Annotated in this window: 44 protein-coding genes; 12 read left to right on the top strand and 32 right to left on the bottom strand. The window is 41.7% G+C overall.

What is annotated here, in order from left to right; translation table 11 throughout:
• Positions 1-94: 94 nt before the first annotated feature.
• Positions 95-1366, bottom strand: a complete 1272-nt coding sequence (locus tag ACW689_RS10680) for an RCC1 domain-containing protein (RefSeq protein ID WP_476291130.1) — start codon at positions 1364-1366, stop codon at positions 95-97.
• A gap of 335 nt (positions 1367-1701) precedes the next feature.
• On the bottom strand, positions 1702-1845 hold the full coding sequence (locus ACW689_RS10675; RefSeq protein ID WP_476291128.1) for a hypothetical protein: 144 nt from the start codon (positions 1843-1845) through the stop codon (positions 1702-1704).
• A gap of 254 nt (positions 1846-2099) precedes the next feature.
• Between ACW689_RS10675 and ACW689_RS10670 the strand changes: the two genes are divergently transcribed.
• The 8 genes from ACW689_RS10670 to ACW689_RS10635 all read left to right on the top strand — a co-directional run bounded on the left by ACW689_RS10670 (position 2100) and on the right by ACW689_RS10635 (position 9907).
• Entirely contained in the window at positions 2100-2447 is a 348-nt protein-coding gene (locus ACW689_RS10670) for a hypothetical protein (RefSeq protein ID WP_476291126.1), read from the top strand.
• 398 nt (positions 2448-2845) lie between these two features.
• Positions 2846-3826, top strand: coding sequence for an L-tyrosine/L-tryptophan isonitrile synthase family protein (locus ACW689_RS10665; RefSeq protein ID WP_476291124.1), 981 nt, complete (start codon positions 2846-2848; stop codon positions 3824-3826).
• Positions 3819-4487, top strand: coding sequence for an HAD family hydrolase (locus ACW689_RS10660; RefSeq protein ID WP_476291122.1), 669 nt, complete (start codon positions 3819-3821; stop codon positions 4485-4487). Before ACW689_RS10665 ends, ACW689_RS10660 begins: the two co-directional genes overlap by 8 nt.
• Positions 4474-6282, top strand: a complete 1809-nt coding sequence (locus tag ACW689_RS10655; protein ID WP_476291120.1) for an isocyanide synthase family protein — start codon at positions 4474-4476, stop codon at positions 6280-6282. The genes ACW689_RS10660 and ACW689_RS10655 overlap by 14 nt, the downstream gene beginning before the upstream one ends.
• 210 nt (positions 6283-6492) lie before the next feature.
• On the top strand, positions 6493-6675 hold the full coding sequence (locus tag ACW689_RS10650) for a hypothetical protein (RefSeq protein WP_476291118.1): 183 nt from the start codon (positions 6493-6495) through the stop codon (positions 6673-6675).
• Positions 6676-6708: 33 nt separating this feature from the next.
• The gene (locus ACW689_RS10645) at positions 6709-7011 is read left to right on the top strand and encodes a hypothetical protein (protein ID WP_476291116.1); all 303 of its coding nucleotides are present in this window, start codon (positions 6709-6711) and stop codon (positions 7009-7011) included.
• A 212-nt stretch (positions 7012-7223) separates the two neighbouring features.
• Positions 7224-8282: a Kelch repeat-containing protein gene (locus ACW689_RS10640; RefSeq protein ID WP_476291114.1), complete on the top strand. Its 1059-nt coding sequence runs from the start codon at positions 7224-7226 to the stop codon at positions 8280-8282.
• A 338-nt stretch (positions 8283-8620) separates the two neighbouring features.
• Entirely contained in the window at positions 8621-9907 is a 1287-nt protein-coding gene (locus tag ACW689_RS10635; RefSeq protein WP_476291112.1) for a hypothetical protein, read from the top strand.
• 66 nt (positions 9908-9973) lie between these two features.
• Here ACW689_RS10635 and ACW689_RS10630 read toward each other — a convergent pair whose 3' ends face one another.
• The 10 genes from ACW689_RS10630 to sdhC form a co-directional block, all read right to left on the bottom strand.
• On the bottom strand, positions 9974-11374 hold the full coding sequence (locus tag ACW689_RS10630; RefSeq protein ID WP_476291110.1) for a Y-family DNA polymerase: 1401 nt from the start codon (positions 11372-11374) through the stop codon (positions 9974-9976).
• Positions 11371-12060 (bottom strand): translesion DNA synthesis-associated protein ImuA, encoded by a 690-nt coding sequence (gene imuA / locus ACW689_RS10625; RefSeq protein WP_476291108.1) that lies wholly within the window; start codon positions 12058-12060, stop codon positions 11371-11373. Before imuA ends, ACW689_RS10630 begins: the two co-directional genes overlap by 4 nt.
• 417 nt (positions 12061-12477) lie before the next feature.
• Positions 12478-13350, bottom strand: coding sequence for a succinate--CoA ligase subunit alpha (sucD, locus tag ACW689_RS10620; protein ID WP_105168407.1), 873 nt, complete (start codon positions 13348-13350; stop codon positions 12478-12480).
• Complete coding sequence (sucC, locus tag ACW689_RS10615; RefSeq protein WP_152086094.1) at positions 13350-14516, bottom strand: ADP-forming succinate--CoA ligase subunit beta; 1167 nt, start codon at positions 14514-14516, stop codon at positions 13350-13352. The genes sucD and sucC overlap by 1 nt, the downstream gene beginning before the upstream one ends.
• Positions 14517-14694: 178 nt before the next feature.
• On the bottom strand, positions 14695-16188 hold the full coding sequence (odhB, locus tag ACW689_RS10610; RefSeq protein ID WP_476291106.1) for a 2-oxoglutarate dehydrogenase complex dihydrolipoyllysine-residue succinyltransferase: 1494 nt from the start codon (positions 16186-16188) through the stop codon (positions 14695-14697).
• Between the two features lie 10 nt (positions 16189-16198).
• Complete coding sequence (locus tag ACW689_RS10605) at positions 16199-19012, bottom strand: 2-oxoglutarate dehydrogenase E1 component (protein WP_476291104.1); 2814 nt, start codon at positions 19010-19012, stop codon at positions 16199-16201.
• An 84-nt stretch (positions 19013-19096) separates the two neighbouring features.
• On the bottom strand, positions 19097-19816 hold the full coding sequence (locus tag ACW689_RS10600) for a succinate dehydrogenase iron-sulfur subunit (RefSeq protein WP_476291102.1): 720 nt from the start codon (positions 19814-19816) through the stop codon (positions 19097-19099).
• Positions 19817-19826: 10 nt separating this feature from the next.
• Positions 19827-21599, bottom strand: a complete 1773-nt coding sequence (gene sdhA / locus ACW689_RS10595) for a succinate dehydrogenase flavoprotein subunit (protein WP_476291100.1) — start codon at positions 21597-21599, stop codon at positions 19827-19829.
• Entirely contained in the window at positions 21600-21947 is a 348-nt protein-coding gene (sdhD, locus tag ACW689_RS10590; protein WP_476291098.1) for a succinate dehydrogenase, hydrophobic membrane anchor protein, read from the bottom strand.
• Positions 21938-22315, bottom strand: a complete 378-nt coding sequence (sdhC, locus tag ACW689_RS10585) for a succinate dehydrogenase, cytochrome b556 subunit (RefSeq protein ID WP_476291096.1) — start codon at positions 22313-22315, stop codon at positions 21938-21940. Before sdhC ends, sdhD begins: the two co-directional genes overlap by 10 nt.
• Before the next feature lie 395 nt (positions 22316-22710).
• Here sdhC and ACW689_RS10580 point away from each other — a divergent pair, with 395 nt between their 5' ends.
• From ACW689_RS10580 to ACW689_RS10570, 3 genes are all read left to right on the top strand, one after another.
• Positions 22711-23997, top strand: coding sequence for a citrate synthase (locus ACW689_RS10580; RefSeq protein WP_476291094.1), 1287 nt, complete (start codon positions 22711-22713; stop codon positions 23995-23997).
• A 102-nt stretch (positions 23998-24099) separates the two neighbouring features.
• On the top strand, positions 24100-25317 hold the full coding sequence (locus ACW689_RS10575) for an aminotransferase class V-fold PLP-dependent enzyme (protein ID WP_476291092.1): 1218 nt from the start codon (positions 24100-24102) through the stop codon (positions 25315-25317).
• A 5-nt stretch (positions 25318-25322) separates the two neighbouring features.
• Positions 25323-25730 carry a SufE family protein gene (locus ACW689_RS10570; RefSeq protein ID WP_476291090.1) on the top strand — a complete coding sequence of 136 codons (408 nt, stop codon included), beginning with the start codon at positions 25323-25325 and terminating at the stop codon, positions 25728-25730.
• 11 nt (positions 25731-25741) lie between these two features.
• Here ACW689_RS10570 and tcdA read toward each other — a convergent pair whose 3' ends face one another.
• The 6 genes from tcdA to ACW689_RS10540 form a co-directional block, all read right to left on the bottom strand.
• Positions 25742-26542, bottom strand: coding sequence for a tRNA cyclic N6-threonylcarbamoyladenosine(37) synthase TcdA (gene tcdA, locus ACW689_RS10565; protein ID WP_476291088.1), 801 nt, complete (start codon positions 26540-26542; stop codon positions 25742-25744).
• 1 nt (position 26543) lies between these two features.
• Entirely contained in the window at positions 26544-27209 is a 666-nt protein-coding gene (locus ACW689_RS10560; protein ID WP_476291086.1) for a TIGR01621 family pseudouridine synthase, read from the bottom strand.
• Positions 27197-27394 carry a Trm112 family protein gene (locus tag ACW689_RS10555; protein WP_476291084.1) on the bottom strand — a complete coding sequence of 66 codons (198 nt, stop codon included), beginning with the start codon at positions 27392-27394 and terminating at the stop codon, positions 27197-27199. The genes ACW689_RS10560 and ACW689_RS10555 overlap by 13 nt, the downstream gene beginning before the upstream one ends.
• Positions 27384-28364 carry a tetraacyldisaccharide 4'-kinase gene (gene lpxK, locus ACW689_RS10550; protein WP_476291082.1) on the bottom strand — a complete coding sequence of 327 codons (981 nt, stop codon included), beginning with the start codon at positions 28362-28364 and terminating at the stop codon, positions 27384-27386. The genes ACW689_RS10555 and lpxK overlap by 11 nt, the downstream gene beginning before the upstream one ends.
• A 2-nt stretch (positions 28365-28366) precedes the next feature.
• Positions 28367-30103 (bottom strand): lipid A export permease/ATP-binding protein MsbA, encoded by a 1737-nt coding sequence (gene msbA, locus ACW689_RS10545; protein WP_476291080.1) that lies wholly within the window; start codon positions 30101-30103, stop codon positions 28367-28369.
• 148 nt (positions 30104-30251) lie between these two features.
• Entirely contained in the window at positions 30252-32471 is a 2220-nt protein-coding gene (locus ACW689_RS10540; RefSeq protein WP_476291328.1) for a DNA internalization-related competence protein ComEC/Rec2, read from the bottom strand.
• Positions 32472-32501: 30 nt separating this feature from the next.
• Here ACW689_RS10540 and ACW689_RS10535 point away from each other — a divergent pair, with 30 nt between their 5' ends.
• Entirely contained in the window at positions 32502-33008 is a 507-nt protein-coding gene (locus tag ACW689_RS10535) for a DUF2062 domain-containing protein (protein ID WP_476291078.1), read from the top strand.
• 64 nt (positions 33009-33072) lie between these two features.
• On the opposite strand, the gene ACW689_RS10530 is transcribed toward ACW689_RS10535, so the two are convergent.
• The 14 genes from ACW689_RS10530 to nhaC all read right to left on the bottom strand — a co-directional run bounded on the left by ACW689_RS10530 (position 33073) and on the right by nhaC (position 57429).
• On the bottom strand, positions 33073-34809 hold the full coding sequence (locus ACW689_RS10530) for a DUF3466 family protein (protein WP_476291076.1): 1737 nt from the start codon (positions 34807-34809) through the stop codon (positions 33073-33075).
• Positions 34810-34820: 11 nt separating this feature from the next.
• The gene (gene uup / locus ACW689_RS10525) at positions 34821-36734 is read right to left on the bottom strand and encodes an ATP-binding cassette ATPase Uup (protein ID WP_476291074.1); all 1914 of its coding nucleotides are present in this window, start codon (positions 36732-36734) and stop codon (positions 34821-34823) included.
• A 1-nt stretch (position 36735) separates the two neighbouring features.
• Entirely contained in the window at positions 36736-36966 is a 231-nt protein-coding gene (locus ACW689_RS10520) for a glutaredoxin family protein (protein WP_476291072.1), read from the bottom strand.
• On the bottom strand, positions 36959-39070 hold the full coding sequence (gene rlmKL, locus ACW689_RS10515; protein WP_476291070.1) for a bifunctional 23S rRNA (guanine(2069)-N(7))-methyltransferase RlmK/23S rRNA (guanine(2445)-N(2))-methyltransferase RlmL: 2112 nt from the start codon (positions 39068-39070) through the stop codon (positions 36959-36961). The genes ACW689_RS10520 and rlmKL overlap by 8 nt, the downstream gene beginning before the upstream one ends.
• Positions 39071-39129: 59 nt before the next feature.
• Positions 39130-39657: a cell division protein ZapC domain-containing protein gene (locus ACW689_RS10510; RefSeq protein WP_476291067.1), complete on the bottom strand. Its 528-nt coding sequence runs from the start codon at positions 39655-39657 to the stop codon at positions 39130-39132.
• Positions 39658-39782: 125 nt separating this feature from the next.
• A complete protein-coding gene (pyrD, locus tag ACW689_RS10505; RefSeq protein ID WP_476291065.1) occupies positions 39783-40793 on the bottom strand; it encodes a quinone-dependent dihydroorotate dehydrogenase in 1011 nt (336 codons plus the stop codon).
• Positions 40794-40888: 95 nt separating this feature from the next.
• The gene (locus tag ACW689_RS10500) at positions 40889-45727 is read right to left on the bottom strand and encodes an NAD-glutamate dehydrogenase (protein WP_476291063.1); all 4839 of its coding nucleotides are present in this window, start codon (positions 45725-45727) and stop codon (positions 40889-40891) included.
• Between the two features lie 201 nt (positions 45728-45928).
• Positions 45929-48259: an efflux RND transporter permease subunit gene (locus ACW689_RS10495; RefSeq protein ID WP_476291061.1), complete on the bottom strand. Its 2331-nt coding sequence runs from the start codon at positions 48257-48259 to the stop codon at positions 45929-45931.
• Complete coding sequence (locus tag ACW689_RS10490; RefSeq protein WP_476291058.1) at positions 48259-49257, bottom strand: WD40/YVTN/BNR-like repeat-containing protein; 999 nt, start codon at positions 49255-49257, stop codon at positions 48259-48261. The genes ACW689_RS10495 and ACW689_RS10490 overlap by 1 nt, the downstream gene beginning before the upstream one ends.
• A gap of 104 nt (positions 49258-49361) precedes the next feature.
• Positions 49362-50729: a DUF1329 domain-containing protein gene (locus ACW689_RS10485; RefSeq protein ID WP_476291056.1), complete on the bottom strand. Its 1368-nt coding sequence runs from the start codon at positions 50727-50729 to the stop codon at positions 49362-49364.
• Between the two features lie 11 nt (positions 50730-50740).
• On the bottom strand, positions 50741-52858 hold the full coding sequence (locus ACW689_RS10480) for a DUF1302 domain-containing protein (RefSeq protein WP_476291054.1): 2118 nt from the start codon (positions 52856-52858) through the stop codon (positions 50741-50743).
• Positions 52859-53095: 237 nt separating this feature from the next.
• Positions 53096-53317 carry a DUF2835 family protein gene (locus tag ACW689_RS10475; RefSeq protein WP_476291052.1) on the bottom strand — a complete coding sequence of 74 codons (222 nt, stop codon included), beginning with the start codon at positions 53315-53317 and terminating at the stop codon, positions 53096-53098.
• A gap of 8 nt (positions 53318-53325) precedes the next feature.
• Positions 53326-55923 (bottom strand): aminopeptidase N, encoded by a 2598-nt coding sequence (pepN, locus tag ACW689_RS10470; RefSeq protein ID WP_476291050.1) that lies wholly within the window; start codon positions 55921-55923, stop codon positions 53326-53328.
• A 48-nt stretch (positions 55924-55971) separates the two neighbouring features.
• The gene (gene nhaC / locus ACW689_RS10465; protein ID WP_476291048.1) at positions 55972-57429 is read right to left on the bottom strand and encodes a Na+/H+ antiporter NhaC; all 1458 of its coding nucleotides are present in this window, start codon (positions 57427-57429) and stop codon (positions 55972-55974) included.
• Positions 57430-57671 lie beyond the last annotated feature (242 nt).

Below are 57671 nucleotides of genomic sequence, written 5' to 3'. Positions count from 1 at the left end.
TGCGGATTGATATTATGTGCAGCAGTGAAGTATGTGCTTCGCTGCTGCGTTGTGTACTCGTAGGCCAAAATGCACCTACTTGCTAATTAACAAGTTAGTACTTAAACCTGCTTGGTACAGTTTCTTTAGCGGAGTTCTGGTAACCACCAGAGCAAACTATTCCTCTATCTTCAAGTGCACAAAAGCCACCCTGATCGTAGTCAACTTTAACCGGGTTCTGTAATTCAGGTATCTCAAATGCGTTATAACGAGGATAAGGTGTATTCCATAAGAAAGCACCGCGTTCATCAATAGATACAACCGTTGATGTTCTATATGCTTTTAACCAAGTGTGCGGCTGCAGCTCAGGCATCGACATGTGAGCATGCACTCTACCCCAGCACTGAGCCCCTTCATCCCCTGATGCACATGCATAGCTATGCGAAACAACCAAGTGAGTTGGATTAGTGAACTTAGGTGTTTGCTCAACTATTGTCGGTTTATTTAGGTAACGCTTGGCACCCCAGCAATCCACACCATCATCATGTCGAATACAAGCCACAGCTTTGCCAACTTGGATATCACTGGGGTTGCGTAAATCTTTATAATTGGGTGGTGCAACAAACGTATTCGTTGTGGGCCATGCTCTCCTTGTACTGCGAGACCAACACACAATGTCACCGCTGTCTATTGTACATGCATAGTCTGCTGATAAATTAATAAATATCTTTTTAGGATCGGTGAAAGTAACCCCCGTTGGATCTGTCCAATGCGATGTTGTGCCTGTGCGTGAGATTTTAGTTTGCCAGCAGCGTACTTGCTTATCGACGATAGCACACCCTCCTTCATGATTGATTGCCACATAGTCAATATCAAAAATAGGCTCTGGAGTTGGCTGCAGGGTTTCACCGGTTTTCATATCCCAGCATAAGCTACCAGTTTTATCTGTACCGCACGCTATGCTCATACTCACCGAGACATCTATCACTTCGCTTTTTTTTTCAAAGCTCACATAATCGCTAAAGATCTCGCTTGTCTGCTGATTATATACATTGTAATAGTATCGATAATCACCTCGTGGAAAAGTCGCTGGCACATTAAGCAAAGTATTACCGTCCTCAAAACTTTCACCTGAGTTTAAAGTTAACTCAGTCGGAAAACCATCCACAAAAACTTGACCGTCCGGATAAACAACATGGCTATAGACCGTGACCAACTTTGGCTCATTCGATGTATTCGATAAAGTTTTAGTTACCTCTAATACACCGCCTTCTTTTTTTATGGATGGTGTTTGTGATTGCGCGTTAATATCTATTGCAAGGTTTGCCATCGATGAGTGTGACAGCCCTAGTATGAGCATACTTAATGCAGAAAGTGGGAATTTCATTGCGTGATTCCTTTTTGTTGAGATAAATACTGTAATTCCACCAACCCAAAATACACTTATTGGGTACAATGCAATGATACATGCTTATTTATACAAAATAATCAATTAGTTAAATAATATTTTATTTGCTATTTATCAGATCACTTATGCAGATAGATAAGTACAACTATGAAAATAAAATAAGTTAATGATAAAGGATTATGCTCATCGGTTTTATACAACTGACTATCTGTTGTTTTGATGAGCATGAGGAATGTAGCTCTAAAGGTAAAGAATTGAGGAGACTACCTTTACTGATGTAGAGAAGCTTGGGGCTTCCCTACAAAAAGTACGAACTAGCCGCAAGCGACCACATTTGAGTCGCAACGCTTAGTTGGCTCTAAGCAAGTACCACCAGCTACTTTTTTAGCAAGATCATCTGCTAAGAATTTATCATTTAGTGATTTCAAGTTCTTTTTGTTTAATTTTAGTGCTTTCATATTACATTTCCTTTTGTTAGTAATTATTTATACCTATACCAAACCATAATTATAATGTAAACAACCTTTTTGAATTACACAGAAGACTCAAGTAAAAGGCTGAAAATTAAAATATGGGAGCTCATAAGAAAACAAAAAACCAACTTAATTAACTTTGCGTAACATATTTTAAACTTAATTACTGTAAGTTCTCCGTGGAATGCAACTGCGTTCAATATAAGAATCTGAAAATAAAATTTAATTAAAGGAATATCATGAAACTTTTTACTAATGTAATAGCCCTAGCCGCGCTTTGCGCAACCTCTTTACTATCATTTGATGCTCAGGCTGGTAGATATTGTGTTTCTCGAATTGACAGCATAACAAATACACCTTCTGGTGTTGTCGTTAAAGCACACAGCCCATATTCAGGCGCAATCTACGATCCTATGGAGCTGTCTTATCAGGATCGTAACTTAGGTAGCATTTTAGAAAAACTGGCTGAAGCCTTAAATTCTAGAGAAAGAGTCAGAGTATATATTCTTGAAGAATTTGACGGTGATGACGGCAGAAACTGCACTGATGGTGTCGCTGATTATATTGGTTCAGTACACCCAGCTTAATCTAGCTTAATTTAGAAAGCGCCCATAAATAGTCGTTTGGGTGCTTTTTTAGTTACGAAATGCCTATCAAGCTCCCTACCTACCCATAAGTACAAAACCAACAACCTAATTAAGATTACAACCACCACAGTTCCTTTCGCCCCAGTCTACCTTATTCAATGCACTTAACCCCAAAGGTTAATTTACAGTTAAAAAGACAAATAATATGATAATAATTTATTTTAAAAAGTATAAAAATAGGACTTTAATGTTATTATCGGTCCAAGTGCTCAGTGCACTTTTGCAGGTGGTTTTCCATTGTTTCATAGCGAAATTTAATGTGAACCCAGCACACCTTGTATTCATACTGAATAATAAAATGAAACAAGTGCATTGAGAGGTTATTTCTAGGAGGAGCTATGAACCAGATCACTGAACTTGCTAATAAGATTGTTTCTATCATTTTTGCAAGACGTAAGTTAGTCGCCAACAAAACGGATTTATCAAATGAGTTCGACAACATCTGTGAACAAGAAACAATACATCATGTCGCTATTGTGACAAACTTAATTAAACAGCAGAAACCTATCACTATGATTCTTCCGGCCTACCCGGGTAAATCACCAAACCGTGATAAAACACTCAGCTATTTGCCTGACTTAGCAGAGATGCATTCAATTGACTTGCTCAATGAACTGTGCGAGGAAATATCAGCCATTTATTCTTTTGGTGCCAAGATCATTATATGTTCCGATGGCTATGTGTTCTCCGATTTAGTGCGCATTCCAGATGAGAATGTTAGAGCGTATACAGACGAAATCATTGCTTATTATTCAGAGCATTACCCTCAAAATTTTGACTTTTTCGATATCAAAGACGCATTTACACAATTAAAGTGCTTATCGTCTATGCGCGAAGAACTAATGATTATGTATGGTGAATCGTTGATCACGTTAACTGATAATGCCAAAACTGATCCAGCGACAAGGTCAATGTACACTGGGATAACTCGTTTTCTATTTGAAGATTATTGTGGACTCATTGAGTTCGCACACTCAAGCAAAACACAAATTCAGAAAATAGCCAAACAAACATCGTTACGCGTGATCCTACGCAGTAATGCGTGGAGCGCATTGCTTGAAGACAAGTTCCCAAATACCTTACGTTTATCTATTCACCCTCAATTTAGAATCTCCAAAAAGATAGGCATTCAATTAGGTCGCGCAGAAGACTGTTGGCGCACACCTTGGCACTCCGTCGCTGTCAAAGTAGATGGCGAAGTGCAATTAAAACGCAGAAGTTTAGTCGATGAAAACCGCTACAGATTAATATTTAACCAAGGCAAGCCATGCCATTATCTGCCTCAGCTTTTACAAGAGTCAGGGGAAGTACATGCTTAAAGCGCTGATTTTTGACTTAGATGGCACCTTAGTTGATACCCTCAGCGATATTGCCCATGCCATGGACCGCACACTTGCCTATTTTGATTTAGAGCCGCTCAATGAACCTTTGTATCGTCAGTATATTGGTGGCGGATCTCACAATATGGTCAAGCACTTGTGCCCTAAACACTTACCGCTAGACATAGTCTATGAACATTATTTGCAAGAATATCAACGGCACCTAGTGCAAAGTACCAAGCAGTACCTAGGTGTGCATCAGGCATTACATTATTTCAAAACGCTCGGGCTTAAAATTTTGGTCGTCACCAACAAGCATCAGGCGCATGCCAATGCCGTATTAAAAACCTTGTTTAGCGATATTGAATTTGATGCCATCATCGGGGCAAGCGGTCGTTTTCCCAAAAAGCCCGATCCAACTTCTACCCTAAACATTTTGGATAAATTGAACCTGTCCCCATCACAAGCGCTATTTATTGGCGATACAGCTATCGACATGGATACCGCTACTGCCGCAGGAGTTACTCCAGTATGGGTAAATTGGGGTTATGGAAGTACACATGACGTAGTCCACCTACCCGTTATTGAGATCTCTGAAGTAAAACAACTTATCAATCTAGTGAATAAAAAATTAAAAAGGAATGACCATGTCGGAGTTTGACATCGCTAATAATAAACAACCAATAATGCAAGAAAAAACCAAGTTATACGAAACATTACTCAATTTGATTGAGCACTACTTAGTTCGCACTGAAAACGATAAATTTGTCTCTGAAGGACGAACTTTATTGGCTACTCAGCTTGCATATTTTATAGAAAAGTCGTTGCCTATAGAAATGATTTTACCGGGCTTTCCATGTAAGTCTCCAAATCAAAAAGATAAGTCATTTTCTGTAATGCCCGATTATGGCGAGGTTATCGCAATAGAACGCTTAGACAGACTTTGTGTGCAAATTAAGCAAGTTTACCAACCGGGTTGTAAACTCACTATTTTGAGTGACGGCACCACCTTTAACGATATTGTGCAGGTCAGTGATGAGCAAAAAGACGCTTACAAACATGCTTTGCGTCAGCTCACAGTGACTGAGCATATTCTATGGGCAGATTTGCACTCGCTTATAGACAAGCAAAGCGACTCACTTTACCCAGAAAAATTACGTAAGCAATTGGTATCTCAATTGGGGTTAGGTCATAACGCATTTGATAAGTTTGTAAAAGAAGTACAAAACAATCAGTCGCTTTCAAGTACCCACGATAAATTGTGTAGTTACTTGTACCATGACATTAATCTTGAACCTATGGGCGAGGCAGATAGAGATCAGTACTTACAGTCTATTTGCGATAAAGCTTATACCATGATGTTTAGAGGTAAAGCACTTTCATTTGGTATAGAAAAAGCGTTTCCAAAGCATATCCGTTTGTCTGTTCATCAGTATGACAATGCTGGGCCAAAATTTACTTTTTCTCTAGCGCAACATCAGCAACAAAGCCTTTCTCCTTGGCACACTGTTCCCCTTCGCCGTTTATCTGGTGAGTATGTTCAGTTACCTCACGCCATAGCGCGAGAGTCTCATGTTGTTCCAGTGTACTATCAAGGTCATCGATGGCTGTATTTAGAAGTAAATGACAAACATATACAGCAATTTGATTTTGAACTTATAAAAGCACCGAGAATTGGTTTACAGATCACAAAAAACGCAGATGCTTGCTATAAACAATTATCAGCCAAGTTTTTACAAAGCCTATCTCAAGAATTTGGTTTTGTTGTTTTGAAACATGCAAACTTGCATGAACCACAAGACCTCGTGAAATTCTGCAAGCCATATGGGCAGTTATACCATTGGAGCTTTGGGCCTGTAAAAGTGGTAAAACCGGAAGAAAACCCTACCGGCTATGTCATGTCTACCGAAAAAACACCGCTTCATTGGGATTTAAGTATGCTGCCAGCCAATACCCCTGAAGTGGTCGCCAATCCAAGATTTACTGCTCATACCTTTATGCTATATTGCAAAGCGCCACCAGCGAAAGAGGAAGGACAAACCTTGCTTGTTGACAGTCGCTGCGCGTTAAAAATAGCTGGCCAAGATAAAGTTGCGCAATGGCGAGAGCTGGATGTCACTTACAACACAAAAATGACCTACTACGGGGGCTCACCTCATACCTATCCGTTAGTTTATACTCATCCAGTCACAGGCGAAGATATATTCCGCTATCAGGAAGGCTCTGACTTAGCAATGCAAACGTTTACGCTCAGCAATCCAAATATGCCAAAAGCCACCTTTGAAAAAGCTATCCAAGAAGCCCATGAAATCGCATATGACCCTCGTTGTTTAGTAAAACACGAATGGCAAGCGGGAGATTTAGTGATCATTGATAACTACTATACACTGCATGGCCGTGCAGCCATGAGTAACGCGTCCATGCAACGTGAACTGTGGCGAGTACAAGTTTACTAGATTTATAATCCAGCGCTTAGAGCTAACATGCTAAGCGCTTTAGGTTGTTCTTTAGTTCAGACTTTATCACTCACCACATCCAACAAAAAACTTAATACAACATAAATACTTATGTACTGGGCTATAACACCCGATTAAAACCCCTGTACCGAATTTACCACAAATGGTGATATAATTACGCAAACTTTTATCAATATGAAAAAGCTGATTATGCGTTTATGGATTTTTTCACTTATTGCAAGTGCATCATTGTTTTTAAGTAGTTGTGGTTCGAATGAATTCGTTCTTATGAAAGAAACTAAGCTTGATAAAGCAGAAATGAATGGCATGCGTTACTACCGTAAAGGAGAGTACGAGAAAGCTTTTAATTTATTAAAAGAACCTGCAATTTGAGGCTATAAAGGCTCCCAATATGTACTCGCATTTATGTTTTTAAAAGGTCAATATGTTGAGCAATCCACCGTTATTGGAATGGGCTGGCTTGGAACTGCCAAAGAAGCAGATGTCAAAGATTGGAATGAGCAGTTCAAAACTTTTTACAATGCGGCACCGGATGATTTAAAAATCAAAATCGACAAAAAAGTAGCTCAATACATTGAGCAGTATGGTTTAAAAGCACAAAACGTCACGTGTAAGAAATCGTTAAATACTTCAACCAAACGGGTTGATGTAAAATGTCATCACTATGCTGGGATTGGTAAACTGTATGATATTGAACTAACAGAGTAGTTTCTCACTTCATGTGTAAAAGCAAATGAATTAAAGCCGGCAATATACATTTGCCCGCAACACGCCGTAGTAAAAATTTAGAAATATTTCTTCCTGATAACTTAGCAAACTCCCTCTTATTAGTCGCTAATTCACTGCCTAACGAATTAAATTGAAAGATACTTTTACTCTACACGGTCATTAAGTAAACCAGTATAAATAAAGGTACTTTTATGCATCGTAGAACCTTCTTATCTCATTTAGCATTGAGCGGGGTATGCTTGGCAACTGCTTCGTGCACATTTCCATCTCTGCTCTCTTCCAAACAGAGTCAACCAGTTTGGCTGCGTAGAAAAGACATGCCACGTGCTATGCAGGAAATATACCCCACCGTTTTTAAGGGTAAAGTTTGTGTTGCAGGCGGATTACAAGCCAGTGATGAGCCCAATGCGCCATTTGGTCATTTAGCGCCTACCAGCGATCTTCACATTTATGATCCAAGCCAAAATTCTTGGCATAAAGGAGCAGCATTACCGCAAGCAAGACATCACCTCGGTCTTGTTGCCAGTCAAAACAGACTTTACGGAATCGGTGGTTTTTATGCGGACAAACAAAACCCATGGCAAGTACAGGCCAGTGTGTTTGAAAGTGATGAGAAGCTGAGCAAGTGGTCAGAAACGGCGCCCTTACCTACCCCTCAAGCAGAATCTATTTATGCAAATATCAATAACAAAATTCATGTAGTTGGCGGCAGAACGCTCAATACTTATAACAAGCTCATGGATACTTGTGCCCACTGGATTTATGACAATGGTCAGTGGTTTCAAGGCGCTCCACTTGATGAGCCCCGTAATTCAGCCGCGTCCGTTGTGCATAATGGTTTAATTTACATCTTAGGTGGACGCCAATTTGATAACAACAACCAAAATCTAAATATGGTTCAATGCTACGACCCTAAAGAAGATCGCTGGCGAACGCTCTCCCCTATGCCATTTGCCAGCGCAGGCCTTGCTTGCACATACCTCAACGGGCAAATCTACGCCTTTGGTGGTGAACAGTATATTTACCAGCAGTCCTCGCAAGGTAACAAGCTAGTAGAGGCAAAGGCTTTTGATCTGATCTGGCGCTATGACTTAAATAACGATATATGGCGAACTGAATCGTTTCGTATGTCTTCTACTCGGCATGGTTTAGGTGCCATTACTTTAAATGGGCAGATTTACTTAATGGGAGGCGCAGTTCATGCGGGTGGCGCGGGTACGTTAAACTATTTGGAGCAACTATTATTTTAGCTGCCATTCATAATTAGATACGACGAGGTCTGTAGGTAATATTTTCCCTGATTTGCTTCTTCCCTTGAAAAACCACCTTAGAAGCGCACTTGTGACAATTTTAAGGTCTACGAGCGAAAAAACGGTTAGTATTGGCTTTTATGAATGAATAAATAAACTTATTCTTTACTCTCTGGCTATATATTGGTAAATGGTCCACTCTAACCTTTTTGCTTTAGTAACAACCGACAGACTGAAAATAGCCATCTTCAAACTCGGTTGAATGCAAAAGGCGTCCAGCTTGCTAATAAAGAATGCCCAAACTAGGCTTATATGACTTACTAGTTGGGAGTTTATGAATGACTCAAACTCAACTTTTTCTTGGTGTGTCTGTTTTTGTCAATTTGGCAAGTGCTCTTATCCATCATTGCCAAGCTAAAGAGCCTAACCCATTTGAAGCTGACTTATTTGAGCTATCGGTTCAAGAGCTCCAAACACTTGAGCTCCCAGGCCCTGGTAGTATTGAAATTGATGGTTTTGGCTCTGTGGTTTTCGGACAAACCTTACAGTCTGACGAAGTCTTCACCGCTGATTGGTTTGATGTCGGGCAATACAAAAATGAGCTCTCTTTTAAAACCGAGTCAATATTAGCCATACAAAGCAAGCTTTACATTAGTGAACAGCTGCATCTCATCACTCAATTAGTCGCAAAGGGCGTTGACGATTTTAAACCTGAGTTTGATTGGTATTACTTAAACTACGATGCGTCTGAAAATTGGTCTATGAAGTTAGGTCGTCGAGCGCTGCCTATGTATTATTTTTCTGAATATGCTGAGGTTGGCTATGCTTATCCTTGGATCAGACCACCTGCAAATTTATATTGGTGGCAGGTTAATTTTTTCGATGGAGCGCATGTTAGTTACAGCTTTTCTTCACATGGTTTATACCATAATATCTCCGCTTTTTACGGTCATGAACGAGATGATAAGAATAAAGAACTAAGTGCCTTATATTCAACCGTTCGTGTGCCTCCTCAATATACTGAAACCAAATTTCAACATGTTTCTGAGCATTGGAATAATATTACAGGGCTAAACTGGGTAGTTGTTGGCGACTCATTTGATCTGCGCTTTGTTCATTTTAAAACAGACTTGAATCGCGTGTATTACAATGGGGATATTGTGTCAGCCAGCATTGCCAATGGTGCGGCATATACCAATGGTCGTTATCGGTTTTTTGGTTTAGGTGGCAGTTACTGGCTCGATAATTTCACTTTTTATTTTGACTATAATTTTGTAGAAGTCGATTTTTCTTTTGAAGTGAATGAACCGTCTGAATACCATAATAAATATCCCACTCTACTGCTCACGTTTACTTACACATTTGACCAATGGCAGCCATACATTTCAATTTCTCAAGCAGATCAAATTGACACACGTAATGATAGGTGGGCGCTCCCAGCGCAGGGAGAAGATGATTACGAACAGCATATTTTAACGAGTATAGGCCTGCGATACACTTTGACGAGCAGTACAGCGTTAAAGATCCAATATGACAATTTTAACGACCAAGGATATGCACCAGCGTTTTGGAATTTTCACGGTGACTCATCAACAGTCAGTATCGGCATAGACTTTATTTTTTAGCAGCTAGCTGGGAGAAAAAACAACTAAAAGATAAGCATAAATGAAAATAGCATGAGCCAAACTTCCTTAAAAATACCCATGTACAAGCCACTGTGAAGTTGCATTTTTATATACCCATAGCCACTGCCCTTGTTCATTACGCGCTATAAAATAATCACGAGCCAGCGCTTTTCCCCCCCACCAACCTGTGTAAATTCGCTCAGGGCCCGCAAAAATGTCCACCTTTTCTGTCAAAGGGATTGTATAGGGCAATAGCATACTCGGATGTTTTAAATGAGTCTTTTTGTCCAATTTTGCTGATTTTGAAAGTGGCCGAGAAAGCTCAAAAGCGCACTCTGGACGTGGATCAGCATTAAGTGAAAAGCCATGTAATGCATCTGGACCTAGCTTTGCTTCTAACTTAGCAATTAGGGCTGACACTGGCATCCCAGTTCTGGTACCTTGAAATAAATCATTATTCTGAGCTACATTACTTATAAACTGCTCAGCACTCAACGTGACACCTTGTACGGGCTCGGGCAGTTGGACGGTTGAAAGTTTAAGTTCAATTAATTCTAGCCAAGCACTGGCTTTACTCTCCCCTTGCGCAAAAGCGATATCTACCTTTAACACATCAGCATCACGAAAATGCAATTGAATACTAATTAGCTCTGCTAACTTGTTGCGCTGTAATAGAAACGACTCTAATTGCTGTAATAGCTTATATAAGGGCTTAGTTAGCCACTGTATCGTTTCCAGTTCGTACAATAAAACCAAATAACGAGAAAACGTCTCACAGGGCACATAAAATATAATTGGGTGATGTAATTGACCTTGTAAACGACCAAGGTAAAGCACTAATTCAGCATCAAACCGTTTTGCAAGTTGTGTAATTGGAATGTCTATCAACTGCGCTAAAGTTGTCACTCTCACTCGCTGCAATCGCTCACAAGTCGCTTCCGGTAAATCAGTGCTCTTTAAGCTATTTAATTTAACTTGCTGCAGTAATTTTTGTTTATCATCCGTAAGCAAAGACAAACCATTTCGTGCAAGCAAACGCGCGGCAAGGGGAGAAAATCCGGTTGAGTAGCTATAACGTAAGCCAAAACTCAGCAAATGCGACTGGATCTGTTGCCAGTAATCCTCAAGACTTTTATACAGTGCCAACATATTGCTTACTTTAAGCAAAATACCATTCGGTGGAAAAAGACTGATGTCAGCAGTGACTAAATACAACCAGTCCGCTATCTCTTGTAGCCTAGAGCGCTCTCGTTGTTCGTCATAAGGGACAATTTGCAAGTTGTCGCATAATGCAGCAGTGCTGGCCAAGCCTGCTCCAACTTTAACACCACATTGTTTTGCCCGCTCACACATTTGCACAATTCGGTGTGTTTTTGGGTCAGCCACCACGATTGGCGCGCTCTCTTTCTCATCTTCCAAGCTATCTAACTGTAACGATTCAAAATGTAAGTAAAGCCAGAGCGTCATTGTCCATAACCTATTGCGGTTGGCAAAGTAATCACATTTGTTGGCTTCTTCGTGGTTTGAACTACTGTGTAAAGCTGTGGCCAATATTCTTGTAACGAGAGAACAAAAGGCACCTGAGCTCTACCACCTTTTTGCTTTTTTATGTGAACTTTTATACCACTCGAATGAGCAGACAGCAGTAAAGATAATTCCACAGGCAAAGAAAAGTGCACTTCACTTTGCTCTCGAAATAAAAATAACGTTGCACGCCCTTTATGGGCGGCTAACTGCAAACGCTTAGCCTGAGCAATAGTCATAGCGCTACACCATAGCAAAACCGAGTCACAAGCATGGCTGTTAAGACATTGTTCGGCCGCCCACAGGGCATCCTTTGTCGTATTTGTCTTTATTAATAGCAGTTGCTCGCAGTCTAACCCTAAGTGATAAAACTGAGACACGTTAGGTACCCCGGGAGGACAAATAAACACAAGTAACTTATTTTGCTGTACTAAGTAGGATTGAAATAACTGCAGCTCACCTATTCCTTGTGGAGATAAAACTTCCACAACTCCCTGTCGAGGTAATCCACCTTGCAATTTATTGTCTAGCATTTTTATTCCAGAACTTATCCGTTCAAAAGACTGGCCTTGCTCACGCCCATGCCATAGCCATTGACGATGCTGAAGTAAGTCAATCATCTCGCTCATATTACACAAAACCAAAATACTGTACATTTAAACAGTATAGTTATTCATGTATAAAGTGCAAGATCAAAACAGATCGCTCTCGATCCTCACAACTGCTGGAAAAATACTGATGCTAACCCGCAATAACACTCAATCATTTTGAATGACCAAGTCTGACGATGGCTGTACTAAAAATTTCTCATTAAGAACAACTAAATAAAGAAATTTACAGCTTGCCTACATGGATGTAGTTATCCTACCAATAGCAAGACGCGGTAGCGGTGCAACCACAAGGTTTTCTTTCCTCAAAATAGACCACGTAGTTAAGCGGGTTAGTATGAATTCAAAAAGTGAAGATATGAAATAAAGTGCCACAACGAAAAATGCCAGTCACAAGGACTGGCATTCAATATTCACTTTAAAAAAGTTAGATGGTGATTACCAACCCGCTTTTTCTTTAAGTGCAGAGCCGATGTCAGCTAGTGAACGAACAGTCTTAACGCCTGCCGCTTCTAAAGCTGCGAATTTCTCATCAGCTGTACCTTTACCGCCAGCGATGATTGCACCAGCGTGACCCATACGCTTACCAGCAGGTGCAGTTACACCAGCAATGTAAGATACTACAGGCTTAGTTACGTTGTGCTTGATGTACTCTGCTGCTTCTTCTTCAGCTGTACCACCGATCTCACCAATCATTACGATTGCTTCTGTTTGAGGATCGTTTTGGAACATCTCTAGTACGTCGATGAAGTTAGTACCAGGGATTGGATCACCACCGATACCAACACACGTAGACTGACCAAAGCCAGCATCAGTAGTTTGCTTAACGGCTTCGTACGTCAGAGTACCAGAGCGAGAAACGATACCTACTTTACCAGGCTTGTGAATGTGACCAGGCATGATACCGATCTTAGTTTCACCCGGAGTGATAACACCTGGGCAGTTAGGACCGATCATACGAACACCAGTTTGGTCTAGCTTAACTTTAACGTCAACCATATCTAGTGTTGGGATACCTTCAGTGATACAAACGATAAGCTCGATGCCAGCATCGATAGCTTCTAAGATTGCATCTTTACAAAAAGGTGCTGGTACGTAGATAACTGATGCTGTTGCGCCAGTTGCTTCTACTGCTTCACGTACTGTGTTGAATACAGGAAGACCAAGGTGCGTTTGACCGCCTTTACCTGGAGATACACCACCGACCATTTGCGTACCATACTGGATAGCTTGCTCAGAGTGGAAAGTACCTTGACCGCCAGTGAAACCCTGACAGATTACTTTAGTATCTTTATTAATTAATACAGACATTATTTGCCCTCCGCAGCAGCAACAACTTTCTCAGCAGCATCTGTTAGTGATTCTGCAGCGATAATGTCAAGGTCAGAGTTAGCAAGAACTTCACGACCTAGTTCAGCATTAGTACCTTCTAAACGTACAACTACTGGTACTTGAACGCCAACTTCTTTAACTGCACCAATGATACCTTCTGCAATCATGTCACAACGTACGATACCACCGAAGATGTTAACAAGTACTGCTTTAACATTGTCATCAGAAAGGATGATTTTGAATGCTTCTGCTACACGCTCTTTCGTCGCGCCGCCACCAACGTCTAGGAAGTTAGCTGGCTTGCCACCGTGTAGGTTTACGATGTCCATAGTACCCATCGCTAGGCCTGCACCGTTAACCATACAACCTACGTTACCGTCTAGAGCAACATAGTTAAGCTCGAAGCTTGCTGCGTGAGCTTCACGCGCGTCTTCTTGCGAAGGATCGTGGAATTCACGGATCTTAGGTTGACGGAACAACGCGTTACCGTCTACACCGATTTTGCCGTCAAGACAGTGAAGGTTGCCTTGATCAGTGATAACTAGAGGGTTGATCTCTAGTAGTGCAAAATCGTGATCGTTAAACATAGTTGCTAGACCCATGAAGATCTTAACGAACTGTTTAATTTGTGCTGGGTTTAGACCTAGTTTGAAGCCTAGCTCACGACCTTGGTAAGCTTGAGGACCAACTAGCGGATCAATTTCAGCTTTATGAATTAGCTCTGGTGTTTCTTCTGCAACAGTTTCAATTTCAACACCACCTTCAGTAGATGCCATGAAAACAACTTTGCGAGTTGCACGGTCTACAACAGCACCTAGGTATAATTCGTTCGCGATGTCTGTGCAGCTTTCAACTAAGATTTTAGCTACTGGCTGACCTTTTTCGTCTGTTTGGTAAGTAACTAAGTTTTTACCTAACCAGTTCTCAGCGAATGCGCGGATTTCTTCTTTGCTATCAGCAAGCTTAACACCGCCCGCTTTACCACGGCCACCGGCGTGTACTTGACACTTAACTACCCATTTGTCGCCGCCGATTTTAGCAGCTGCTTCTACCGCTTCTTGAGGTGTATCACAAGCGAAACCCTCAGATACTGGCAAACCATAGTCGGCAAATAGTTGTTTTGCCTGATACTCATGCAAATTCATGATGCTTTATCCAATTTCTTATACTAAAAAAGCTGAATATTTATGCAAATAATCAGCTATCCCAAATTGCGCTCCTAGTATAGATCCCAAGGCGTACGATGAAAACCCTAGTTAGACCAAAGGCGCAAAAAAAAAGCTGTATGAACTAACATACAGCTTAATATCTAATCAATATCGATTAAACGTCTAATAATAGACGTGTTGGATCTTCTAGTAACTCTTTAATTGTTACTAGGAAACCAACAGATTCTTTACCATCAATTTGACGGTGATCGTAGCTAAGTGCTAAATACATCATAGGTAAGATTTCAACTTTACCATTTACTGCCATTGGACGGTCCTGGATCTTGTGCATACCCAAGATTGAAGACTGTGGCAAGTTGATGATAGGCGTCGAAAGTAATGAGCCAAATACACCACCGTTGGTGATAGTGAAGTTACCACCAGTCATATCGTCAACAGTTAGCTTACCATCACGACCTTTAAGCGCTAGCTCACGGATACCTTTTTCAATTTCAGCAACTGACAGCTTGTCACAGTCACGAAGAACTGGTGTTACAAGACCACGAGGTGTAGATACCGCGATGCTGATATCGAAGTAGTTGTGATAAACAATGTCATCGCCGTCGATAGACGCATTTACTTCTGGGAAGCGCTTAAGTGCTTCAGTTACTGCTTTCACGTAGAAAGACATGAAACCTAAACGAATACCGTGACGCTCTTCGAATACATCTTTATATTGCTTACGAAGGTCCATGATAGGCTTCATGTTTACTTCGTTGAAAGTCGTCAACATTGCTGTTGAGTTTTTCGCTTCAAGTAGACGGTTTGCAATTGTCTTACGTAAACGCGTCATTGGTACACGTTTTTGCGTACGCTCGCCTAATGCTACTGCAGGCGCTGCAGCAGCTGGTGTTGATGCAGGTTTTGCCGCAGGTGCAGACTTCAAGAATGCATCTACATCTTCTTTGGTGATACGTCCACCTTTACCTGAACCTTTGATTTGAGAAGCATCTAGACCTTTTTCAGCGATTAGGCGACGTACTGATGGAGTCAATACATCTGAGCTTTCGTCTGAAGCTGCTGGTGCCTCAGCCGCAGGTGCTGCAGCTGCTGGCGCACCGCCTGCAACGATCTTACCGATCACTTGCTCACCTAATACCGTGTCACCTTCAGCGTGAAGATGTTCACCCATTACACCATCTTCTGGTGCAACAACTTCTAAAACAACTTTATCAGTTTCAATATCAACTAGGTTTTGGTCACGGCTTACTGCTTCACCTGGTTGAACATGCCAAGTTGCGATTGTAGCGTCTGCTACTGACTCTGGAAGTACAGGTACTTTAATGTCCACTTCTTTACCTTCTGATGCTGGCGCCGCTGATGACGCTGCTGGTTGTTCATTTGATTGAGCAGGTGCACTAGCTTGCGCGCCAGCTGCACCTAGAATTGCGATAACTTGTTCACCTAGAACCGTTGCACCGTCTACTTCTTTGATTTCAGTGATCACACCATCTTCTGGTGCTACAACTTCTAGTACAACTTTATCTGTTTCAATATCTACAAGATTTTGGTCACGAGATACGGTATCACCAACGCTAACGTGCCAAGTTGCCACCGTGGCGTCTGCAACTGACTCAGGAAGAACAGGAACCTTAATTTCGGTTGTCATCTCTTATCCCTTATTTCTTAATTGTTAAAGCGTCAGCAACTAACGCATTTTGTTCTTTAGTATGTGTTGACATGTAGCCACACGCTGGTGCTGCCGATGCTTTACGGCCAGCATATGTTAGGTTTGCACCCGCAGGGATCGCATCCCAGAAGTGGTGCTGAGAGCAATACCAAGCACCTTGGTTTTGCGGCTCTTCTTGACACCAAACAAAGTCTTTCACGTGTTGATAACGAGCCATGATCTCGTCCATTTCCTGATGAGGGAATGGATATAGCTGCTCTACACGAACAATAGCAACATTGTTTAACTCTAACTTACGGCGCTCTTGCAATAGCTCGTAGTAAACCTTACCGCTACAGAAAACAACACGCTCTACCTTTGCTGGATCGATATCATCAATCTCGTCAATCATATTGTGAAATACACCATCTGCAAGCTCTTCAAGTGAAGAAACTGCTAGTGGGTGACGTAACAATGATTTAGGTGTCATTACAATTAATGGACGACGCAATGGACGCACTGATTGACGACGCAACATAGCGTATACTTGTGCAGGAGTTGAAGGCACACATACTTGCATGTTGTGGTCAGCACAAAGCTGTAAGTAACGCTCTAGGCGTGCAGAGCTGTGCTCAGGACCTTGGCCTTCGTAGCCATGAGGTAACAGCATAGTCAAGCCACATAAACGACCCCACTTTTGCTCACCAGAGCTTAAGAACTGGTCGAATACAACCTGCGCACCGTTAGCGAAGTCACCAAACTGTGCTTCCCAAAGTACTAGCGAAGTTGGCTCGGCCGTTGCGTAACCATATTCAAATGCCAGCACCGCTTCTTCAGACAGCACTGAATCGTATACTTCAAAAGCACCTTGCTTTTCATGAATGTCTTGCAATGGAATGTAAGTCGAAGCATCTTGTTGATTATGAACAACGGCATGACGATGGAAGAATGTACCACGACCAGAGTCTTGGCCAGTCATACGCACATCTACGCCTTCATCAACGAGTGTTGCATAAGCAAGTGTTTCAGCCATACCCCAATCAAGAAGCTTTTCACCGCTGGCCATCGCTTTACGATCATCGTAAATTTTCTTAACGCGCGACTGAGCTTTATGCGTTTCTGGGTAGGTTGATACCTTTTCAGCTAGTGATTTAAGCTTGTCCACTGATAGCGTAGGATTGTATGCAACATCCCAATCGTGACCAACAAACTTAGACCAATCCGATGAATGCTTTGTATCAGGCTTAATCTCTTCAACAACACACTGGCCATTATCTAAGCCATTACGGTATTCATCAGCTAGCGCTTTCGCTTCATCTGCCGTGATAATACCCTCTAATGCTAACTGCTCAGCGTAAATTTGACGAGGCACAGGGTGCTTTTTGATTTTTTGATACATTAACGGCTGAGTTGCATTTGGCTCATCCGCTTCGTTGTGACCGTGGCGGCGGTAACAAACTAAATCAATTACAACATCACGGCGGAATTGATTACGGAAATCCAATGCAACTTGCGTTACAAAAGCAACCGCTTCTGGGTCATCAGCATTAACATGGAAGATTGGCGCCTGAACCATCTTAGCAATGTCAGTACAATAATCTGTAGAGCGAACGTCTTCTTGCTTTGATGTTGTAAAGCCCACTTGGTTATTTACAACGATACGTACTGTACCACCTACACCAAACGCGCGAGTTTGTGATAGGTTAAAGGTTTCTTGTACAACGCCTTGTCCAGCAATTGCTGAGTCACCATGAATGGTAATAGGAAGCGCTTTTGAGCCAGTCTTACAAGCTAAGCGATCTAAACGAGCACGTACAGAGCCCATCACTACTGGGTTAACAATTTCCAAGTGCGAAGGGTTAAATGCCAACGCCATATGCACATCACCACCTTGCGTTGCAAAGTCAGATGAGTAACCCATATGATATTTAACGTCGCCAGAGCCGGCTAATTCGCCGTACTTACCTGCGAACTCATCAAATAATACTTGTGGATTCTTGCCAAGCACATTCACTAGCACGTTTAAACGACCACGGTGCGCCATACCTATTACAGCTTCTTGTTGGCCGCTTTCACCCGCACGATGAATAAGCTCTTTCAGCATAGGTACTAGAGAATCACCGCCCTCAAGAGAGAAACGCTTTGCACCTGGGAATTTCGCACCCAAGTATTTTTCTAAACCATCTGCCGCTGTAAGACCTTTTAGAATACGTAACTTTGTTTCTTTGCTAAATTGAGGCTTTGAGAAAGTTGACTCTAGGCGTTGCTGTAACCAGCGTTTTTCTTCTGTAGAAGTGATGTGCATATATTCCGCACCGATAGAACCACAATATGTGTTCTTCAGAGCAGCATATAAGTCTTTTAATTTCATTGTCTCTTTGCCACAAGCAAAAGAGCCAACGTTGTATTCTTTGTCTAAATCCGCATCAGTTAGCTCGTGATAATCAAGTTCTAAGTCGCGAACTCGCTCACGTTTCCATAAACCCAAAGGGTCTAGGTTGGCGTTTTGGTGGCCTCTAAACCTAAATGCGTTAATCAGTTGCAGTACTCTAACCTGCTTTGCGTCAGATGAACCATCTGCTGCAACTACTACTTCTCTGTGTTTGTTTTTAGCAAGCTCGGCAAACTGTTGCCTTACTTGTGAATGCTTAACATCAACATCAACACCATCAACTTTAGGTAGTTGATCAAACACTTCTCGCCACTCTTCTGGCACTGAAGTCGCATCATCAAGATACGCTTCATAAAGCTCTTCTACATAAGCTACGTTTCCGCCGTACAAATGCGAAGATTCTAGCCATGCCTTCATCACACCTTCGTGCATTTATTAGCCCTTTTCTCTAGCGCAGAAATTTAATTAATAACAAGATGGCATGCCAGAGCATGCCATCTAAGGTTTAAATATGTATTAAACCGAACGATTTAACAACATAGATTTAATCTGACCAATGGCTTTAGTTGGATTCAAGCCTTTTGGACATACGCTAACACAGTTCATGATACCGTGACAGCGGAATACACTGAACGCGTCGTCAAGGTCTGCCAAACGTTCTTCTGTAGCTGTATCGCGGGTATCTGCTAAGAAACGATAAGCATGTAAAAGACCTGCGGGACCGATGAACTTGTCTGGGTTCCACCAGAACGAAGGACACGACGTTGAACAACACGCACATAAAATACACTCATACAAGCCATCTAGTTGCTCACGCTCTTCAATTGATTGAAGGCGCTCAACACCACCAGTTGGTTTGTCGTTAATTAAGAAAGGCTTTACTTTTTCGTATTGAGTGTAGAATTGGCTCATATCAATGACTAAGTCACGAATAACTGGTAGACCAGGTAACGGACGTAGAATGATTTTGCCTTTGCCATTCTTTTGCAATGCTGAAATAGGCGTAATACATGCAAGGCCATTTTTGCCATTCATGTTTACACCATCCGAACCACAAACACCTTCACGACAAGAACGACGGAAAGATAAAGTTGGATCTTGCTCTTTTAGAAGTAAAAGCGCGTCCAACACCATCATGTCACGACCTTCTTCTACTTCAAGCGTGTAATCCTGCATGCGTGGCGCATTGTCCACATCAGGATTATAACGATAAACAGAAAATTCTAAAGTTGCCATCGCTGAGCTCCTAGTAAGTACGTGCTTTAGGTGGGAATGCTTCACGAGTCTTAGGCGCGTAGTTAACCTCACGCTTACTCATGCTTTCCGTCACTGGGTTATATACCGTATGGCATAACCAGTTTTCATCATCACGATCTGGGAAGTCAAAACGAGAGTGAGCACCACGACTTTCTGTACGGAAATTTGCAGCAACAGCCGTTGAGTATGCAGTTTCCATCAAGTTGTCTAGCTCAAGACACTCGATACGTTGTGTGTTGAACTCTGTCGACTTATCATCAAGACGCGCATGCTGTAAACGTTCGCGAATCTCTTTAAGTTGCTGTAGACCTTCAGCCATCGAGTCACCTTCACGGAATACCGAGAAGTTAAGCTGCATACATTGTTGTAAGTCTTTCTTAATTTGAACCGGATCTTCGCCCTGACCTTTCGTTGAATTTTCCCAACGATTGAAGCGAGCAAACGCTTCATCAATATCATCGCTTGATGCTTCTTTTGAAATTTGCGCATCAGCAAGGTATTGACCAAGGAAGTTACCAGCTGCTCGACCGAATACAACAAGGTCAAGTAGTGAGTTACCACCTAGGCGGTTAGCACCGTGTACTGATACACATGCAATTTCACCTACGGCGAATAAACCTTCAACCAGTTTGCCATTACCATTTTCGTCAACGCTCAATACTTGGCCGTTCACGTTTGTAGGCACACCACCCATCATGTAGTGACATGTTGGGATTACTGGAATTGGCTCTTTTGCAGGGTCAACGTGTGCAAATGTCTTAGATAGATCACAAACACCTGGAAGGCGTAGGTTAAGAGTCTCTTCACCAAGGTGATCAAGTTTAAGCTTGATATGTGGACCCCAAGGACCGTCACAACCACGACCTTCACGAATTTCGGTCATCATTGAACGAGCAACAACGTCACGTGATGCTAAGTCTTTCGCATTTGGTGCATAACGTTCCATGAAGCGTTCGCCGTCTTTATTTAGAAGGTAACCACCTTCACCACGACAACCTTCGGTTACGAGCGTACCCGCACCAGCGATACCTGTTGGGTGGAACTGCCACATTTCCATATCTTGCATCGCAATGCCAGCGCGCGTTGCCATACCAACACCGTCACCAGTGTTAATGTGTGCGTTAGTCGTAGAAGCATAAATACGACCGGCACCACCTGTTGCTAGAACAACCGCTTTCGATTTGAAGTAAGTTACTTCCCCTGACTCGATATCGATTGCAGTACAGCCGACTACATCACCGTTATCGTTTTTAACTAAATCTAGTGCGTACCACTCTGAGAAAACGTTGGTTTTGTTTTTAACGTTTTGTTGGTACAAGCAGTGAAGCAATGCGTGACCTGTACGGTCAGCAGCCGCAGCTGTACGCGCAGCCTGTTCACCACCAAAGTTTTTAGACTGACCACCGAAAGGACGCTGATATACACGGCCATTTTCAAAACGAGAAAATGGAAGACCCATGTTCTCAAGTTCAGTGATAGCTTCAGGACCTGTTTGACACATGTATTCGATAGCGTCTTGGTCGCCGATAAAATCGGAACCTTTAACCGTATCGTACATATGCCATTCCCAGTTATCCTCATGAGAGTTACCCAGCGCTACAGTAATACCACCTTGCGCAGATACCGTGTGAGAACGTGTTGGGAAAACTTTAGAAATCAATGCACAAGTTTTGCCTGATTCAGAAATAGCAAGCGCTGCGCGCATACCAGCACCGCCGGCACCGATTACAACAGCATCAAATTCACGAGTATTGTATTTCACTTAAACACCCCACAGAACAAACAGACCAATTGCTACGTAAGCAAGAGCCATTAAGTTTAAAACGAAGCCAAGTACCGTACGCATTGTTGAGCACTTTACATAGTCCGTTAGAACTTGCCAAAGGCCGATGCGCGTATGCACCATAATGCATACTAAGGTAACGATTGTTGCTGCTTTAACAGCAAGATTTGAGAACAAACCTTTCCATGCTTCGAATGTTAGTTCTGGAGTAAGAAGTAAATAACCAACAATAAATACTGCATATGCTGCAATGATCAATGCGGTTGTACGCAATGAAACGTAATCTTGTACGCCGTCACGCTTGAGAGTTGCTTGATTTAAGACCATATCCACACTCCTGCTAAAATTGCTACTACTACAGAAAGTGCAATTGCAATTTTCGCGCTGCTATTGCCAGACTCTAATTCTTCCCAATGACCCATGTCTTGGATCATATGGCGGATACCACCGATTAGGTGATAAGCCAACACACTGATGGTGCCCCACGCGATGAATTTTGCGATAAAGCCGCTGAACAGCCCTTTCACAAATTCAAAACCTTCAGGAGAAGAAAGAGACTCAGACCAAGCCCAAATGACAAAAGTTAAAGCGAAGAACAATGCTACACCTGTTACACGGTGTAGAATCGACGCTTTAGCCGTTGCCGGCATCGATATAGTCGTAAGATCTAGATTTACAGGTCTTTGCTTTTTCACAGTTACTTGCCCATCTTGCCCACTAAGGAGCTCATCTACTTGTTTTTATAAAATCCACTTGCGTAAATACAAATGGCACACTCTAAATAAACCTGTTTTTCCAAAAAACCGATCAATTTTTCGTAAAAATAGGTTTACCCACAGACGATACGGTATAAAACCTTTCACAGTATATAAGGCCGAGCGTGCTTTTACAATTCTTGTTTAGATTGAGATGCTTGCGAATTAGCCAATGGTATAATATTTAATCCGTGCAGAATATTTATTATACATATTTGCATAATTCTTAGAAAAATTGACTTTCCACCCCTGTTGTACGTTAAAATGATCAGAATTTGCTTAACATTAGTATCAAACATAACAATCAGAATTGTTATTTCATAGGAGATAAGTAGATGGCAGATAAGAAAGCCACAGTACATATTGAAGGTCACGACCCGATCGAGCTTCCGATTTACTCAGGCACAGCTGGTCAAGACGTAATTGACGTTCGCACGCTAGGTGCACATGGACACTTCACATATGACCCAGGTTTCATGTCTACTGGTTCGTGCGAGTCATCTATCACCTACATTGACGGCGGGAAAGGCGTATTGTTACATCGCGGCTACCCAATTGAACAGCTTGCAGAAAAATCGAACTACATCGAACTTTGTTACCTTTTACTAAACGGTGAGTTACCAACAGCTGAGCAACATGCTGAATTTGCAGATGAAATCACACGTAACACCATGTTACACGAGAAAATTGCTGTATTCTTCCAAGGCTTCCGAGTAGATTCACACCCAATGGCAATGCTATGTGGTGTTGTTGGTGCGATGTCATCTTTCTACCACGATGACCTAGATATTTCTGACTCAGAGCAGCGTCACCGCAGCGCAGTACGTCTAGTAGCTAAACTACCAACAATTGCAGCGATGGCGTACAAGTATAATGTAGGTCAACCATTCGTATATCCACGTAACGACCTTAGCTATGCTGAAAACTTCTTACACATGATGTTCTCAGTACCTGCAGAAGAGTACCAAGTAAACCCTATCCTTGCTAAAGCAATGGATAAAATCTTCATGCTTCACGCAGACCACGAGCAAAACGCATCAACGTCTACAGTTCGTCTAGCTGGTTCTTCAGGCGCAAACCCTTATGCATGTATCGCAGCTGGTATCGCGTCACTTTGGGGCCCAGCTCACGGCGGTGCTAACGAAGCATGCTTGAACATGTTGGAAGAAATCGGTTCAGTTGATCGCATCGACGAATACGTAGCGAAAGCAAAAGACAAGAACGACCCGTTCCGTTTAATGGGCTTTGGTCACCGTGTTTATAAAAACTTCGACCCACGCGCTACAGTAATGCGTGAGACGTGTCACGAAGTTCTAAAAGAGCTGAACATTCAAGATCCACTATTGGATGTTGCAATGAAGCTTGAGCAAATTGCACTGGAAGATCCGTACTTCATCGAGAAGAAACTTTACCCTAACGTAGATTTCTACTCAGGTATCATCTTGAAAGCAATCGGTATTCCTACAAGTATGTTCACAGTTATCTTTGCGATGTCTCGTACTGTTGGTTGGATTTCACATTGGGATGAAATGCTATCTCAACCAGGCCACAAAATCGGTCGCCCTCGTCAGCTATACACTGGCTATACGCAGCGCGACTACAAACCTACATCAGATAGATAAGTTCAGTAGAATTTGTTTTAGGCCGCCTAGTGCGGCCTTTTTTATTGGCTTTGATGCAAAATATCATTAAAATTGCCCCTCGCTTTACCCAAGGACTTTTGCATGACCGATATCACGCAGCTAAGAGATGACTTTCCAATTTTAAAACAGACAATAGAAGGTAATCCTTTAGTCTACCTAGATTCAGGCGCTACCAGCCAAAAGCCTCAGGTAGTGATCAATGAAATAAATCAGTTTTATGAAAAAAACAATGCAAATGTACACAGGGGTTTACACACTCTAAGCGAACGTGCAACATCACGCTATGAAAGCGTGCGAGAAAAATTAGCGACGATTCTTCAGGTATCAGCAAAAGAACTTGTTTGGACCAGCGGTGCGACAGAAAGTATTAACCTCGTTGCTTGCGGATTAACTCAGTCCATCACACAAAATGACATTATTCTAATTTCCGCATTAGAACATCACGCGAATATTGTTCCTTGGCAACAACTGGCGCTGCGCACTGGCGCAAAACTTGAAGTAATACCAGTCACCTCACAGGGTATAATTGATACTCAAACTGCGGTAGAAAAAGTTGCTCAATTAAAGCCTAAAATCTTTGCTTGCTCACATGCTTCAAACACGTTGGGCAACATTCAAGACGTTCAAACTTTGGTGAACGAAGCTAAAAAACATGGCGCAATTACCTTAATTGACGGCGCGCAAGCTTTTTTACACCTGCGACCAAATTTGCGAAAGCTAGGCTGTGATTTTTATGTGCTGTCAGCCCATAAAGCCCTTGGTCCGACTGGATTAGGTGTGCTGTATGGGCGATATGAATTACTCAATACATTGCCTGTGTATCAAACAGGGGGTGAAATGATCCAACAAGTCAGTTTTGAAAAAACGACCTTTAGGGAAGCACCTGCCAAGTTTGAGCCCGGAACGCCGAACATTTCCGCGGTTTTAGGGTTTAGTTCAGCATTAGATTATTTAAATGCAATTAATTTTAAACAGATGCATCAATATGAGCAGGCATTATTGGCCTACTTAGTCGAGCAACTATCTGCGATTGAAGGCATTAAACTCTATGGTGATTTGGTCAATAACATTGGCACAGTGAGTTTTAATTACAAGTCTGAACACCATTACGATTTAGCAATGTTACTGAACACTTACGGAATAGCCATAAGAAGCGGCCACCATTGTACTCAGCCACTTATGCAAGCACTCAACTTAAATGGCACCATACGGGTCAGTTTAGCTTTTTATAACAATAAAAACGATATTGATCTTTTTATCAGTGCATTACGAAATAGTATTGAGCTACTCGAAGGATAAAATTTGTGACTTATCAAGAAATACATAACGCATTGTCTAACACGTCAGGCTGGCAACAAACTTATCGCGAGATCATGTTACTTGGCAAGCAGCTTCCCGCTTTACCTGAAGTTTTAAAAACAGAGCAGGCCAAAGTTACTGGCTGTGAAAGTAACGTATGGTTGCACATTGAATTGGACGAGCAGCAGCAAAATTTACTGCTAGTTGGCGATTCCGACACACGCATTGTTAAAGGTCTTCTTGCGATTGTATTGGCTATGTACAATGGAAAAACCCCTGTGGATGCGAAGCAGATCGACGCTTATCAAGAATTTGAAGCGCTTGGGCTGATCAAACACCTTAGCCCATCCAGAGGCAATGGTATTAAGGCAATTGTAGAAACGATTCAAAAGCAAATTAGACGGTGGGCATAAGCCCACTGTAGCTAACCGCTTACTGTTTTATCTTTTTTATCTAAAAATTTGCGAATGGCCCTTGAGGCAGCAAAAAAGCCAAATGTCCCCGTTACCATCGTAGCGGAACCAAAGCCTGTGGCACAATCCATATTCTTGGCGCCATCGGCTTGTTGTTTCGCCATACACACCTCTCCACTTTCAGTCGGATAAACCAATTGCTCAGTAGAATACACGCAATCAACTCCAAATTTACGCTTTGGGTTAGTGGAGTAATTATATTTTTTGCGCAGCAGGTACCTAACTTTCGCGAGCAATGGATCTTGGGTGGTTTTGGCCACATCACCAAACTGAATTTGGCTCGGGTCCGTTTGTCCTCCCGCTCCACCTGTGGTAATCACGGGAATTTTACGGCGCTTGCAATGGGCTATCAGCGCTGCTTTTTCCTTAACTGCATCGATGCAGTCAATCACGTAATCAAAATCATTAATATGTTCTGCAATATTCTCAAGGGTAATAAAATCGTCGATAAGCTCAACTTCACAGCTTGGGTTGATCTGCTTAAGGCGCAGCGCCATTGCTTCAATTTTTTGCTCTCCGATCGAGTCGGAAAGTGCATGAATTTGTCTATTTACGTTAGTTACACAAATATCATCTAAATCAACCAAACAAATACGGCCTACGCCTGTTCTAGCTAAAGCTTCTGCTACCCAGCTACCTACGCCACCAATGCCAACCACGCAAAAGTTTGCTTCAGCTAGCCACTCTAACTGTTGAGCACCATACAGGCGGCCTATTCCACCAAAACGAAGTTGTGTTTGTTGATCAGTCATATTACCACTCTAACTGCCAAGGGTTTTGCCAATCGGCGAACCCTTCATGATTAATTAATTTAGCAAACAGTCCTATAGGTTCAGGTACCGTATAATACTGCTTCTCTGTGCCTTTCCAATTAAAACGTAATGCAAAGGCATGTAAGTATACTCGGTCACTGACTTGTCCTCCATAAAGCTCATCACCCAAAATCGGCGCGGAAAGGCTTTTAAGCGCAACTCTAAGTTGATGCGTTTTACCTGTGAATGGTTTAAGAATGCAGCCTCGCAGGCCCGGCTCTATGCTCATAGAGTAAAAGCGTGTAATTGCGGGGTTCTCATTTGATGTTAACAGCTTATAAGCACCACGACGCGCTTTTGCCATATCCCCTTTCACCCAACCTTGCTTTTTCTTAGGTTTATCTGAGATCAGTGCCAAGTATGCTTTATCGATGCTTTTTTGGGCGAACATGGTACTTAGTTTACTCGCCGCTTCACTGGATTTAGCGAATATGAGCAACCCAGACGTTACTTTATCTAGCCTATGTACCGAATACAGTTTAATTGCGAGTTGTGTTTCTAGTTGAACAACGAAACCAGCTTCGCTTTCCGAATGAAAACTAGTACCCGCAGGTTTGACTGCAACAACGTAATCTTTCTCATCTGCAACGATTTTTATGCGTGCCATTTTTCCATTTCTTCAGCACTTAACTCGCGAGCTTCGTTTTCAAGAAGTACGGGAATATCATCACGAATTGGATACGCAAGCTTGGCAGCTGTGCTAATTAATTCGCTGTTTTCTTTGTCGTACTGTAGTTTACCTTTGCACACTGGACAGGCGATTATCTCTAATAGTTTTCTATCAAATGCCATGATGGATCTCTTTTGATTTTAATAAGGTTAACAATGTTGATTGCAAAGCATCCGAAGGCTTGGCATCAACGCGTAAATAGTACCAATTGTTTTTGGCAAATGCCTGACATTTTACCGCGTCTTTCTCTGTCATAAAAACAGCATTTTGCCCAAGTTCCTCAAAGTCTTCAGCACTATAGGCGTGGTGATCCCGAAAGTGTCTGCTGGCGTTGATTGTAATTCCGTGCTGAATTAAGCTTTGCTCAAACCGCTCGGGGTTACCGATCGCACTGACTGCAACACCTTGATTTACGAAGTCTGTGCACATTTCGTTGTCTTTAACTTTGAAAATACCCATACTTTCTAGCTGGTAACTGAGCGGCTCATCGCCACCATTTTCAATTACAAGATCAACACTCTTTAACCGTGAAGGTAACTCCCTTAACGGACCTGCTGGTATCAAACAGCCATTGCCAAACTGACGCTTCGAATCAACAATGCACAGCTCAATATCTCTGTTCATCTTGTAATGTTGTAAACCATCATCAGAGACAATAATATCAACATCATGGTTTTCTTTGAGATACTGGCAACTGGCTTGCCTGTCGGGACCGATGACCAAGGGGCAACTTAAACGAGACGCCAGCAAAAAAGGCTCATCACCCGCCTCAATAACCGAACTACTCGGCGTCACTTCAAACGGATAATAAGGTGCTTTAGAGCCATACCCTCGACTTATCACCGCGACTTTAAACCCTAACTTTTGTAAATAAGGAACTAGCCACAAAGCGAAAGGCGTTTTGCCGTTACCACCAATACTAATATTACCGATGACGATAACGGGCACATGTGCTGAGAAAGTTTTACTAATGCCAAGTTTGAAGCTCAAACGACGTAAACCGCTTATCAGCCAAAACAAGCCACTAAAAGGCAAAAGTACAAGGGTAATAATGCTCTTTCGTTTATACCAGCTTTGTTCAATCAAGCTCAAAACTATGCTCCATGCTGCATCTTACAAAGCGCCGCATAAACACCATCTTTTGCGAGTAATGCTTGGTGATCTCCCTGCTCGACAATGCGGCCTTGTTCTAGCACATAAATTCGGTCTGATTTTTCAATAGTCGAAAGGCGGTGTGCGATCACAATTGACGTTTTATTTGCCATCAAGGAATCCAATGCATCTTGGATCAACCGTTCAGACTCCGTATCCAAAGCGGATGTTGCTTCATCTAAAATAAGTATTGGTGCATTTTTGACGATGGCTCGAGCAATAGCGATGCGTTGACGCTGACCGCCAGACAGCATAACGCCGTTCTCACCAACCATCGTATTGAGCCCTTCAGGCAAGTCCTTCACAAACTCCCAAACATGGGCCTGTTTAACAACAAGTTCAAGTTCTTGCTCTGTTAGCGGTTTGTCTTGGCCATACATAATATTGTTGGCAATGGTATCGTTAAAAAGCACAACTTGCTGAGACACAATAGAAAACTGACGACGTAAATCTTTAAGCTTGTACTCTTGTATTGCGTGGCCATCAAGTAGGATCTCTCCCGCTTCTATTTCATAATGTCTCGGTAACAAACTGGAAAGGGTCGATTTGCCTGAGCCTGAACGACCGACCAGAGCAATGCTTTCACCTGCTTTAATGTTCAGGTTTAAATCACGAATTGCAGGCTCTTGCTTGGTTGGATAACAAAACGTTAAATCCTTAATGACAATTTCACCTTTGCAAGATGCGATTTCTCGTGTGCCAGTATCACTCTCTATCGGCGTATCAAGTATTTTAAAAATGCTTCTCGCCGCTTCTATCCCTCGTTGCATCTCTCCATTGACATTAGAAAGTTGCTTCAATGGTCTTAGCATCATCATCATCGAAGTCAGCAAACTAATAAACGCACCCGATGTGATTGTATCTATCATCGAAGTGGTAGCAATTATCAGCAGTACCAGCGCCATTGCACTTGCGGCTAGAATTTGGATCACCGAAACACTGATTGCACGAGTTGCATCCATTTTAACTCGTTGTTGTCGGTTGCGGTTATTTACATCCGCAAAGCTTGATATCTCTTTAGCTTGCCCTTCAAATCCATGGATCACTTTATGACCAAGCAACATTTGCTCTGAGCCGCGTGTGACCTCCCCCATAGCATCTTGAATATTTTTCGAAATTTTTCTGAATCGCTTAGACACAATATTTACGATCAGCGCGACTAAGGGAATAATAATTAAGAATAGACAAGTAAGCTGCCAGCTAGCCGTGAACATGCCAACAAGTACAAATACAACAAATGCACCTTCACGAATAACGATTTGAATTGCTTTGGTCACGGCCTGTTGAACTTGTTCGGTATCAAAAGTTATTTTTGAGATCATTTCTCCATTGGAGTGTTGATCGTGAAACGCAACTGGCAAATATAACATACGCTCAAAAAGCTGTTGTCTCAGCTCTCTGACAACTTGAGAACCAACATATGTCATGCAATATGATGCCATATAGTTAAATATACCTCGACCAACAACCAAAGCAATAACGACGGCTGGCGCCCACTTTAAAACCTCTGCATTACGCGCGTTTAGGCCTTCGTCGATAAAAGGCTGCATCAATTTGATAAATAATGCGTCCATTGCCGCATAGCCCAACATACCTACCACAGATAAAATTGCTACAGCTTTATAATCCAATGTGTATCTTAAAAGCCGTTTGTAGATTTGTTTGGCGCTTTGCTGCATAAAAACTCTCTGCTTAGGGGAAAACCCATTCATTGTACTTGCGCTCATCGTAAAAACAAAACGATAAGTCGCTAAAATCAATTATATGGAGCCAAAATGAGCAAAGTACAAGACCAATAGATAGAAAAGTGTAAAACGATGCGACTGGCTATAAAAACCAGTAGCTATATGACCCTCGCGCAGTTTCTATGATTTGATCAGACTTCGTAAACTTGATCCGGATATGACCATCTATCGCCGTATCATATTGTTTTACATTTAACACATTGTATCTTTTTACCACTTCTTCATTTGGGAGATGCCAAATCGAGTGGTACGCTCGGGAGTATATTGCAACTTTTGGCGACACGGCATCGAGAAAACCGTGACTTGATGATGTTTTGCTGCCATGGTGAGGTGCCAGTAAAATGTCACTTTGTAACTTTTGACCGTATCTTTGTAGCAATATTTGCTCCGCCCGTTTCTCAATATCACCAGGTAGTAGTATTGAAGTCCGGCCATCGGAAATTTTCACCACGCAAGAGTTATTGTTATCCGATAGCATTGGTTTATCTGGCCATAGTGACTCTATCGAAAGTATACCCACAATTTCTTTTTTTATCAGACAACTGGAGCTTGGATCGTAATGGTGAAACGCTTTTAACGGTGTTCTTCCTGAAAACTTAAGCAGCTCTTCGATTCCACCAACATGATCGTTATCTTGGTGACTTAAAATCACATGGTTAAGTGTTAGCTGTTTTTTCTCTATATATGGTTGTACTACATGTTCGAACATAGAGTAACGTCCAAAATATTTCGTGCCTAAATCATAAAGTACGGCATGTTTTATTGTTGAAATCAGTACAGCTGTGCCATGATCGACGTCAAACACGTCAACTTGCCACAATATTTTCGGCGTAAATACACTATGACCAAATACAGAAATTAAGGGTATCAATGCCAGCCACCTGAACCAAATTAGGCTGAAGAACAGAATAAAGGAAAGATACAAAGCCGCCACATACCACCACTCAATTGGGGGCAATGTCAGCCAGCCATAGCTGATAAATAAGTGTTCTAGTTGAGTCATCAACCAAGCTAAAAGTGTATCAGCGTATGCAAATATTGAAATTGATACCCCCAACGCACTCATGAGTAAAATAGCCAATAAGGCTGGCAAAATAGCGAATGATAACAGAGGAACAAATATCAAATTAGTTAGCACAGAACAAATGCTAATGCCACTAAAAAACAACCAACTCAGCGGTGCAAGTGCAACTAGCAGTACAAACTGAATTATAACCAATTGAAGTAAATGAGACAGAACCCCCAACCCAACCTTGTAATTCATAAGTTTTATACAGAAAAAAATGCTTAACACAGCAACAAACGAAAAATACAGGCCCGCATTTAACAAAGAAAATGGGTCCAAAAGAAGCACTGCCGCTAAAGCAAAAAGCAACGTTTGATAACTGACTATTTGTTTGCCTTTAACATAAGCCATAATGAACACGCTAAGCATGATGAATGCTCTTTGAGCAGGTATCCCTGAGCCACTAAGTAGCACGTAAATCAATGCTGCGCATAAGCCAAAGCTCATACCAAATATGTTTATGTCGATACTTTGATTAAATGGAAAACCTAACTTGGCTATAATCAAAAATAGGCAACGGGCGCAATAAAAAAACAAACCATAAATGATACCTATGTGCAAACCAGATACCGCAAGCGTGTGGCTGAGCCCCAACTTTTGCATCACTGTTTTATCGCTCTTTGCTATTTTAGATTTATCACCACTGAGTAATGTGAAATACAACCAAGCTAATTTAAACTGGGATAAGTGTGACCACAACCAAGCTCTATATTGGGTCACAAGTCCAAAATTGGCTTGTGAGATATGAACAATGTCGGTCACTTTTCCTTTGAAGTAAACGTGGTTGGCAAATGCATACAATTCACTATCAAAAACAAGAAAGTTTTTCCTACTTCGATAAGGCTTTAGCTTCACGTAAGTTTTGGCTATTGCACCCTCTTGCAGCTGCGAGCTTACTTCTGGGATAGATAAATTTGCTCTTACCGTTTTAAACCAAGGCAACCTACTACCGTTAATTTGGATAATTTTGGCTGTAAAATAACCTTCACTGAGTTGGCGCTCAAGCTTACTCACGATACTTACTTCTTGCTTTAACTCCCCCAAATCATAATCAAATTTATAGAAAACAGTGTAATGTACCCAGATTAAAAAAATAGCGAAAATAAACCCTAACAAAACGAAGCAAAACGGCTTAAAATGACGCACAACAACAATCAGAAAAATGCAGCTGCTATAAAATGGCCACTGTTTATAAAAAAATACAGTCACGAAGCAGCCGAAAATAAACCCACACACCAAGAGAACTGACGTATATGGTTGCAAGTTATGGCTAAGAAAACGATCCAACGCTTTTTACCCGATCATAATAAGATCAAGCAGCAGAAATCATTAAAGATATTTGGTCGCTTATTGCACGACGCTAATTTATGGCATCTCAACAGACGTTCCGCACGAGGGGCTTTCTCTGTTGGATTATTTTTCGCGTTCATCCCTGTCCCTTTTCAAATGGTTTTAGCGGCAGCCTTTGCAATTCCTTTTCGCGTTAATTTACCTTTGTCTGTCGCCTTAGTGTGGTTAACTAATCCACTCACTATGCCACCAATTTTTTACTGTTCCTACATTGTTGGCGTTTTCGCACTCGGTCAAGAAACTCAACCCTTCCATTTTGAAGCTAGCTGGGAATGGCTTTCTCAAAGTTTAAGCACTATCGGACCCGCTTTCATCGTTGGCTCACTGATCTGTGCGTGTTCTGCTGCCATTATTGGCTACTTCGGCATCGACTATTTATGGCGACGTTCCGTTAATAAAGCATGGGCTGCGCGCCATCAATAACCACTTGAGTATAGACACAAAAAAAGCCCATAAGGGCTTTTTTTGTGTCTGCTTAAAAATCAGTTTATGCGACTGTAAGCTTTCTGCGTCTTAACCATGCGAATGGTAATGCTAGCAATGCAAACATAGATAAACTACCTGACTTACGCTCATAAGTTTCAGCTTCAGGCGGCGCACAATCTTCAACGGTTCCATTTGGAACCGGCGTAAGTAGTACAGGTAAAGTCACTGATTCATACTCGATGTTACCATCGCTGTCCTTTTCAATGTTACCTAGTCTATCTCTGCGCTCTACAGTTTTTGTCGCAATTGCATAGATCTTGTTGGCTTCAGTAATTTTGATCGCCTCTGCAATCGTGTATGGGTAGTTATTGCCACTACTATCTTTACAAGGCAATAGGTCATTGATATTTGTTAACTTATCTTCACCTATTTTATAAATAAAACCTTCTCTACGGCGATTACTAGTGCTGCCCTTCTCAATCTCTGCTTGACCAATAATAAAACCTGCATCATTAATATCGGTTACAACAGTACGTGAACCTTTAAAGAAATATGGCATTTCAGTTAGCTTTTTATCATTAATATCATAATAAAAGCCATACTGATCTGTAAGTGAGCTTCGCACTTGTAATGCAGTATAACCAACCGCGACATTATTGTTATTAATATCAACCGCTTTACCTGTTTCATACCATTTTTCTAACTTATGAAATGGCGTGAATTGCCCATCTGCAAAGTAACCAGCTAAGCCGTAGGGATATAAGTCATCTCCTTTTCGATACGGAGAGTAACCAACAGCAATACCTGATTTGTTCACGGCCAGCGCTGTACTGACAAATGCATTGTCTTCGTCATCTTTGGGCGTGAGGCCTAGACCTAGGTTGGTAGTACTAACAACATTAAAATCATCATCTAACTTCCACTGAAAGGCACGTAAATCATAAAACTGTCTGGCTACTTGTTGCTGCCAAACACACACCTTCTCTGGTTCATCTTTGTTATCACAGTTGTCGTTGTAATTATTTTGACGATTTTCTGGAATACCAGTACTACTGTTACCAACAACAATATAGCCGCCTTCATCTAACTTTTTGATGTCAGTCGCAATACTCGAGCCACCATGTTCAGTAAACTCAGGCTCTAATACAACTTTCTCACCTTGTGGCGTAATAACAACACCACGAGAGCTCCAATCTCTCACAAAGTAAGTTTCATCTTCAGATTCATTCTCTGGTTTAAACGTCACTTTTGAATATGGTGCTGAGCCCCAGCCAGCAAGTACGCCATCTTCACTCAATGCAGTTAAGTAATTAGAGGTAGAACGAGTAAGCCCATTAGTATCATCGCTTTCTACATCAAAAAGAAGTTGCTCTTGTGCAGATACCGCATCAATATTTAGTGCGATTCTATCGTTAAACTTTTGATACTGTGCCGAGCCAGAACGACCACTTAAAAAGTTAAGCATAAATACGTTCGCATCTGCATTTGTCGCAGCAACGCCATTTTTTATGTCTTCCAGCGTAAAGGTAATTTCCTCATCGATAGATTCGTACGCACTTTTGGTATTTTCATAGGCGTTTTTAAGCGTCGCGTCGTCAAAATCAATATAACTTACGTCAATTGGCAAACCGAATAAGCTGCTTGCAGCACCGATGATCTGTCCATTGTCATTCGCATCTGAGATAAAAGTATATTTACCATTTTCATAACGCGGTAATTCACTTAATTGATAGGTTGCTGCCAGTGCTTGGCCACTTAGACCAGCAAAAATACTCGCAGCCAAAAATGTCTGTTTCATTTTAATCCTTACTACTGATTCTGTAATGCTTCTAATTCTTCCCAGCGCTCGAACGCGGTTTCAAGCTTCGACTCAAGTTCCGCCAATTCGTTCAACGCAGCTTGTGTTGTCTGCGAATCTTGTTTGAAAAAGTCTGGGGCATTAACGATTTCTTGTTGTTGCTCTAGTGCCAATTCAAGTGCTTCTACTTTACTTGGCAACTGCTCTAATTCAAGTTTTAATTTGTAACTTAGCTTGGTGCTTTTGTTGCTATTCGTTTTAGCCTGTTTAACCTGCTTTTCCGCTTCTTGCTTGGCTTGCTTTTCAAGCTCTTTAGCCTGCGCTTGGCGCATTGCAACATATTGCTCGTAATCTGTATAACCACCAACGATGTCTGTAATTTGGCCGCTGCCTTCAAATGCCCACACAGAATTACAGGTATTATCGATAAACTCACGGTCGTGACTAACAATTAAAATAGTACCCTGATACTGATTTATGATTTCTTCAAGTAATTCCAATGTTTCAATATCAAGATCATTGGTTGGCTCATCCAGTACGAGTACATTTGAAGGCTTTAAGAATAACTTGGCCAGCAGTAAACGATTCTTTTCACCGCCAGACAACGCTTTAACTGGCGTTCTGGCTCTTGCTGGCGGGAACAAAAAGTCTTGCAAATAACCAAGTACATGACGGCTTCTACCACCCATCATGACTTCTTGCTTGCCTTCTGCCACGTTATCTTGCACCGTTGCTTCTTCGTCTAGTTTTTCGCGATACTGGTCGAAATACGCGACTTCAAGATTAACACCTTGTTTGATCTTGCCACTATCTGCAGCCAAATCTCCAAATAGAAGTTTAAGTAATGTGGTTTTCCCCACCCCGTTAGGTCCAACCAGGCCCACTCTATCACCACGCATAACCAAAGTAGAAAAGTCTTTAGCTATCACTTTTTCTTTAAATGCATGATGAACATGTTGCGCTTCAAAGACTAACTTACCAGAGCGCTCCGCGGTCTCAATGTTAAAGTCTGTTTTACCAACTTGCTCAACACGTTGTTTGCGCTCATTTCTCAGCGCTTTAAGTGCTCTAACACGCCCTTCATTGCGCGTTCTTCGAGCTTTGATCCCTTGGCGGATCCACGCCTCTTCTTCAGCAAGCTTTTTATCAAATAGTGCGTTTTGAGTTTCTTCAACTTTCAAGTCATGTGCTTTTTGTTCAAGATATTTAGCATAATCTCCAGGGTAAGAGATCAACTGCCCTCTATCTAAATCAAGAATACGTGTAGCAACGGCGCGAATAAACGCTCTATCGTGAGAAATAAAGACGATGCCACCTTTAAACTCTTTTAGGAATTGCTCCAACCAAATTACACTATTCATATCCAAGTGGTTGGTTGGCTCATCCAGAAGTAAAAGATCGGGCTCACTAACCAATGCCTTAGCCAGTGCAACTTTACGTAACCAACCACCTGAAAGTTTTTCTAAGCGCATGTTCGATTCTAGTTCTAACTGGCTTAAAACAAGCTTAATACGACTTTCGAAACGCCAAGCATCCGCAGCTTCAATCTTGTTAGACAGCTTTTCAAGCTTGCCCAATAATGCAGGTGATTGATCGGATTGCAGTGCTTCGCTAACATGATTAAATTCGATAAGTAACTCAGCGATATCGGGCAAGCCATTGGCAACGTAGTCAAATACTGAACCTTCCGCGCCCTTGGGAGGGTCTTGTTCTAGGCGTGACACTTTTAATTCGCCCACTCGGTTTATCTCACCGTCATCCAGTAAAACTTCACCATCGAGTACTTTAAGTAAAGTTGATTTCCCCGCACCGTTTCGACCAACGATACATACTCTTTCACCAGCTTCAATAACCGCATCAGCGTTATCAAGCAAAGGATGGGTACCAAACGCTAATTGCGCTTTTGCTATTCTGATTAAATCCATACTATTCTGCGAGTTGTTCTATTTGTTGCCGATCAAAAGGCCAACATAAGGCCTGATGATCAGAGAGTCTTTTTAAAACAGGAATTGATGTTTGATACGCTTTCATCAGCGTTTCATCGCTAACAATATCTACCAACTGAACCTGTGTACTAGGTATTAACTGCATGACCATTTCATGTGCCAGCTCACACAAATGACAACCATCGGTATGATATAAAACAAACTTAACCATGGGTTATCAACCAACTGTTATGAATTTGCTTATTGCGTTTAAAGTCAGGTGATAAAGTTTCGTTAGAGATATTTTGGGCTTTCAAGCCTAATCCTATTAAACCTACTTCATCCATTTTAAAGCCGCGTTTGTTGTTTGAAAAAATCAAAGTGCCCTTCGGACTCAAGATTTTCTTAACCCAAGTCAGCAATTGAATATGATCACGCTGCACGTCAAATACATCTTTCATCCGCTTTGAATTAGAAAATGTCGGTGGATCTAGGAAAATAAGATCGTATTGTCCTTGTGCATGCTCTAACCATTTTAGGCAATCAGCTTGCTCAAAACGATAACGCGGATTTTTGAGATTATTTAAGGCAAAGTTTTCTTCGGCCCACTTCAAGTAAGTTTTTGACATATCAACGGTTGTGACTGATTTAGCACCGCCCAAAGCAGCGTGCACCGAAGCCGAACCTGTATATGAAAATAAATTCAAAAAGCGTTTGTCTTTGGCATTTTGCTGAATATAACGGCGCGCTAAACGGTGATCTAAAAATAACCCCGTATCTAAATAATCAAATAAATTAACTTTGAATTTGGCACCGAATTCGTCAACAGTATCGTAACGGTGCTGTTTATCCATTGCCGTATACTGCGCTTCACCTTTTTGCTTCTTACGAACTTTTACGGCGATGTTTTCTGGCGCAACCTGTAATTGCTCAGCGGTCAAAGTGATCACGTCTTGCAAGCGTTTTTGCGCGATATTGTCATCAATTTCTTTAGGGGCCGCGTACTCAAATATTACGGCTGAGTCGTTATAGACATCTACAGCTACATTATATTCAGGAATATCCGCGTCATAGACTCGATAAGCATTAATCTGCTCTTTTTTAATCCAACTCTTAAGCGCTTGTTTATTCTTTTTTAAACGATTGGAAAATGCGCTTGAGCCCTCAAAATTAAGCCCCGTTTTTTGCTCATTTTGAGTTACTTGACGTTCATTAAGCTCATACATATTGAGCTCCACATCGATTGGACCATTCTTAAACTTATAACGTTTTTCTCGCGATAACTTGAGCAGTTTAAATAAGCTATCGTCTGTGCCAAGAAGTGCCAAATGCCAGTCTTTAAAGTGCTTTTTAAACGCGATGCCCATATTACGATACAAATTAACCAGTTCTGCCATTGAACCTAAACGCTCACCATAAGGTAAGTTACTCAGTACCACACCAGCGCGTTTTGCTACTTTTTCTAAGGCGTTTGCATCTTTTACTTTGAATTCAATATGCTCTGAAACGCCTGCTCGCTCGGCATTTTGCTGCGCAACGTTGAGCACTTTCTGATCGACATCCGATCCAATGATCCACAGTTTTGTATCAATTTGATCAGACTTTAAATCTGCTTTGATCTCATCAAACTTTGCCTTTCTAAAGCTAGGCAAACGCTTAAATGCAAAATCTCGGTTCAAGTTGCTGTAGATATTATTTGCCATGCACGCAGCTTCGATCAGCAAAGTACCAGAGCCACAGCAAGGATCAAACAACGGCCGCGTAGTATCTTCAAGCCATCCACTACGTTTAACAAGTGCAGCTGCAAGATGCTCTCGTATAGGTGCCTTACCCTGACGAGTACGATAACCTCTATCTGACAAACGAGGACCTGAATAGTCAATGTATAGCGCGCATTTATTTTTGTTTAATTTAGCAATAACGCGAATATTGGGATCTGCTTTATCAACATTTGGACGCTGTTCGTACAAATCGTTGAAGTAGTCAACAATTGCATCTTTGATAACGAGACCAGAAAACTGCGTATTTTTTAGCTCTGTATTGGTACCATTAAATTCAATTGCAAATGTTTGCGTTGGTCCAAACCAGTCTTGCCAAGCCTGGAAGCGTGCAAACTTATATAGTGCGTTCTTATCTTTTATTTCTTCACTTTCATCAATCATTAGCATGACACGAGTTGCAAAACGTGTTGTTAAGCAAAACTTTTGTGCCTGTAAGTTATCTGCATTAAAACGAACAGAACCTACGCTTTGTTTAGATAATTCAAGACCAGCTTGTTCAATCTCTTGTGCTAAAAGATGTTCAATACCGATGGAAGTGAGCGCGATAAATTGCAATGTACTAACCCTTTATAATCAATTAGCAGCGAGTATAACATAGGTTAGACAGAGCTTGATCACGCCATTTTGGAAATTTTATTACAACTTAATAGTGGATGGATACGATCGTTCAGCACCTTGATTGCCTGAAACTGTTCTAAAGTGAGGTTTTCATCTAGGGCAAACTCAGGGCTTAAACTAATGCACAAACATGTCCCTTCTGATTGCTCAACAATAAAGAAGTCCCCTTCTTGCTGTTGCGATTGTAATTTCACGATTGCCTCGGTACAGGGCGAAGTTCCGCTATACGCCGCAAAAAACCAGCTCTTTGCTTGCACAGGTAATAAATAAAATTTTGCAGCCGTTGCATTTAGCGCAATTTGACAACACTGCGGCTCCGACCACATGTTGAAACTACACAGGTAGGCGAACACATTTTGATAATACGACGCTTCGTTAAGACTAAAATGAGGATTTACAGCAGCGTCTTCGGTTAACTGACGCAACCGAAAAGGAGTGCAAAGAACCATGTCTTCACCCAAGTCTACAAGCAAACGATTTCTTTGGTGACAACTTACCCACCGCCACTCTTTAGATGCTTGCAAAACTGACCTCCTGCCTACTATTTGCTTTTATTGAACAGTACGCAGGAGTATAACGAAAAATAATATAGTGGGAAAATATTTATAAGAACAATTTGTTTACGATCATTTGGTTATATAACTGATCATTATAAACCGTTCACGATCCTTTTTACTAACTCAGGACCCTCGTAAATAAAACCTGTATAAACTTGTAACAAGGAAGCGCCTGCATCTAATTTCTCTTGTGCAGATTCTGCTGAGTCAACACCTCCCACTCCAATAATAGGCAGTTTCCCTTCAGTGATCCGTTTTAGTTCGCTCACCACATAAGTAGATTTTTCGCGTACTGGACGCCCTGATAAGCCCCCAGCTTCTTGCGCATGCTGCATACCAACAACAGCTTCTCTCTCTAAAGTTGTGTTAGTTGCTATTACGCCATCAATACGATTTTTTAGTAACGATTCAGCAATTTGCGCGACTTGAACCGAATCAATATCTGGTGCAATTTTCACTAGCATCGGCACAGACTTATTGTGCTTTGCGATCAGGTCCATTTGTTCATTTTTTAAGCTCGCCAATAAGTCATCCAGGGCATCTCCGTATTGCAGATCTCGTAAACCTGGGGTGTTTGGTGAAGATATGTTCATGGTGATATATGACGCATGTTCAAACACCTTTCGCATACAGTGAATGTAATCATCTTTACCTTGCTCATTTGGCGTATCTTTGTTTTTACCGATGTTGATCCCTAAGATCCCATCGTATTTAGCATTCTTTACGTTGTTAACGAGATTATCCACACCTTTATTGTTAAAGCCCATACGATTAATGATCGCATGTGCCTCAGGTAATCTAAAAATTCGAGGTTTATCATTACCTGCCTGTGGTCTTGGTGTAACGGTCCCAACCTCAATAAAACCAAAGCCCATTTGGGCAAACGCATCAATACATTCTGCATTTTTGTCTAAACCTGCGGCTAAACCAACAGGGTTTTTAAATTCTAATCCAAGGAAGTTAACTGGCTTATCGACAACAGATTGTGACCACGCGACGTTGAGAGGCGTATGTGCAAAACGACGCAGATTGCTTAATGCAAACTCATGTGCCCATTCGGCATCACGGCTAAACATGTAGCGTCGTGCAATATCATAAAACATGAAAACTCCTTAAAGATCCTAAGTAACATAGCTCTACGCATAACGTAGATAAAAAAATACCCCAGCAAGGCCGGGGTATTTTAACGATTTAAAAATTATTTGGAAGTATCGCAGTTGTGGCTAAGTAGCATCAACTCTCTGAGTGCAACAGAGAACTTCGCAAAATCATGGCTCTGAGATGTCTTGAACTCTTGTAGCATTTGCTGCCAACGTTGTAATAACGCTGACTGGCTATCCATCCACTGTTCAATTAACTCATTCACATCACCGTCTTTCTTGTCAAAGCTATTTAGTACCACTTCACTCAGTGAGCGCTGCTGCCAATCCAGTTCTTCACGGTATGATGCACGTGCAAGTGCTTGCCAGTGGTTAGCTACAGGCTGTGCTGTGATCTGATCTAAGAACCAGTGTAGACCCATGCTTGCGCCCAGTTTGAAGTATGTATTAGATACAACATCAACTTTGTGACCAGAGTTACTTGCAACTTCTGCCAAGTCCATCACTGAGAACAAGCTAGAAAGCGATACAATGCGCATTGCAATATCAGTTGGTACACCCTGCTCTTCAAGCTTTTTAGCATTGTCTAGGATTGACGAACCTTCAGCTTCTACAAGGTAGCCGTTTAGGTTTTTGCTTACTTCTTTAAATACAGGCGCAAAGAACTCAATGCTTTGCTCAATGGTCATCGCTTTATTGCGGTGACGTAAGAACCAGCGTGTTGCACGGCGAACAGTTCGGCGCAGCTGATACAGCATTTCAGTTTGAACCGCTGCCGGGATCTTATTATCAAGCGCTGCAATTGCACTCCACGTGCTCTTCATTTCAAAAATGGCACTTGCGATTGAGTAACATAGAGCAATTTCACTTTCTGTAGCCCCTGTTTCCTCATGCATACGGATCATGAAGTTTAAGCCCATATCGTTAACGATCGCATTGGCAAGCTTTGTTGCAATAATTTCTTTACGAAGTGGGTGGTTATCCATTGCCGCACTGAACTTTTCACGTAGAGGTACAGGGAAAGAATTAACCAGTAACTGACGGTAATACGGGTTTTCTGAAACCTCGTCAACGACTAGAGACTCTTTCAATACCATCTTAGAATAAGAAACAAGTACTGATAACTCTGGACGTGTTAGATCTTGACCAGCCGCCGCACGTTCTGCTAACTCTTCATCCGTAGGCAAGAACTCGATAGTACGGTCTAGTTTACCTTCTTTTTCAAGCGCATGAATAAAGCGTACTTTCTCTTTTAGCGTGTCAGGGCCCTTTGACTTAGTTATAGACAAAGTATGCGTTTGGCGATAACAATCTGCGAGTACTAAAGTCGATACTTCATCAGTCATCGAGTAAAGTAACTCATCTCGTTGCTTCTTAGTTAAATCGCCTTCAGCGACCAAGCCATTAAGCAAGATCTTAATGTTAACTTCATTATCTGAACAAGCAACACCACCCACATTATCGATAAAGTCGGTATTAATGCGACCACCTTTGCTCGCAAACTCAATACGGCCAAGTTGAGTAGCACCTAAGTTACCACCTTCACCAAACACTTTTGCACCAAGCTCTGCACCGTTGATACGAAGCGCGTCATTTGCACGGTCACCTACTTCAGCGTTTGTTTCTTTAGTATGCTTGATGTAAGTACCGATACCGCCATTCCAAAGCAAATCTGACGGCATCATTAACACCGCTTTGATAAGCTCGTTTGGTGTCATGGTTACCTTTTTGGTGTTCAACATCTTTTTCATTTCTGGTGTCAGCGTAATTGACTTAGCTGCACGGGAGAAAATACCACCACCTTCAGAAATTAACGACTTATCATAGTCTTCCCATGATGAACGAGGCAATGCAAATAGACGCTCACGCTCTTTGTAAGAGCTTGCCGCATCTGGGTTAGGGTCAATGAAAATGTGCATATGATTGAATGCCGCCTGCAAGCGAATATGCTTAGACAACAGCATACCGTTACCAAATACATCACCCGCCATGTCACCGATACCAACCGCAGTAAAGTCTGTTGTTTGACAGTCAATATCCATTTCTCGGAAATGGCGTTTAACCGACTCCCATGCACCTTTTGCGGTAATACCCATTTTCTTGTGATCGTAGCCAATTGAGCCACCTGAGGCAAAAGCATCACCCAGCCAGAAGTTGTACTCTTCAGCAATACCATTGGCGATATCAGAGAAAGTTGCTGTACCTTTATCCGCTGCAACTACCAAATACGGGTCGTCTTCATCATGACGCATCACACTTGCTGGCGGAACAATTTCACCATGAACAATGTTATCAGTGATGTCTAGTAAACCTCTGATAAAGATTTTGTAGCACTCTTGGCCCTCTTTAAAGAACGCTTCACGTTCAGCTGGAAGCTGCTTACATACGAAGCCACCTTTAGAACCAACCGGCACAATCACCGTGTTCTTAACTTGCTGTGCTTTTACTAAGCCAAGTACTTCGGTACGGAAATCTTCGCGACGGTCAGACCAACGAAGACCACCACGAGCAACTTTGCCACCACGTAAGTGAACACCTTCAACGCGTGGTGAATAAACGAAGATTTCAAACGCTGGCAATGGTAATGGCATGTCTGGAATGCCGCTTGATTTAATTTTGAATGAAATGTACGACTTGTTCGTGCCATCTTGTTCTTTTTGGAAGAAGTTAGTTCGAAGCGTTGCGTTGATCATATCAACGTATAAACGAATGATACGGTCATCGTCTAGGTTTGCTACGTTTTCAAGTTCTGCGTAAATATCAGTAACTAATTTGTCGATCGTTTTTTGTGCCGCAGGCTTAGTAGGTGAGAACTTTTTAACAAATAAATCGACAATTTTCGTTGCAATATGTGGGTAATGGTCAAATGTATTCTCAATGTAGTTTTGTGAGAAGGTTACACCAATTTGACGCATATATTTAGCATATGCTCGCAAGATAGATGCTTCTCGACCAGTTAGACCACCGAGCAGTACTAAGCGGTTAAAGCCATCATTCTCTAAACGATTATGCCAAACATTTGTTAACGCGGCACGGAAACGTGCTGAGACTTTATTAAAATCCGCAATGCCATCGCTGTCCAATAGCATTGAGAAATCCATGACCCAGTTAACCTGGCCATCACTTGATTTGATTGCATAAGGTGTTTCACCAATAACACGCAAACCAAAGTTCTCTAGCATTGGCATAACATCGGAAAGGTGGATTGGCACATCTTTATGGAAAAGGCTTAAACGGACGATTTGTGAATTCGCCTCTTCTTGAGGACGATAAAACAGCATGTCTAGCTTGTTTTCATCACTCAACAGCTCTAGTTTCTCAATATCAACTACAGCTGCACTTGGTAATACTTCATCTTTGTATGCACCAGGGAACGCAGTTGCATATTTTCTGAAAAGTTCATTACCACGAGACTCGCCATTGCTTTCCAATAATGCGCCTTGTAGCTTGTCTTCCCATGTACGAGCGGCTTCAATCAGATTGTTTTCGATTTCTTTCACGTTATATTCGATGTTGTTATCAGCTACGCGCACAGTGTAATGCGTACGTGCAAGCGTAGACTCTGAAAAGTATGTGGTGAACTCAACTTTTTCTTTTGATTGGAACGCATTAGCCAATAGTTGCTGAGTTTCACGTCTTAGTGCGGTGTTGTAACGCTCTCTTGGTACGTAAACCATACAAGAGAAGAAACGCCCATAAATGTCTTTGCGTACAAACAAACGACACATGTCTCGTTCTTGAACTTGTAATACACCCGTTGCGACTTCAAGCAGTTCAGACTCGCGAGCCTGGACCAGTTCATCACGTGGATAGGTTTCTAAAATATTAAGTACCGCTTTGTACGCATGCGTACCTTGCGCAAAATCACACATTTGCATGATCCGGCTGATTTTGCTTCTCAATACAGGCACATCCGCGGCGCTATTGTTATAGAAGCTCGATGAGAATAAACCGATAAAACGATCTTCACCTACAACGTTACCATCTTTATCAAAACGCTTGATACCAACATAATCAACATATGCTGGTCGATGTACGCGTGATAGAGAGTTCGTCTTTGTAAGGATCAATAGGTTATTGCTACGCGCTTCTTTACGAGCGACTTCTGGCAACTCAGACAACAAACGACCTTGATCATCAGCTGTCTTCTTCATTAAACCTAAACTTGTCTCTGGTACATGCTTAAGCTCATAATCACCCTGTACTGGCGTTAGCTCATACTGACGATACCCCATGAAAGTAAAGTTATCTTGAGTTAGCCAGTCTAAGAACTCAATGGCTTCTTTTACGTCGCTTTCATCACATTTAAAGTGACGCTTTGGAAGCTCTTCGATCACAGACTTTAATTTATTGCGGATAGGTAACCAATCTTGTACTGCTAAAGAAACATCTTGCAATACAGATTCAAGCTCCTTGGTGAAAGATTCAATTGCTTTTTTATCCGTTTGACGGTCAATCTCAATAAAGAACACTGTTTTAGTCGAATTCGACTCTTGTTCCGCTTTTAGATTTGAAATAGCAGTTATTTTTCCTGCATCATCACGTTGGATTTTCAGAGGGGTGTGCAAAAGCAAATGCGAAACAATATTTTCGCGGCTCATTGCCATACGTACTGAGTCGACCAAGAAAGGCATGTCTTTGGCGATTATCTCTACGATTGTGTGCGATGACTGCCAGCCATCTTTAGCCACTTCAGGATTGAATACACGGATCACCGCGTCATCTGATTTATTTTTTTCGAGAGCGTTCCAAAGACTAAGTGCAGCGCCATATAGGTCACTATCGTTGCGATGAGCCAAGTCCTCTTTAGACATATTGCTGTACAGGGATTTGGCAAATGTTTCAACGAGTGACACGTTCTCTGCATGAACTTTCTTGTGGATCAACTTACATACGTTATCTAAGATAACTGATGCTGGACCTTCATTTTGTGTCATATGTGTTCCTTAATCTATACCACCTTTGAACGGTAGATTATTTGTACAGCTGTTTATTAGCGTGGAGTCAGAGGAATTTTAACCTTTCTGACGCTAATAAACAGCTTTTTCGATGAAAACATTTTAAGCTTTTCAGCCATTTGCTCATCTATTCACAAAATATAGATATAAATGGTCAATCATGACCATTTAGAAGCACATTTATTCACTATTTTTTTTCTGGTCGGTCCAGAGAAGCGTACCTATAGCAGGCAACAACAGCACAGCTCCGAGCATATTGACTAAGAACATGAAGGTTAAAAGAATGCCCATATCCACTTGAAATTTCAGTGCGGAGAAAATCCATGTGCTTACACCAATAGCCAACGTAATGCCCGTGAATAAAACGGCGCTACCGCGTTCTGCCAAGGCATTTCTATAAGCCACTGACAAAGGTGTACCCTGCTTCAATTGGCCCATCATTGAAGAGAGGATATAAATGCCGTAATCGACGCCAATGCCAACCCCTAACGCAATCACTGGTAGTGTTGACACTGTTAAACCAATTTCTAATTTAACCATGAGTGCTTGTGCCAAAGTGGACACAATATATAGTGGTAAAACAACAGCAATAGTCGCTTTAACACTTCTAAAGCTCAACAAGCACAATATGATCACAGCACCATAAACATAAATCATCATTGGCAGCTGCGCTTCAGAGACCGACTCATTCGTTGCAGCCATTACACCAATAGGTCCAGACGCCAGCTTAAACACGACATTATCCGTGTTTTCTTCCTGTGCGAACTGCTTAATGCTCGATACGACGTGATCTATGGTTTCCGCCTTGTGATCTTCCATAAAGATAATCACAGGCATGACTGAACAATCACCGTTTAGAAGACCTGTACTCGTCTCTACGCGAGATGTCGCTTGTACTAAAGAAGCACTATTACGCGGTAAAGTTTGCCATTTTTGGTTTCCTTCGTTGTAACCTGCGTTAACGGCCTGTGCCACAGAGCTTAAAGACACAGCAGATTGAACACCGGCCAAGTTTTCAACACGCCATTGGAAGCGACTGATCCGTGCCATTGTGTCATGATCTGTACAAGCAGCTGGATAAGCTTCAACAATCACTTTTAAAATATCTGAAGAAATGGCATAGCGGTCAGAAATTAAGAACGTATCTTGGTTATAACGCGCATCTTGATGCAACGCTGGCGCACCTGCATGCAAGTCACCTATACGCATGTTCTGTGATTGCCAATACCCAAATACAAACAATAATGCTGAAGTAACAAGAATAATGCGAGCCCACTTTTTATCCGTCGTACGTACTAACGCCTCACGCATCACTAAAAACAGCGAATGCGTACCGTCTTTACCATCATCAACACGCTTGATTTTGCTCGAGCTAAAATATGAAGCTAGGATCGGTAGTAGCAATAAATTAGTGAAAATGATCACCGCCACACCCAAACTAGCCGTGATCGCTAGCTCACGAATAATACCAATATCAATTGCGAGTAATGTTAAAAAGCCCACAGTGTCAGATAGCAATGCAATACCACCAGGGATCAACAAGGCTTTAAAACTGGCTTGCGCAGCAACTTTACTTGATACGCCTTCAGCCACTTTCTTACCAATGGCATTGATCATCTGCACGCCGTGACTTACGCCGATAGCAAAAACGAGGAATGGCACCAAAATAGACATCGGATCTAAACCAAAGCCTAATGTAGATAACAGACCCATTTGCCATACAACCGCAATAATTGAACATGCTACAGGCAACAAAGTCAATTTGAAGCTTTTACAAAAAAGCCAAACCATCACAAATGTAAACGCAATCGCGATCGCAAAAAATAGCACAACCCCCTTCGCACCATCTGCAACGTCTCCAGCCATTTTCGCAAAACCAATAATATGAATACTTACCTTATCTGTACTGAGAGGTTCACGTATTTGTGATTCGAGCTTTTTGGCAAACTCTAAGGTGTCTAATTTCTCTTGAGTTTGCGGATCAATCTCCATTAACTGCGCGCTGACCATAGCACAGCTATAGTCACTAGCAATCATGCGACCGACAACATTCGCTTTTTCGATATTTTGCTTAACCACCGCCAAACCTTGCTCAGTTGCAGCAAAATTAGCAGGAATGATCGGTCCACCAGCAAAGCCATCTTCCACAACCTCTACAAAACGCGCACTCGGTGAGAAGATAGAGTTCACTAAGGGCCTATTTACACCCGGAATGAAGTACAGTTGGTCGTGCACGGCTTTTAGTTGGGTGAAAAAGTCTGGATTAAAAATATTGCCATCTTTATCACACACCGAGATCAAAATGCTATTTGCCCCGCCAAACTGCTTCTCATGCTTAAGATATAGCTGCATGTACTCATGTTTCAGGGGAATATTTTTATTAAAAGAGGCATCTAGCTGAATATGCGTTGCTTTATAGCCAAGCAAAACCGTCAAAGCAGTAAACAATAGGACAACTGCCATCCGATGACGAAACACAACATATTCGAGTTTATTTAATATCGCTTGCATTACTTCTTAGTCTCCCAAGCTTTTAGTCCCTTTTCTGTCGCTAAAATTAATTGATTGTTATATTTTTCTGCTGCCAAAATGGCATGGCCACTGCTCAATTGGGACTGTTTAACTTGACCATTGCGGTATTCAAACAAAAAACCACTGTTTGCTAACATAATGACGCGGTCTTCAAAGCTCACGACAGAATTAATTGTTGCTTTTGTTGGGATCGCGATCTGTTCAAAGTTCAACTCATTGATTTGCGCCATAAAGGCGTTACCGCGCAACCCAGCTACAATAACTTTATCTTTGGAGAATGTGTTACTTGCGAAAAAAGAACCTGGGTAAAATTCATCAAGTCGTTGCCATGTTTTGCCCATATCGGTGCTTTGTGCAACAAGTCCCATTTCGCCCACTAATAAAAACTGTTCGTCGCTGATAAGTAATCTATTAAAATGCGGCAAGATAAACTTTGTTTCTTCTTCATAAGCCTCTGGATCGTCTTCCTTCAAGCCCTGTAAATATTCTTTATCATCTGGATGAACAAAGTCATCTATAAAACGCTTTTCCCATGTTTGACCACCGTTTGTTGTTTGATAGAACATGCCATAGGCACCAATCGCAAACCCTATATCATTATTAATAAACTCAATGTCCAAACATGGTTTCTGGCTTTGTGGCAGATACTGCTGAATACGCCAAGTTTTTGCATTATCATCACTGAACAAAATACTGGCATCATGTCCACATGCCCAAGCGTGATCTGCATCTTTAGACGTCACAGCTGTCAGTAAAGATTGCACAGGCACTTGCGCTTGCTGCCAATTTTTCCCATCAGAGCTGGTTACAATGGTGCCATGCTTACCAACGGCAATTAATGTACCTTCATTATTTACAATGTCCGTAAATAATGTTCTTTCAGGATGGCTAACCTGCAACGCTGGTTTTGGCACGGTTTGCGCGGCAGATGTGCTACTCAACAATACAAATGCACTCGCAATAGTTGTTTTTATCATGCTGAAACTACTCAAATAAACGTGACATGTGGCGAGAACTCGCCAGAAATACGGATATTGCTAGCAGTGAACCCACTGCTAGCAATAATAGGCTAAGAACCGGATTAGCGCTTACCCTCACGGCGTAATGCACTTTGTGTGAACTCATTGTCTTGGAATGACTGGCTAAAGTCATACATGGACTCTTCATTATCTAAACCGATTGCCAAATAACGGCGAGAGTTCAAATCATGATAAACGTCTAATGTACTCCAGTGTGTAGGTACCTCATAGTAGTTCAAGCCATGTGCCATAGCAACGCGATACATTTGGTCACGGTTATCATAGAGATCCGCGATATGGATCTGCCAGCTATCTTCATCAATATAGAACACGCGTTTTTTATAAATATGACGTGTGCCCTCTTTCAGATTTGCTTCAACAACCCATACTCTGTGCTTCTCATAACGCACATGTTCTGGGTTAATATGACCTGGTTTCAAGATATCTTCATATTTTAATTTATCGCTATGCAGCTTATAGCTGTTGTACGGAATATAAAGTTCTTGCTTGCCTTTTAATGTCCAGTTGTAGCGGTTAGGCGAACCATTGAACATATCAAAGTCATCCGTTGTACGTAAACTATCTGACGCGGTACCCGGTGCATCATATGCAACGTTAGGTGCGCGACGAACACGACGTTGGCCAGTGTTATATGTCCATGCTTGACGAGGTGTCAAAATCTGGTCCATTGTTTCATGAACGAGCAAAGCTGTACCTGCCAAGCGTGCAGGTTCAGTTACCTTTTGCTTAAACTTAAACAGCACGTTTGACTCTTGAAGTTGCTCTGGTGATGCATCTAGCGCTGAGTATTTAACGAGTAGCTTTTCGTCAAAACCAATTAAGTTGTAGTCACCAGACTCTGTTGGCATTGCTTGTCCACCAAAACGCGCTATCGACAAACCACGATAACGTAACAAGTGGTTCCAGATTGCTTCTAAACCATTTTTTGGCACTGGGAAAGGAATACCTATTGCAGTATTCTTAATACCGTTACCACCTTCAATTAACTCGGCAGTAGATGCATATTTCTTAGTCGCATCATAAACAAATTGCGGATACGAAGCGCTACGGCGCGTCGGATAAATATTCATCTTGAATGTATCAGGGTATGTTTCAAACAGTGAAATTTGCCCTGGGCTCAAAAACTGTTTGTACTTATCCAAATTTGATTTATCGATAGTAAATAATATTTTATCATCGGCAAATGGATCAGGGTGATGCATACCCGGCTTATACTCAGCTGGAGGTGCTGTGATACCGCCATCCCACGCTGGGATAGAACCGTCTTTATTACCGGCCTTTTCGGCGCCGATAGGAGTTAAGTCTGCGCCTAAACGCGCAATTTGATCTGCCGACATTTTTGCCATCGCGCTTGAAGCACTCAGCATTGTTATCATTGTTGCGGCAATAAGAGTAGGTTTTCTTAACATACTGAAAGCCCTTAAATTGAATACTTGATATTGAAAGATACAAAATCACGGTCTGCAAAGGTATTGGTCGCACCACCACCCCAGAACATGTTATAGCCAAAATCAAATGACCATGCATTTTGATAGTTAAAGTTCATGGTTACACCCAATGACTTACGATCTTCCACAAATAGAAACATTGGGTCTGGCGTAATGCCATTAACATCGTGTGAAAAAACAACTTTTGGTGAAAAGTTAACACCAGCGAATAAGTTGTTGTACTCGCCTTTTGCGATCAGGCGATAGCCCCACGCTGACGAAGTTGGGAATGGGTTCACTTCAGGGCCATTTGATACGGCCTTATGGATTAGGTCATAATCCTTACCAGAGATGCCCTCAACCGTACCACTTCTGCCAGTACCCGCTACGTTCAAACGTAACTGGTCATAAGTCGGCATATCTTTGATAGTGACTGCGCCCACTTCACCAACCAACGCCCAACTATCAGCGCCTAGTGAAGGACCAAATAAGTGTGTTGCGGTAAATTGAGCCTGTAAAGTGTCTTTTAGAACATAACCTTGTGCGATTTCTCCTGGGTTAACATAAGCTACTGCATCTCCTTGACTTAACTGAGAGAAACCTGCGAAATCTTCACGGCGGCCTGAATAAGCTAACTGCTCTACCATACCTGCATACAGCAATTCTACATCATCAATTTGCAGCGGCTCGTCTTGACGATAAGCAAACTCACCAGAAAACGCAGTCTCACCCAATGCAGTATTAAAGCTTAAGCCATATAGCTTGATATCCTCTGGGTACTCAATAATGCCTTGCGTGAATGCATTTAGGTTAGTGATATTATCTTCATTGATCGTGTTATTGAAGATATAGTTCAAGTCCTGTGCAATCGCTGCATTCGTAAAGTTTGACGCCTTACCCGAAATAAGCGGTCTACGGCTGTGGTAATTAATGTAGTAAAGCGCAAATTCAGTATCATTTAACTCAGGTGAGTAGATACCTAAACGCACACCGTATTGACCACCATCGTCCGGTTCATTCTTACCCGCATCCCCTTTGCCTTTTAGCGCAACCTTAGTTGGATATGCTAGATACATTTGTGCAAGTAGCTTTTGTGCCGATGCACTCGTCGTTACCCCTTCTTGAGTAACATCAAGTCCTTGAGCAGTTAGTGCACCTAACCAATTTGCTTGTAGCGTATTAAGCGAGTCACTTAAGTGATAAACATCAATGTCAGGGTTTGAGGTAAAACCGAGCTGAACGTTCTGTGCAAAGCCGTTTGCTGAAGCAAAGTCATTCGTAGAGAAATAACTACCAGTTGCTGGAAGGCGAGTTTCGTGCCAATCATATTGATAAAATGCTTCAAGTGTTACATTTTCAGTAATACCTAAAGAAGCCCACACCATTCCTACTGGAATAAACGCTTCTTTTACTTCAGAACCCGGCGCTTTTAAGCGGTCAATATCTACTGGGTTAACGTTAATACCATGAGAAATGAGGGTACTCTCACCCCAGTTGATCACTTGCTGACCAATGCGCACAGATAACGGGTTTTGCCCATCATTTAAATCAAAATCTGCCCAAACAAAGGCATCTAAAAGACGAAAGTCGGAACAAACTTGCTCTTTTGTCTCGTCAAAGGCACACGGGTCAACTTGCTTACCTGAAACAGGATTTTTGTAAGCGAAGTCACCATCTTCCATCGCAAAGTCATAAAAATACATGAAGCGTGAAAAGAAACCATAGTTATCTTTGCTAATAGCAAAATCGTGCGTGCCTTTCACTAACTGTGAAAACGTGTCACCCGAATCAAAGTTCAAATTACCAGCATCACCGTTGTTAGAGTAAGCCCCAGGTTGCGCCCATACTTCTGCTGAGCTGTATACCGTATTTCCTGTTATGGCGTTATAGCCAGACCAATCAAATCTTGGGTGGTTACTCTTACCAATGTACTGAAAATCTCTATCTTCTACACGAACACTTTGACCGTAAGAAAATGTGGAATCAAAAGTGATATCAAAATCACCGACTTGAAAGCTTGCAGCAAGTAAAGGTGTACTACTAAAAGATAGAGCAGCAGCACTAAGACCGAGCATGATTTTGTTTTTCACAAAAAGCGATCTTTTTATCATTATTTCTCCCCCTTCTGGCGGGTTTTTTTTAATCAAGTTGTTGTTTTTTGTTGTCGTAACGATAGAAGCGATTTATATAAATTACAAATAGAACGCGTTCAATCGGTGCTTTTTTAGCTTTTAGGGCGCTATTTTGCTCTTGGTAAGACGTCCTACCAGACAATTTATAACACGTAATTTAAGTTTACAACAAACCCATTTAACAAAAATACAATATGACTGAGTTAAAATTCTAGGTTAAGTGATTTTTTCAAGTGAAATAAACTGATTATGGCCATCTAGACATAAGCGAAAGCGGCCTCTTATACCCAAAGACGAAATAAACTTTCTAATATGCATTGCTGGGAAGCGAATTCGCTTCCCACCATCTTCTATAACTTGAATGTACTTAAAACTTCCGTCGTAGTAGCCAATACATTCGTCATAGGTGAAGTACATAGAAAAATAATATTCTTGCATTTCTTCAATTAATTTAATGCTTTGTCAACTTTTTCATACAAATCATCGCTTAGGTCACTAAGCTCTGCCAGTCTTTGCAATTGAGCACGCATCAGTTGCTGTCTATTTTCGTCAAAACGCTTCCAAGACATAAGCGGTGTTAACATTCTTGAGGCATTTTGTGGGTTAATCACATTCAGCTCAATCAATAAATCACCCAGTAGCTGATAGCCAGCTCCATCTTTGCGATGGAACTGTTCTGGGTTACTCCTTGCAAAACTGCCCACTAACGCTCTTACTCTATTGGGGTTTGACTTATCAAAGCATGGATGTTCATACAAGCTACGTATATGGTCTATCGCATTTTCGCCTGATTGAGTCGCTTGTAACGCAAACCATTTGTCCATAACCAGTAAATCATGGCGCCAATTTGAGTCAAATTCAGCCATTGCTTCTTGTGCCATTGGCAGTTGTGCACTCACCATCGCCTTAAGCGCGCCAAGTTTCAAGGTCATATTGTCTGACGCTTTTTGTGTCTCAAGCCAGCTATTCACAGTCTCATCAGTACTTTTAGCTAAATAATATAAGCACGCATTTTTCAATGCTCGAGCTGAAACTGCATCATGAGATAACTCACCGTTTTCCTCACAGCTTTGGTAAGCGCCTTTTAAACTAGCAATTAGTGAGTTTGCGATATCAATTTCAAACTGCTTGATGCTTGTATTAAGTGCATCAACAGGAGTTTGTGCAAAGGAAGTTGCTAGATTATCAAAGCTTGGCACACGGATAAGCTCAGCTAAGAGCGCCAAATCACCTTTCCTTTCTTTTAACAAAGCTTCAAGAGCATTAATAAGCTCTTGTGATAAAGAAGGTCTTTGATTTCGCTCAAATTGTGCAACCGCCTTTTTAATTTCTAGCGTAAATGCTTGTTGCGCGGCTTCCCAACGCGCATAGTCACTGGATGCAAAGCGTAAAATATGAATTAATTCAGATAATTGATAATCATATTGTAAAAGGCACGGCGCTGAAAAGTCTTCAAGTAAAACCGCAACGGGTTTTTCTTCGACTTGTTCAAAAATGAATCTTTGTTTTGATTCTGTGATATTCAGTACTTTCGAAACGGGTTTACCATTGATAACTAATGGCAGTGGTTCCCCATTATTATTCAGCAGCTCTAATGCAAATGGTATATGCAGCGGTGCCTGTATGGGGTCATGGGGCGCATGAATTTGTGCAATTTCCAACGTAAACGTGCGTCCCATTTCATCATAGTGCGTCTCTACATTTAGCACAGGCGTACCAACCTGTTCATACCAAAGCTTAAACTGTGTCAAATCAATGCCACTTGCATCTTGCATCGCGGCAACAAAGTCATCACAGGTAACCGCTTGGCCATCATGACGCTCAAAGTATAGTTGCATACCTTTTTGGAACTTTTCTTCACCTAAAAGGGTATGCATCATGCGGATCACTTCCGCGCCTTTGTCATATACGGTGACTGTGTAGAAATTGTTCATTTCTATCACTTCTTTTGGCCTGATAGGGTGTGCCATTGGACCAGCATCCTCGGCGAACTGGTGGGTTCTCATCGTCATGACTGCATCAATACGGTTTAAGCCACGCGAACCAAGGTCACTGCTAAACTCTTGATCTCTAAAAACAGTCAAACCTTCTTTTAAGGATAACTGAAACCAATCGCGACACGTAACTCTATTACCCGTCCAGTTGTGGAAATATTCATGGCCAACAATGGATTCAATGGTGTGATAATCTCGGTCCGTCGCTGTCTGTTGATTTGCTAATACACACGCACTATTAAATACATTGAGCCCTTTATTTTCCATCGCGCCCATATTAAAGAAATCGACCGCAACAATCATGTAAATATCTAAGTCGTACTCTAGATTGAAGCGCTTTTCATCCCACTCCATTGCGCTTTTAAGCGATGCCATCGCATGCGGTGCTTTAGGCAAATTACCTTTATCAACAAACAAAGCTAACTCGACCTGACGTCCTGAACGAGTAATAAACTTGTCTTCAAGTACATCAAAGTCACCCGCTACGAGCGCAAATAAGTAACTTGGCTTTTTATGAGGATCATGCCATATGGCATAATGGCGACCGTCGCTCATCAGGCCTTCTTCTATCTTATTACCGTTTGATAACAGGCTAGGCATACTTTGTTCACCGATGATCTTAACTGTGTATATAGTTAATACATCCGGACGATCCAAGAAATATGTAATTTTACGAAAGCCTTCTGCTTCACATTGAGAGCAATAAGCGCCACCCGACAGATATAGGCCTTCTAATGAAGTATTAGTTTGTGGCGATATCTCAGTTTCTATTTCTAACTCAAAACGACTTGGTAGTTGAGTTAAAACTAAGTGCGACTGCGTCTGCTCATAGTGTTCAAATGGCTTGCCGTCTACTTTGATAGACAGTAACTGTAATTCGATGCCATCTAATGTTAGCGACGTGACATCACCCTGCGACGCCTCATAAACAGATTTAGCAGTTACTTTGGTACTAGTTGGATTTAAGTCAAAAGTAAGATCTAAGTTTTCGACCTTATGAGAAGGTGGATGATAGTCCTTTAGATACTTAGCTTGAGGTTTAGTTTGCATATTATAGTCCTCAAAGAAACGCCCCGAACAGAAGTCGGGGCGATACGATTAAATTTGTTCAGCCGCGCCTTTTGGTTTTATTCTTAAGATCTTAATGCCTAGGTAAGCGTATATAACCGCCAATAGCGGGTTTATTAAATTAAAGAAGGCATACATTGCATAGTCAAATGGATTGATAAGCAAAACACTCTGCATGTAAGCACCACATGTATTCCAAGGAATGAGCGGACTTGTAATTGTGCCTCCATCTTCTAAAGTTCGAGACAAGTTTACAGGCTTAAGCCCTCGTTTTTTATACTCTTCTTTAAACATTCGCCCAGGAACGACAATGGCAATATATTGGTCGGCGGCAACAATATTGGTTCCAATACACGTTGCAACTGTTGAAGCAATCAAAGAACCAGTGCTTTTCGCAATTTTTAAAATACTACGTACAAAGATCTCTAACAAGCCCGTTTTTTCCATAATGGCACCAAACATCAAAGCGGTCATAACAAGCCAAGTTGTCGTTAACATTCCTGACATACCGCCACCACTCAAAAGGTCATCCATTTTTGCGTCTCCAGTTCTTACACTGAAGCCATCATAAAAAGTCGCCCACACTAACTTAAAGTAGCCAACAAGTTGACCTTGAGATGCATCGATTTGACTTTGGATTAAGTCGCCTTGAAATAACATAGCCCACACTGCACCCACAACGGCACCGATCGAAATCGCTGGAAAAGCGGGCATTTTTTTAAATGCTAAAACAAGTAAAACTAACAATGGAACCAGCATCACAGGATTAATATTAAAGTTACCTTGTAGAATGCTTACAATCTCATCAATACGACCAATATCGCTGCTTACGTCAGCGCTAAAGCCCATGACAGTGAAAATGATTAGTGCGATAACAAAGCTAGGTACTGTGGTCCAAAGCATGTGTTGAATATGCTCGAATAAATCACTTCCCGCAACTGCTGGTGCCAAGTTCGTGGTTTCCGACAATGGACTTAACTTATCACCAAAGTATGCACCAGAAATTACAGCGCCGGCAGTAACAACTTGATCTAATCCAAGCCCTGTTGCTACACCAAGTAAAGCAACACCTATCGTTGCCGCCGTTGTCCATGAACTACCAATACTCATAGCGACGATGCCACATATTAAGCAGCTAGCCGCATAAAACCAGCTTGGGCTTATAATTTGTAAACCATAGTATATTAATGTGGGCACAGTGCCTGACAATAGCCAAGTACCTATCAGGGCACCTACCATGAGTAGAATGAGAATTGCGCCTAGAGATAAAGTGATCCCCTTGATCATCGCTTCTTCTAGGGTTTTCCATGTATATCCATTTTTCAAGCCAACTAATGCCGCAGTGAAAGTCGCAAACAATAAGGCTATTTGGTTTGGACCTGACGACGAGTTATCACCATATAAATACACCGCAGCGCCTAGTAAGCAGACGAGTACACTTATCGGTAAAAGGGCATCAAAAAATGAGGGTTGTTTTGGTTGCTTCAAATTGAACTCTCCTATGCATGATAGCCATGCTTATTATTATTTTACTCACAACCTGAAGTCGCAGTAATTGCAATATTTAGTTATTCAAAGAGTGATAAGCGTGAATAATAGCAAATTCATGGCGTAAGTCGTAACAAAAAAAGGCGCCTTAGACTCTGTAACTAAATCTGTGTAACTGCCTATTATTAATCCTTAAAAAGGGTTTAGGATAGGCAATGATGAATAAGAAAGAACTGGAAGCG

The sequence above is a fragment of the Pseudoalteromonas sp. ABE4_541 genome (genome assembly GCF_056312285.1).
Note: the sequence above shows the minus strand (reverse complement) of the source record. Positions and strands in the feature narration are given on the sequence as shown.

Bases quoted from the DNA above. Each gene is read 5' to 3' on its own strand.
- ACW689_RS10670 (WP_476291126.1), top strand. From the start codon at position 2,100: ATGAAACTTTTTACTAATGTAATAGCCCTAGCCGCGCTTTGCGCAACC.
- ACW689_RS10675 (WP_476291128.1), bottom strand. From the start codon at position 1,845: ATGAAAGCACTAAAATTAAACAAAAAGAACTTGAAATCACTAAATGAT.
- ACW689_RS10600 (WP_476291102.1), bottom strand. From the start codon at position 19,816: ATGGCAACTTTAGAATTTTCTGTTTATCGTTATAATCCTGATGTGGAC.
- ACW689_RS10665 (WP_476291124.1), top strand. From the start codon at position 2,846: ATGAACCAGATCACTGAACTTGCTAATAAGATTGTTTCTATCATTTTT.
- ACW689_RS10605 (WP_476291104.1), bottom strand. From the start codon at position 19,012: ATGCACGAAGGTGTGATGAAGGCATGGCTAGAATCTTCGCATTTGTAC.
- ACW689_RS10500 (WP_476291063.1), bottom strand. From the start codon at position 45,727: ATGACACAAAATGAAGGTCCAGCATCAGTTATCTTAGATAACGTATGT.
- ACW689_RS10640 (WP_476291114.1), top strand. From the start codon at position 7,224: ATGCATCGTAGAACCTTCTTATCTCATTTAGCATTGAGCGGGGTATGC.
- ACW689_RS10490 (WP_476291058.1), bottom strand. From the start codon at position 49,257: ATGATAAAAACAACTATTGCGAGTGCATTTGTATTGTTGAGTAGCACA.
- ACW689_RS10645 (WP_476291116.1), top strand. From the start codon at position 6,709: ATGTTTTTAAAAGGTCAATATGTTGAGCAATCCACCGTTATTGGAATG.
- ACW689_RS10650 (WP_476291118.1), top strand. From the start codon at position 6,493: ATGCGTTTATGGATTTTTTCACTTATTGCAAGTGCATCATTGTTTTTA.
- ACW689_RS10575 (WP_476291092.1), top strand. From the start codon at position 24,100: ATGACCGATATCACGCAGCTAAGAGATGACTTTCCAATTTTAAAACAG.
- pepN (WP_476291050.1), bottom strand. From the start codon at position 55,923: ATGCAAACTAAACCTCAAGCTAAGTATCTAAAGGACTATCATCCACCT.
- ACW689_RS10480 (WP_476291054.1), bottom strand. From the start codon at position 52,858: ATGATAAAAAGATCGCTTTTTGTGAAAAACAAAATCATGCTCGGTCTT.
- ACW689_RS10555 (WP_476291084.1), bottom strand. From the start codon at position 27,394: ATGGCATTTGATAGAAAACTATTAGAGATAATCGCCTGTCCAGTGTGC.
- odhB (WP_476291106.1), bottom strand. From the start codon at position 16,188: ATGACAACCGAAATTAAGGTTCCTGTTCTTCCTGAGTCAGTTGCAGAC.
- ACW689_RS10530 (WP_476291076.1), bottom strand. From the start codon at position 34,809: ATGAAACAGACATTTTTGGCTGCGAGTATTTTTGCTGGTCTAAGTGGC.
- ACW689_RS10680 (WP_476291130.1), bottom strand. From the start codon at position 1,366: ATGAAATTCCCACTTTCTGCATTAAGTATGCTCATACTAGGGCTGTCA.
- ACW689_RS10495 (WP_476291061.1), bottom strand. From the start codon at position 48,259: ATGCAAGCGATATTAAATAAACTCGAATATGTTGTGTTTCGTCATCGG.
- msbA (WP_476291080.1), bottom strand. From the start codon at position 30,103: ATGCAGCAAAGCGCCAAACAAATCTACAAACGGCTTTTAAGATACACA.
- ACW689_RS10580 (WP_476291094.1), top strand. From the start codon at position 22,711: ATGGCAGATAAGAAAGCCACAGTACATATTGAAGGTCACGACCCGATC.
- uup (WP_476291074.1), bottom strand. From the start codon at position 36,734: ATGGATTTAATCAGAATAGCAAAAGCGCAATTAGCGTTTGGTACCCAT.
- ACW689_RS10520 (WP_476291072.1), bottom strand. From the start codon at position 36,966: ATGGTTAAGTTTGTTTTATATCATACCGATGGTTGTCATTTGTGTGAG.
- sucD (WP_105168407.1), bottom strand. From the start codon at position 13,350: ATGTCTGTATTAATTAATAAAGATACTAAAGTAATCTGTCAGGGTTTC.
- sucC (WP_152086094.1), bottom strand. From the start codon at position 14,516: ATGAATTTGCATGAGTATCAGGCAAAACAACTATTTGCCGACTATGGT.
- ACW689_RS10630 (WP_476291110.1), bottom strand. From the start codon at position 11,374: ATGACGCTCTGGCTTTACTTACATTTTGAATCGTTACAGTTAGATAGC.
- ACW689_RS10560 (WP_476291086.1), bottom strand. From the start codon at position 27,209: ATGGCACGCATAAAAATCGTTGCAGATGAGAAAGATTACGTTGTTGCA.
- ACW689_RS10485 (WP_476291056.1), bottom strand. From the start codon at position 50,729: ATGTTAAGAAAACCTACTCTTATTGCCGCAACAATGATAACAATGCTG.
- tcdA (WP_476291088.1), bottom strand. From the start codon at position 26,542: ATGACTGATCAACAAACACAACTTCGTTTTGGTGGAATAGGCCGCCTG.
- sdhD (WP_476291098.1), bottom strand. From the start codon at position 21,947: ATGGTCTTAAATCAAGCAACTCTCAAGCGTGACGGCGTACAAGATTAC.
- imuA (WP_476291108.1), bottom strand. From the start codon at position 12,060: ATGAGCGAGATGATTGACTTACTTCAGCATCGTCAATGGCTATGGCAT.
- pyrD (WP_476291065.1), bottom strand. From the start codon at position 40,793: ATGTTTTATGATATTGCACGACGCTACATGTTTAGCCGTGATGCCGAA.
- ACW689_RS10475 (WP_476291052.1), bottom strand. From the start codon at position 53,317: ATGCAAGAATATTATTTTTCTATGTACTTCACCTATGACGAATGTATT.
- ACW689_RS10655 (WP_476291120.1), top strand. From the start codon at position 4,474: ATGTCGGAGTTTGACATCGCTAATAATAAACAACCAATAATGCAAGAA.
- ACW689_RS10535 (WP_476291078.1), top strand. From the start codon at position 32,502: ATGGCTAAGAAAACGATCCAACGCTTTTTACCCGATCATAATAAGATC.
- ACW689_RS10660 (WP_476291122.1), top strand. From the start codon at position 3,819: ATGCTTAAAGCGCTGATTTTTGACTTAGATGGCACCTTAGTTGATACC.
- ACW689_RS10635 (WP_476291112.1), top strand. From the start codon at position 8,621: ATGACTCAAACTCAACTTTTTCTTGGTGTGTCTGTTTTTGTCAATTTG.